Here is a 57,671-nt window from a genome sequence, read left to right on the forward strand (position 1 = left end):
CGAGGTGTTGGCCATCCACTGCTGTATGTAGGTGGGGCCCTGGTTGATGAACGACGCGAAGAGCCGCTCGAAGGTCTGGGCGCGGCGCCGCGCCAGGCCAACCCCTGATCCCGAACCACCTGCCGCCGGGGCCGGACAGCACAGGGCCCCGGAACCGGCGCAGGGGTCCCGGGGCCCGGTCTGAGGGCGGTACCCACGAGGAACCGCCCGCCTAGGCCGTCACACGCGCCGCAGCACCGCCACCACCTTGCCGAGGATGGTCGCGTCGTCGCCGGGGATCGGCTCGTAGGCGGAGTTGTGCGGGAGGAGCCAGACATGGCCGTCCTCGCGCTTGAAGCGCTTGACGGTGGCTTCGCCGTCGAGCATCGCGGCGACGATGTCGCCGTTCTCGGCGACGGGCTGGCGGCGGACCGTGACCCAGTCGCCGTCGCAGATCGCGGCCTCGATCATCGAGTCGCCGACGACCTTGAGGACGAACAGCTCGCCGTCACCGACCAGTTGGCGGGGGAGAGGGAAGACATCCTCGACCGACTCCTCGGCGAGGATCGGACCACCGGCGGCGATGCGGCCGACCAGCGGAACGTACGACGCGGCGGGCTTGCCCGCGGTGTCGGTGGGCTGCACGGAGGCGCCCTGGTCCGAGCCGCGCACCTCGTACGCGCGCGGGCGGTGCGGGTCGCGGCGCAGGAAGCCCTTGCGTTCCAGTGCCATCAGCTGGTGTGCGACCGAGGAGGTGCTGGAGAGGCCGACGGCCTGCCCGATCTCCCGCATGGACGGCGGGTAGCCGCGCCGCTGCACGGAGTCCCGGATGACCTCGATCACCCGCCGCTGCCGGTCGGTAAGTCCGGAGCTGTCCGCCCGGATGCCTGGAGGTCGGCCCGGCAGGGAGCGCTTGTGCCCCTCGGGATTCACGGCTTCGTTCATCGCATGCACCGGCTCGAGTCGGCCCTGGGAGCGGTCCTGGGCAGTGATGGTGGCACTGTCTGCGGTGGTGGTCACGTCGGCCCCTCTCGATGGTCTCCCTGCTGGACAACGGTAGTTGCTTTCGAAAGGTTGCGCCAAACACACGTTCGAGTGAAAAAACGCGGATCTCCGTACTTGATCATGTGTCTGGGTGTATGGCTAACGCGCTACCTGGCGGACAAAGGGGCCCATTGTTGTACTCTTCACCGCCGGGGTGACGACCTCGTGGGTTGTTGACCCAGTCTGCCATCCGGCATCCCGTCAACCGGGAACCGGCCCCCATCTGTGCGGGAGTCGCACGCCCTCTCCTTGTGGCGCTCACGGTATCTCCGTATGTGCCGTAACGGTACGGCTGTGCGCGTGTGCGTTCCGTGCGCCTTCGTGGTCGCGTGGCACATGCCAATATGCGCGGCACGCACGCGTACGGCGTGTCTGTATGGGCCAATCCCTACATGTAGTGCTTGGATTGCAGCAACAGCCCAGAAGTTGTGGTCCCCCGGGTCTCCGGACCCCTGGCCATCGCCTATGCTTGGGACTGCTTCGAGGGGCCCAAGAGGCCCAACGAGGCTATTGATGCTGCTGTGAGGAGGGTTGGAGTTCATGCACTGCCCCTTCTGCAGGCACCCCGACAGCCGCGTCGTCGACAGTCGTACGACCGACGACGGCACGTCGATCCGCCGGCGCCGCCAGTGCCCAGACTGCTCCCGTCGTTTCACGACCGTGGAGACGTGCTCGCTCATGGTGGTCAAGCGGTCCGGAGTCACCGAGCCTTTCAGCCGTACGAAGGTCATCAACGGCGTGCGCAAGGCATGCCAGGGACGGCCTGTCACCGAGGACGCACTCGCCCAACTCGGCCAGCGGGTCGAGGAGGCGGTGCGGGCCACCGGGAGCGCCGAGTTGACCACCCACGACGTAGGGCTGGCCATACTCGGCCCGTTGCAGGAGCTCGATCTCGTCGCGTATCTGCGATTCGCCTCCGTCTACCGGGCGTTCGACTCGCTCGATGACTTCGAGGCGGCCATCGCGGAACTCAGGGACGAGCCCCGACGCGCAGCCGCGGACGACGACGACCGTGCGGACGCTGTCGCGGGGAGCCAGGAGGACGACGGCGGGCCAGGAGGGGGGACCGTCCAGGTCCCCGAGCCCGCCCACGCCGCCGACTGATCGGCGGGCCGGAAACCGGGCGGAGACCCCGGGTCCGGCCGGTTCGGCGGCGATCGAAGACCTGTTGCGGGCGAGAGTGACTGGGTGCCCGCAACACCAGACAGAACACCGTGCCTCGGGAACATCGTGGCACTTCAGGGCGTTTTAGCCCGTACAGGGAGGCGGCATGACAGAGACGGCGAGCGGTCCGGCACGGAGTTCCCGCGCCAAGGGCACCAAGGCGACCAAGGGACTGCGTATCGAGCGCATCCACACCACCCCCGGCGTGCACCCGTACGACGAGGTGGCCTGGGAGCGCCGTGACGTCGTCATGACCAACTGGCGCGACGGCTCGGTCAACTTCGAGCAGCGCGGCGTCGAGTTCCCCGACTTCTGGTCGGTGAACGCGGTCAACATCGTCACCAGCAAGTACTTCCGCGGTGCCGTGGGCACCCCGCAGCGCGAGGTGAGCCTGAAGCAGCTCATCGACCGCATCGTGAAGACGTACCGGAAGGCCGGCGAGGACCACAAGTACTTCGCCTCGCCCGCCGACGCCGAGATCTTCGAGCACGAGCTGGCGTACGCCCTCCTGCACCAGATCTTCAGCTTCAACAGCCCCGTCTGGTTCAACGTCGGTACGCCGCAGCCCCAGCAGGTCTCCGCCTGCTTCATCCTGTCCGTCGACGACTCCATGGAGTCGATCCTCGACTGGTACAAGGAAGAGGGCATGATCTTCAAGGGCGGCTCCGGTGCCGGCCTGAACCTCTCCCGCATCCGCTCCTCCAAGGAGCTGCTGTCCTCCGGTGGCAACGCCTCCGGCCCGGTCTCCTTCATGCGCGGTGCCGACGCCTCCGCCGGAACCATCAAGTCCGGTGGTGCCACCCGCCGCGCCGCCAAGATGGTCATCCTGGACGTCGACCACCCCGACATCGATGGCTTCATCGAGACCAAGGTGAAGGAGGAGGAGAAGATCCGCGCCCTGCGCGACGCGGGCTTCGACATGGACCTGGGCGGCGATGACATCACCTCCGTCCAGTACCAGAACGCCAACAACTCCGTCCGGGTGAACGACGAGTTCATGCAGGCGGTCGAGGAGGGCGGCAAGTTCGGCCTGCGCGCGCGGATGACCGGCGAGGTCATCGAAGAGGTCGATGCCAAGGCCCTGTTCCGAAAGATGGCGGAGGCCGCCTGGGCCTGCGCCGACCCGGGCATCCAGTACGACAACGTCATCAACCACTGGCACACCTGCCCGGAGTCCGGCCGGATCAACGGCTCGAACCCCTGCAGTGAGTACATGCACCTGGACAACACGTCCTGCAACCTCGCCTCGCTGAACCTGATGAAGTTCCTGAAGGACGACGGCAAGGGCAGCCAGTCCTTCGAGGTCGAGCGCTTCGCGAAGGTCGTCGAGCTGGTCATCACCGCGATGGACATCTCCATCTGCTTCGCGGACTTCCCGACCCAGAAGATCGGCGACAACACGCGAGCGTTCCGCCAGCTCGGCATCGGCTACGCCAACCTTGGCGCGCTGCTGATGGCGACCGGCCACGCCTATGACTCCGAGGGCGGCCGCGCCCTCGCCGGTGCCATCACCTCCCTGATGACGGGTACGGCGTACAAGCGTTCGGCCGAACTCTCCGCGGTCGTCGGCCCGTACGACGGCTACGCGCGCAACGCGAGCGCCCACAACCGCGTCATGAAGCAGCACGCCGACGCCAACGCCGTGGCCCCCCGCGTGGACGACCTGGACACCCCCGTGTGGGCCGCCGCCACGGAGGCCTGGCAGGACGTGCTGCGCCTCGGCGAGAAGAACGGTTTCCGTAACTCCCAGGCGTCCGTCCTCGCCCCGACCGGCACCATCGGTCTGGCGATGTCCTGCGACACCACCGGTGTCGAACCCGACCTGGCGCTGGTGAAGTTCAAGAAGCTGGTCGGCGGCGGCTCGATGCAGATCGTCAACGGCACGGTCCCGCAGGCCCTGCGCCGCCTGGGCTACCAGGAGGAGCAGATCGAGGCGATCGTCGCCCACATCGCCGACAACGGCAATGTGATCGACGCCCCCGGCCTCAAGCACGAGCACTACGAGGTCTTCGACTGCGCCATGGGCGAGCGCGCCATCTCCCCGATGGGCCACGTCCGCATGATGGCCGCGATCCAGCCGTGGATCTCCGGCGCCATCTCCAAGACGGTCAACATGCCGGAGACGGCGACCGTCGAGGAGGTCGAGGAAATCTACTTCGAGGCCTGGAAGCTCGGCATCAAGGCGCTCGCGATCTACCGTGACAACTGCAAGGTCGGCCAGCCGCTCTCCGCCAAGACCAAGGAGAAGGAGAAGGTCGAGGTCACGGAGAAGGCCGAGGCGACCATCCGCGAGACGGTCGAGAAGGTCATCGAGTACCGCCCGGTCCGCAAGCGCCTCCCGAAGGGCCGCCCGGGCATCACGACGTCCTTCACGGTCGGTGGCGCCGAGGGCTACATGACCGCCAACTCCTACCCGGACGACGGTCTCGGCGAGGTCTTCCTGAAGATGTCCAAGCAGGGGTCCACCCTCGCGGGCATGATGGACGCCTTCTCCATCGCAGTCTCCGTCGGCCTCCAATACGGCGTCCCGCTGGAGACGTACGTCTCGAAGTTCACCAACATGCGCTTCGAGCCGGCCGGTATGACGGACGACCCGGATGTGCGGATGGCGCAGTCGATCGTCGACTACATCTTCCGCCGCCTGGCGCTGGACTTCCTGCCCTTCGAGACGCGCTCCGCGCTCGGCATCCACTCCGCCGAGGAGCGTCAGCGTCACCTGGAGACCGGCTCGTACGAGCCCTCCGATGACGAGGTCGACGTCGAGGGCCTGGCCCAGTCGGCGCCGCGTACCCAGGAGCTGAAGGCCGTGGCCACGCCGCGTGTCGAGGTCGAGGCGGCCAAGCCCGCCCCGAAGCAGGCCCACACCAGCGCCGAACTGGTGGAGATGCAGCTGGGCATCCAGGCCGACGCCCCGCTGTGCTTCTCGTGCGGTACGAAGATGCAGCGGGCCGGTTCCTGCTACATCTGCGAGGGCTGCGGCTCGACCAGCGGCTGCAGCTGACGCTCGCAGTGAACCAGCTGTTGAGGGCGGCGGAGCGATCCATGGCTCCGCCGTCCTCGGCTTTCACTCCAATGCGAAAACTTGTTCCCCCACAGGACGATCACAGGCTAGGCTCCCCCCGCGCACGACCGGCGCGAACGGCAGGGTGGGGAACGTGGGGGACATGGTCGACGATTTCGCCGACTCCAAGAAGGCAACGAGCGAGCCCGAGAAGTCCATGAACGCGGCGGCTCAGGTGATGGCCGCGATCGTGGTGGTAGGGGGCCTCGCGGGCCTCCTGTGGGCTCTGGACCTGGACTCGAAGGCGTCCGCCGACCGCGGGCCGGCCGCCTGCACGACCACGCACGACACCAAGCCGTCGAAGCCTGTCTCGGGCGCCCAGCTCTGCACGGCGCTCAACCGCCCGGACCTGCCCGTGCTGCTCGGCACACCGGACGAGTACGCGCAGACCGCCGACGGGAACGAGAGCACGTTCACCTCCGCCGACGGCACGAAGAGCACCACCCCCGAGGCGGACGTCGACCTGAAGACGTACTCCCTGAGGCTCTCGGCATCCGACGACGATCTCGGCGTGGCCGACATGGCCGACCTCCTGGGCACCGGCGCGGAGACGCAGACGGTGCTCGGGCATCCGGCGGTCGTCTACTCGGACCGGACCATCGCCCTGAGCTTCAACCTCGGCAGCGGCAAGGCCAAGGCCGACAGCGGCCCCGGCGGCATCGCCCGCAGCCTGCTGGTCGCCCGGGACGCGAAGGACGGGGGCGGCTACTTCGAAGTCTCCATCTGGCGACAGGACTTCGCGACGCCCGACGACGCGGCCCTGTTCCGCGTCGCCGAGAAGGTGCTGCCGACGGTCCCGGGATGGACCGCCGGCTGACCGGACGTCAGGGCTGGTGCGCCCGGCCCATGTCGCGGGTGAACGTCGCCGGGTCGTCCTCGAAGCCGTGGATCCCGGGACGGAACGTCCACTCGCCGGACTCGTCGCGTAGGAACTCCCCGATCGTCGCCGCCGTGGCCCCGAGGACGTCGCCGAAGTCGTCCTCGGCCAGGACGGTGTAGCCCTCCCGGATGCGCAGCCCCGGGTTGATCACGCCGACGAAGGTCCGGTGCGTCGAGCGCTGCTGGATGACGACGCCGACCACCACGCGCGCGTACCGTTCGCTGAGCCGCTCGAGCTCCAGTGTCATGACCTCGTCCCAGCCGAAGCCCTTGCCGTCCTTGCTGTCCCGGTTGAGGTAGATCGTGCCGTCGGGGGAACGGCTGTCGAAGTGCACCACATAGGCGGGATCGCCGTAAGCGGCGCCCGCCGGATAGGTGGCGGCGACGATGTCGAGATCGGTGGCCGCCTCTCCCGCCGGACTGGGGTCCCACTTGATCGCGACCTCGACCTTGCGGATCCCCTTGTTGATGCCGGTCACCGGACCTCCCCTTCCCCGTCTCCCCGTGTGCCCCTGTCCGGCCCGAACTGCACGACGGACTGGGCCTGTTGTCCATCCTGCCACGTGCGCGTGGAGGTGTGCGCCGGAGCTGTCCGCCGGAGCGTGACCGGCGCCACGCTCCGTGGCCTTACGATGGCGCGGTGCTGGTCAAGTGGATTCGCTGCACCGTGGTGGACCGCCGCGGTTTCGAGCGGGGGCAGCGAAAGTGGGCGGGGCTTCTGGGGGAGCCGGGGTTTCGGGGACAGGGCGGCGGCTGGAGCCGTGGGCGACCGGGGGTGGCGCACATCTTCTCCTTCTGGGAGAGCCGTTCCTTCTACGACTCCTTCATGGCCCGCTCCCACGATCGGCTGGCCGCGTCCCAGTCGGGCACGTTCAAGGATGCCCAGGTCAAGCTCTTCGACTACCGGTTCGACGTGAAGACCGGTTTCGAACCGCGCTTCACGGACGCCGACCTGGTGAGGGTCGCGCTGTGCCGCGTGCACGAGGAGCGCGCCGAGCACTTCACCCTGATGCAGGAGAAGGTCTGGAACCCCGCCATGGCCGGCTCCCCGGGGATGATCCGGGGGTTGTTCGGCGAGGCGCCCGGACACGAGTTCCTGGTGCTGTCGATGTGGCGGTCGGCAGCCGAGCATGGCAAATACCGCACCGAGCGGGTGGAGCGGCTCGCCCTGCGGGCCCAGATCGAGGCGGACGTCGCGGCCCTCACGGGCGACATCGTCGCGCTCGAGCCGACCTGGATCGTCTGAGAACGGGACGCGTTGACCGAGCGCCCCGATGTGGCCTGTGGTGCAGGAAATGTGTGACCTACACCGTATGGAGCCCGTACGAGTGCTCGATCGGCCGTCACACGATCTAGGGTTTTGGACATGGCACGACCACGGCGCATCGTCCTTGTCCGGCACGGGGAGTCAACGGGCAATGTTGATGACACCGTCTACGAGCGTGAACCCGACCACGCCCTCGCGCTGACCGAGCGCGGCTGGCAGCAGGCGGAGGAGACCGGCAAACGCCTGCGTGAGGTGTTCGGCCGCGAGCGGATCAGCGTGTACGTCTCCCCGTACCGCCGCACCCACGAGACCCTGCGGGCCTTCCACCTCGACCCCGACCTCATACGCGTGCGCGAGGAGCCCCGGCTGCGCGAGCAGGACTGGGGAAACTGGCAGGACCGCGACGACGTACGCCTCCAGAAGGCCTACCGGGACGCGTACGGCCACTTCTTCTACCGCTTCGCCCAGGGCGAGTCCGGCGCCGACGTCTACGACCGGGTCGGTGGCTTCCTGGAGAGCCTGTACCGCAGCTTCGAGGCTCCGGACCACCCGTCGAACGTGCTGATCGTGACCCACGGCCTCGCCATGCGGCTGTTCTGCATGCGCTGGTTCCACTGGACGGTCGCGGAATTCGAGTCGCTGTCGAATCCCGGGAACGCGGAGATGCGGATGCTCGTTCTCGGGGACGACGGCAAGTACCAGCTCGACCGGCCCTTCGAACGCTGGCGGGACCCGGAGTCGTACGGGATCACCGGATAGAGTGGCAGAGCGATGACCCTTGACTCCTCCTCCCACGGGCGCCTGGACCGCGCCCTGGCCAGCCTGCGCGGACTGGCGGTGGGGGACGCGCTGGGCTCGCAGTTCTTCGTGCCGGCGAACTACCCGCTGCTCAAGCGCCGCGAGCTGCCGCCCGGCTCCTGGCAATGGACCGACGACACGGAAATGGCCTGCTCCGTGGTCGCCGTTCTGGCCGCGCACGACCGCATCGACCAGGACGCCCTGGCGCTCTCCTTCGCTCACCACCACGACTTCGACCGTGGCTACGGCCCCGCCGTCAACCGTCTGCTGCGGCTGATCCGGGAGGGTGGCGACTGGCGTGAGCTGGCCGCCGAGCTCTTCAACGGCCAGGGGTCCTGGGGCAATGGCGCGGCCATGCGCATCGCCCCGCTGGGCGCCTGGTACGCGGACGACCCCGAGCAGGCGACCCACCAGGCGGAGATCTCCGCCTACCCCACGCACCAGCATCGCGAGGCCGTCGTCGGGGCCATGGCCGTCGCGGCGGCCGCGTCCCTGGTCGCCGCTCCCAGCGGCCCGCCGAGCCCGGAGGCGCTCCTCGACGGAGTCGTTGCGCTCGTCCCGAAGAGCGCCGTCGGCGCGGGCCTGCGCCGCGCCAGGGACATGCTCGACTACGCCGACGCGGGCACCGTCGCGGCCGTGCTGGGCTGCGGACGGCGTACGTCGGCCCATGACACCGTGCCCTTCGCCCTCTGGTCGGCTGCGCGGGCCCTCGGCGACTACGAGCGGGCGTTCTGGACGACCGCACAGGTCGGCGGCGACGTGGACACCACCTGCGCCATCGTGGGCGGTGTGCTCGCCGCAGGGAAGGCGGGGTCGCCGCCGGTGGAGTGGTCGGGGCGGACGGAGACGCTGCCGGACTGGGTGCCCGATGGCCGGGTGGCGCCTGCCTGAGCCGCCCAGGACGGGGTGCGACACGCCCGCTGAAAACTCTCCGTGCTCATCGGGAACTCAGCGTGACCATGCGTCCGTTGTGCGTGTGTCGGCCCTGCTGCGAGTGTGCCGGCGACAGGTAGGTGACACACGAGGGTCCTGGGGGGTGGTCATGCGGTTCGCGTCATTGTCGTACGGCGCCGGATGTGTGCGGATGGCCGGACCGGCGTCCTCGCCGTCGGTCCCCTGGACCCGGTCCGGCCATCCTTGTGCGGGCGGGGTCGGGTCAGCCGATCCCCGGGCCCGCCGTTCCGGCGAGTGCCTCCAGGTCGCTTCTGCGGACCCGGATCACCAACCAGGCCGTGCCGAGGGCGAGTACGGCCATGGCCGCGGCGGCGACGAAGCCCGTCGAGATGCCCTGGGCGAGCACCTCGTGCCCCCAGGTGCCGGGCAGCTGGTGCGTCTTGGTGAACTCCGCCTTCTGCTCCGGCGAACCATGGGCGAGGAACTTCGGAAGCTGCTTCTTCGCCTCGTCCTTGCTGGCCGAGCCGAAGACCGTCGTCAGGATGGACAGACCGAGCGAGCCGCCCACCTGCTGGGTGGCGTTGAGCAGTCCGGAGGCCGCGCCCGCCTCGTGCTGGGCGACTCCGGAGACCGCGGTCACCGTGAGCGTCACGAAGTTCAGACCCATGCCGAGGCCGAAGACCAGCATCGGCCCGAGGACTCCGCCCGCGTACGAGCTGTCGGAGCTGATGAGGGTCTGCCAGGCGAGACCGACCACCGCGAGCGCGGAGCCGGTGAGCATGAACGGCTTGGGGCCGAAGACGGGCAGGAACCGCTGGGAAATTCCCGCGCCGATCGCGATCACGACCGTCACCGGCAGGAAGGCGAGACCGGCCTGGATCGGGCTGTACCCCAGCACGTTCTGCACGAAGAGCACGATGTAGAAGAACATCCCGAACATCGCCGCGGCCAGGCTCAGCATGATCACGTACGTGCCCGAGCGATTGCGGTCCGCGAACATCCGCAGCGGGGTGATCGGCTCCTTGGCCCGGGACTCGATCAGGGTGAAGGCTGCCAGCAGGACCACGGCGGCGCCGAAGGATCCGATGGCCAGCCCGTCTCGCCAGCCGTCGTCAGCCGCCCGGATGAAGCCGTAGACGAGGGAGGCCATGCCTGCCGTCGAGGTCACGGCGCCCGCGATGTCGAAGCGACCGCTGTGCCGTTCGGACTCGCTGATGTAGAGCGGGGCGAGCAGGGTGATCGCCACACCGATGGGCACGTTGACGAAGAACACCCAGCGCCAGTCGAGCCACTCGGTGAGCATGCCGCCCGACAGGAGCCCGATCGCACCGCCTCCGGCGGAGACGGCGGCGAAGACGGCGAACGCGCGGTTGCGCTCGGGGCCTTCGGGGAATGTCGTGGTGATCAGCGCCAGCGAGGTGGGCGACGCGATCGCGCCCCCCATGCCCTGCAGGACGCGTGCGGCCAGCAACTGCCAGGGTTCCTGGGCGAATCCGCCGAGCAGCGAGGCGAAGGTGAACAGCAGGATGCCGGTCATGAAGACCCGCCGGCGGCCGAGGATGTCACCGGCCCGGCCGCCCAGGAGCAGCAGGCCGCCGAAGGTGAGCGTGTAGGCGCTGACGACCCAGGTGAGGTCGGTGGTGCTGAACTTGAGCGCGTCTTGAATGTGCGGGAGTGCGATGTTCACAATCGTCGCGTCGAGTACCACCATGAGTTGGCAGGCCGCGATGACCGCGAGCGCGATGCCGGGACGCCCTTCCCGGCGAGCCGCACCTGGTTTCTGATCCTTGATCAACTGAGAGGTTGTCACTATGGGTCCCCCACAAAGCCGTTAGTGAACGCTCGCGTTCACTGTCGCGTCAACCGTAGTGAGTCCCCGATAGTGAACGCAAGCGTTCACTTAAATCGGTGTCGCGTCGCGATTTCCCCGTCGCTGCCGCGCGGCGCCCCCGCGTCCCCGGAATCCCCGCTCCCCTTGCTTGCTGGAGACACTCAGATGGTTACCTCGCGATGGACGGCCGCCCCCGCTCAGGCGGCCTCCCTCCGTCGGCGCGGCGCCGTGCTCGAACGCGCGATCCTCGATGCCGCCCTGGAACAGCTCAGCACGGTCGGTTGGAACGGCCTCACCATGGAAGGCGTCGCCGCCGGCGCCCAGACCGGCAAGGCGGCGGTCTACCGCCGCTGGCCGTCCAAGGAGGACCTGGTCGCCGATGCGCTGCAGGCCGGCCTGCCCCGCATCGAGGAGGCGCCCGATCTGGGCAGCGTCCGCGAGGATCTGCTCCAGCTGTGCCGGCAGGCGCGGGATGCGATGTTCTCGCGCCCCGGTTACGCGGTCCGCGCCGTGATTCACGAATGCGATCCGATTCAGGCGGAGCGCTTCCACGACGTGATCTCCAACGGAATCGTCGAACCCATGATCAAGCTGCTCCGTGAGGTCGTCATCCGCGGAATAGCGCGGAACGAGGTCCGGCCCGACGCGGCCAACAGCTACGTCTTCGACGCCATCCCGGCCATGATGATGTACCGCTCCAAGATGAGCGGCAGCGAATGGGGCGATCGCGATCTCGAGGAAATGATCGACCAGTTGATGGTTCCGCTGCTGCGGCCGAACGGAGACTGAGTGGGGGAGGCGACGGTCTCGGCGTGGCTCGGGGAGCCGGGGTGTCGCCGTGTGATCGGTGAGGCGTAGGCTAAGGACGCCATGCCGTACGAACCACCTACTCACACCGTCGAGCGCTCCCTTCGCGCAACGACCGGAGCGAAGATCATTGCCGGTGTCGACGAGGTGGGGCGCGGCGCCTGGGCCGGCCCCGTCACCGTCTGTGCGGCGGTCACCGGACTGCGCCGACCCCCTGAAGGCCTCACCGACTCCAAACTGCTCACCGTCAAGCGGCGCACCGTGCTCGCCGCGGAGTTGCAGAAGTGGGTGACGTCGTACGCCCTGGGGCACGCGTCCCACGAGGAGATCGACACCCTGGGCATGACAGCGGCGCTGCGGCTGGCGGCGGTGCGTGCCCTGGAGGCTCTGCCGGTCCGCCCCGACGCGGTGATCCTCGACGGGAAGCACGACTATCTGGGCACGCCCTGGAAGGTCCGTACGGTCATCAAGGGCGACCGGTCCTGCGTGGCGGTCGCGGCGGCGTCGGTGATCGCCAAGGTTCAGCGCGACAAAATGATGGCCGAACTGGGTATCGACCATGCAGACTTCGGTTTTGCGGACAATGCCGGGTATCCGTCGCCCGTGCACAAGGCCGCACTGGAGGAGCGGGGTCCCACCCCGTACCACCGGTTGTCGTGGGCGTATCTTGATGCGCTGCCCCAGTGGCGGCACCTCAAGAAGGCCCGCAGCTGGGCGGACGGAAGCGTTCCGGAGATCGAGGGCCAGCTCGGCTTCGACTTCTGACGATTCCGCTCGCACTCATGTGCCACCCGCCGACGCGAGCCGTACCAACGTTTGATAAACATCAGCTCATGCCTCTCATTCCCGAGGAGCCTCAGATTCACGAGAGTGCCCAGGGTCCCCGCGCCACTCCGGCCAGTGGCCGTACCGCGCCGACCCCCCGTCCCGTACCCGGTCCTCGCCCCGCGGCCCCGCCGCGGCCCGGTCGTCCTGGTCCGCTCCGGCCCACTCCGCCGGTGCAACGTACGTCGCGTGACGTGGCCGCGGCCAAGCCCGGACCCTCCGGTCCGGCTGCATCCGCAGCCCCCGTCGCGTCTTCGGCGGCCCCGCAGATCCAGCTGATCCCAGCCTCCGTGGAAGGCGCGCTCGACGCCGCCGAGGAGGCCGTGGACCTGCTCCTGGACTCCGGTCGGTCCCCCGGCGACGTGCTGGTCATCACCACCGGCGAACAGCACCCGTGGGCCGCCCACGAGCTGTCCTTCGGTGAAGCCTCCTACTGGGCCCAACACGACGCGGGCGACGACGTCTTCTACGCGGATGCCGCCGTCGCCTCCCGCGCCGCCGTACGCCCTGTGGTCGTGGTCGCCGTCAACGGCGGTGCCGACTCGGCCGCCGCCACCGCGTTGCCACTGGCCCATGGCCGGGCCGGCGCCCTGCTGATCGTCTGCGGCGACCCGCAGCAGATCAACTCGGTGCTCGGCGCGGGCGTCTGAGCCGGTTCCGGTACGTCCTGGCGGACGCCGGAGCCACAAGGGTGCCGCTGTGGCGGCACTGGCACGGTGGACGTTTCGGCGTGCGCGGGTAACGGCCCGAGCTGCCCGTTGTACGTGCCCGTCGGCCCGGTTCCGTGGTCTGCCACGAGACCGGGACGCGCCGGTGCGTGTGTCCGGTGTCGTCGTTCGTGGCATCGGACCGGGGTCCAGGCGCAGGACCCCGGGGGCATGCGGTTGGGTACGGGTGGCTGCTTGGCATGCCCGCGCTGACCGCCGTATGCGCGCGTCCTCGTGCCGCCTGTCGTCCAGGCGTACAAGGACGCGTGCCGTCGCGAGGCCCGACCGAGCGGTGCCCTCAGCGAGCTGCCGCGCGGCGCAGGACCTCCGAGGCGGCACCGCCGGTGCGCGGCAGCCGGGGAGGTGCCTCGGACATCCCGAAGGGCTCCGGCGCGGAGTCCGCGTTCGGGCGGCGCCCGCCACGGCCCTCGCCGAGCACCTGCCAGCCGTCCCGGGTCAGCGTGATGTACGCCCCGCAGCGCAGTCCGTGCAGTGTGCAGGCGTCACGCAGGCCCCACATCCACGCGCCGTCCTCCTCCGTCCAACGCGCGTCGCCGTCACGGCAGTAGATCAGCACCGCGGTGCGCACCGGCGTGCGGCGGCGCAGATCGTGCGGGATGACCCGGCGCAGCTGGGCGAGGAGCGCGTTGCGGAACATCCAGCCATCGGCCGGAGCCGGGCGGCGGGTGAACGAGGCGCTCGCACGCACGCGTTCGTCCGGGTCGAGGACGGCCACGATCGCGGTCGTCGGCCTGGGGCGGTGGCGGGAGTGGAGTCCGCTGACGACCTCTCGGGGGTTGCGCAGCAGAGGGATTCCCGCGGCGGCCCACTCGGCTGGTTCGAGCATGCGGGCGAGAGGGTTGGCGGATGCGGCGGACAGGTCGGCAGACGTCGACGTGGATGCCGCGGAGGACGGAGCGAATCCGAAGGTCACGGTCCTCCCTTCGGCTACGCGCCCACACTGCGGGCGAGGTCGGATTCGGGAGCGCGCACCGCAGCAGGGCCCTACCGGACCACGGACGAGCCGTGCGGGGAGCGGAGTTCAATTCTTGCTGTCGAACTTGGATGCGGCAACGAGCAATTGGCGCCACTGACCGGAATCTGACGGTACGTGGTTTATATCCCTACCCCGGGCTTGCTGCCGCGACGCATGAGGTGACCGTTCACCTCGAGTTCGTACACCGTTGGGGCACAGGTGGTCCAGAGAAGTGTCGTAGGTCGGGGTGTGCGGGCACGCGGGCCGGGGCGCGCGTGCCTCGAGGCGCTGGGCGCTGTTGCTCCGGAGTCAGGGCTGGGTGGGCGAGGACGTCGAGTGGGCGGCAGCCGGTGCGGGAGAGGCGCAAGGACAGGTTGCTCGGGCTGAGGCGCATTCGCGTTCCACGCGGCATTGGAGTCCTGACCTGGGTGAACGAGTCCAGCGAAGGTGATCGCGATCGGCAGGTGCGTGCTGAACGCCCTTGATCGTTGTGTGGCGGGAGAGCTCTTGGAGAACCCCTGTCTCGCCGAGTCGATTGGTCGATTGTCAGTGGCGTGAGGTTGCATGGGGACATGGACGATCTGGAGCTCCGCGCCGAGGCCGATGCCGTGCTTGCCGAGCTCGTCGGTGATCCCGGGGGGTCGGCACGGCTGCGGGAGGATCAGTGGCAGGCGGTGGCGGCTCTGGTGGAGGAGCGCAGGCGCGCCCTGGTGGTGCAGCGCACCGGGTGGGGCAAGTCGGCGGTGTACTTCGTCGCCACCGCGCTGCTGCGGCGACGCGGATCGGGTCCCACGGTGATCGTCTCACCGCTGCTGGCGTTGATGCGTAATCAGGTCGAGGCGGCGGAGCGGGCCGGTATCCAGGCCCGCACCGTCAACTCGGCGAACCCTGAGGAGTGGGACACCATCTACGAGGAGATCGAGCGCGGTGAGACCGACGTTCTCCTCGTGAGTCCGGAGCGCCTCAACTCTGTGGATTTCCGCGACCAGGTACTTCCCAAGCTTGCGGCCACGACCGGTCTCCTGGTGGTCGACGAGGCGCACTGCATCTCCGACTGGGGCCATGACTTCCGCCCCGACTACCGTCGTCTGCGGGCCATGCTGGCCGAACTGGCTCCCGGCGTGCCGGTGCTGGCGACGACGGCGACGGCCAACGCGCGCGTGACGGCCGATGTGGCCGAGCAGTTGGGTACCGGTGCCGGCGAGGCTCTGGTGCTGCGCGGCCCGCTGGACCGGGAGAGTCTGAGGCTGGGTGTGGTCCGGCTGCCGGATGCGGCGCACCGTCTGGCGTGGCTGGCCGAGTACCTGGATGAGCTGCCGGGTTCGGGCATCATCTACACGCTGACGGTCGCCGCTGCCGAGGAGGCCACCGCCTACCTGCGGCAGCGCGACTTCCGAGTGGCCTCCTACACGGGGCGCACGGAGAACGCCGACCGGTTGCAGGCCGAGGAGGATCTGCTGGCCAACCGGGTCAAGGCGCTGGTCGCGACGTCGGCGCTGGGCATGGGCTTCGACAAGCCCGACCTCGGTTTCGTGGTCCATCTCGGCTCGCCGTCCTCGCCGATCGCGTACTACCAGCAGGTGGGCCGGGCGGGGCGCGGAGTTGAGCACGCAGATGTGCTGCTGCTGCCCGGCAAGGAGGACGAGGCGATCTGGCGCTACTTCGCCGATACGGCCTTTCCACCCGAGGCGCAGGTCCGCCAGACCCTGTCGGCCCTGGCCGGTGCGGGCCGGCCGCTGTCCGTGCCGGCCCTGGAGGCGGCCGTCGATCTCCGGCGCACCCGGCTGGAGACAATGCTGAAGGTCCTCGACGTGGACGGCGCGGTCAAGCGGGTCAAGGGCGGCTGGGAGAGCACCGGGCAGCCATGGGGGTACGACACCGAGCGGTACGCCTGGGTGGCGCGGCAACGAGCCGCCGAGCAGCAGGCCATGCGGGACTACGTGAGCACGTCTCAGTGCCGGATGGAGTTCCTGCGCCGTCAGCTGGACGACGAGGGCGCGGCCCCGTGCGGCCGGTGCGACAACTGCGCGGGCGCCTGGGCCGATTCATCCGTTTCGGAGGAGGCGCTGACGGGAGCGCTGAAAGAGCTGGATCGCCCTGGCGTCGAGATCGAGCCGCGCCGGATGTGGCCGACCGGGATGCCCGCACTGGGCATCGACCTCAAGGGGCGTATCCCGGCCGGTCAGCAGTGCTCCACCGGGCGTGCCCTGGGCAGGCTGTCCGACATCGGCTGGGGCAACCGCCTCCGCCCGCTGCTGGCGGAGAACGCGGCCGATGGTCCGGTTCCCGACGATGTCCTGAAGGCCGCGGTGGCGGTTCTCGCCGACTGGGCACGTTCCCCGGGCGGCTGGGCACCGAACGCCCCAGATGCCTCTGCCAGGCCGGTAGGCGTCGTCGCTGTGCCGTCCCTGACCCGCCCGCACCTGGTCGCTTCCCTTGCTCAGGGAATCGCGGCCATCGGCCGCCTCCCCTTCCTGGGCACGCTGACGTACACCGGGTCGGCCGCCGGCCATCCGGTGCGACGCAGCAATTCCGCCCAGCGCCTCAAGGCCCTCTCCGGTGCCTTCTCCGTCTCCGAGGAACTGGCCGGCGCGCTGGCGTCCTCTCCCGGTCCTGTCCTGCTCGTGGACGACTACACCGACTCCGGCTGGACCCTCGCCGTCGCCGCACGCCTGCTGCGGCAGTCAGGCGGCGAACAGGTTCTCCCGCTGGTGCTCGCGGCAGCCGGCTGAGTCTCCGGCTCTGTTCGCGACACCACCGTGAGGAAACCTCAGTGGCCGCTCCCTATCACTTGGTGAGATCCGCGAGGAGATCGCAGTGCGGGTCGTCCTGGGCCGTGGGTGTATTCGCGGCGGGCACGTGTTGTTCGGCTGGTTCCGGCAGAACGCTTTGACGAGTTGATCTCATGTCACTCGGCTGGGTGGGCTGTCGGCCCGGCTGCGAACCGGCTCCGCCGGCGGGGTACGCCGTCCTGCCCACCGGATTGGGCAGGGAACCGGCGCGTCCTGGTGCCGGCGGGAGATCAATCGCCTTTGCCGCGAACGGAGTTGGCGACCCTGCCTGCCGGAGGGAGCCAAGTCGGTAACGGCGGCGGGTCCGAGAAGAGGGAACCTACGTTGCGTCGTAGGTACAAGGGGGTGGACCGCGAGCTGGACCGGCTGGATCCGGAGGCCGACTGGGAGCGGGTGACAGCGCTCCACGTGTCAGCGATGGTGGCGGTCCGTCCAGTCCGGCGGGACGCAGGGCTGTTGACCGGCTGAACCGTCCTGCTGGCCACTTTCGGCGACCGTCTGCCGACCTTGCTGAGCCTGAGTTCGCCGTGAAGTTCGACTCCCGGCCGTGCGTCCGGGCCTTCCTGAAGTGGGCATTCCGACTCCATCGTCTTCTGCCCGACCGCCGCACACCACTTCCCTCTGGCGCAACCGAGCCGGTATGACTGCGGGCGGACGAGGCATGCCATTCAAGTCCCTTTGCTGATAGGCGAGTTGGAGCCGCGCATCAGGGGGCTTGACGTGTCCCTGGCCCGACTTGTCCACAGGGCAAAGTGCACCTTCGCGTTCCGCGAGATCGTCTGCACATGACGAATCACGGCGAAACCACTGGATCCCCTGAAAACGGCCCCGCTGCCGGGAGTGACGGTCGCGCACCTCGCGACGCACACGGCGACCACGGCCGACCTCTCGGACCGGAGACACACACCGGCCCGACCGCCTACGACAGGCACGGCACCGAGCACCAGGTCACGCTGCGCACCCCGGCCGAACTGGCCGACGCACTGCCCTATCTCCTCGGGTACCGCCCCGAGGACAGCATCGTCCTCGTCGCCCTGCACGACAGGGACGGCCGGGGCCGCTTCGGCGGCCGGGCCCGGCTCGGCATTCCCGCCGGCGAGGACGACTGGGGCTGCGTCGCACGGCAGTTGGCACAGGGCCTGGTGACCGGAAGCGAACGCCGAGGAGCGCGACCCGAGCAGATGGTCGCCTACCTCTGCCAGGAACCGGCGCAGGGCGAGTCGGGTCGGCAGGTCATGGAGCGGCTGCGCCCACTCGCCCAGAAACTCCGTGTCGAGTGCGGCCAGCTCGACGTCCCGGTGATCGAGGCCCTGTGCATCTCGGGCGGCCGCTTCTGGTCCTACTGCTGCAGCAACGAGGTCTGCTGCCCGCCCGAAGGTCTGCCGATGGGACTGCCCGGCACGTCCGTGCTCGCTGCCGCGGCCACCTACGCCGGCCTACAGGTGCGGGGCACGCTCCGCGAGCTGCGGGCCAGGCTGCAGCCCTGGGAGACCGCGGCCGCCCTGGACCAGGAGATCGCCCTGGACACCGCCAGCGCGGCCCTGGTGCCCAGGATCCTCGACGACGCCGGCCGCGCGGGCGTGGCCGAGGAGACGCTCGAGCTGGCGGAGAGCATCATCCACCGTCTGGCCGAAGCCCCGCCGGTGTCCGGCGCGCTCATTGCGGACCTGCGCGACGACGAACTGCTCGCACACGACGAAGCCGCAACGCTGATTCTGGGTCTGCAGGACCGCGCGACCCGCGACCGCGCAGCCGGATGGATGGAGGGCGACGAGGCAGCCCCGGCACTGCGCCTCTGGCGGGCGCTGGCCCGCCGCTGCGTCGGGCCCTACGGCGAACACGCAGCCGCGCCACTGACCCTGACCGGCTGGGTCGCCTGGTCCACCGGCGACGACCTGGAGGCCCGGGAAGCGCTCGCCATGGCCCTTGGCGCAGATCCCGGCTATCTCTTCGCCCGACTGCTGCACCAGGCCTGCAACGAGGGCCTCGACCCGGAGTCGATCCGCCGCTGTCTGCGCGCGGAGCGACGGGGCCGCGGGCGACCGCCGACCCGGCAGCTCGACGGCGACGGGGAAGCCGCGGTCGAGGACACTGGGACGGCACCGGCACGGAAGGAGGCCTCCCGCGCGCGTCGCCGTTCCCGCTCCGGCGGTACGGCCGTCAGCCGCGCGGCGAAGGCGGACATTCGAGGGAGCGGAGCGAGCGTCCCTCGGCCCCGGACGCCGGCGGCGGGCGGAGGCCGTCCCGGCATCGCACAGACGGGAGGTACCCGTCCCAGCACTGCTTCGGCGGGCGGTCCGCGCTCGGGCACTGCTTCGGCGGGCGGTGCGCGCCCCAGCACCGGACCGACGAGTGGCACACGCCCCCGGACGCCCGGAAAGGGGGCCGGCCGTCGTCGCGACAACTGCCCCGGAAGCGTGCAGCCGGGAGGCGGCCGTGCCGAGGGGGAGACGTGAGCAATGGCTCGAAGCCCCTCGGGAGTCGCGGCCGACGCGACCGCAGTCGCCCAGTGGCGCGCGGTTCGGGACGAGGAGTCCCCGGCGACTGCCCGGGCCGACACCGCCATGCGGTCGTGTCGGTCGTCCAAGGGCGTGACCCGGAGGAGCCCCGCTCCGTTCACCTGAGTGGCGGAACGACCGAAAGGGTCGTGCCGCCGCACAGTCCACGCCGGTCCGGATTCCCCCACCCGGCGCCGGACACGCCCGAGGTGTACTACAGAGCGCAGAAGAAGCCACCGCATGCAGCAGCCGACTCCACCTGTTGCCACCGACGACCGCACCGGGGCCGGGAGATCCGAGCCGCCTCCTTCGACGGGCGCCGACCTGTCCGCATCGGCCCCTTCACCGGACCGATCACAGAACAGGTCGCCGGTCGGATCACAGGACCAGTCAGCGGAAGGATCACAGAACCGGTCGGCGGACGGGTCTACCGGCCAGGGCCTCACCGACGATCGACCGCCCGCAACACCCTGTATTCCGCCCACGGAGCCAGGACCACACCCCGCCTTCTTCCACAGGTCGGACACGACCCGCACCCCCCTCCCCACCGCCAGGAGCCGCCCCTACGCTCCCAGGCGCCCCCCTCACCGGCTCCGTCTCCGGCACCTCGTCGGCCCGCCGAGTTGCCCGCCACTCATACCGTCATGATCTGCGTGGCTCTGCCGGGCCTCGCCATCTCCCGGACCAGGGGCAGTTGACCGGCCGGGGACTGGAAGGGTTCTACCGCGCGGGTCGACGTGTCCTCTCCCGCTGCCAGGTCCGTGTGGCCGGACGCGAACCGCTCGCCGTCCAGGCCCGGATGACAGCAGCCGACCAGGCCCGCTTCGTGGGCACGCTGTGTGTCTCCCCGAGCTCCGGCTCGGATCCGGACGTGGTGGTCGAACGCATCCGGCACGCGGACGGGACCGAGCGGATCACCCTCCACAGCGCGACCCTGCGCCCCTTGCGCATCCCGGTCGAGGTCGCCCTGGGGACGGACCTGGCCGAGGCCCGCCGCTGGGGGCTCCCCGAGCAGGAGACGGAGGAACCGCTGCCGGCCGCCGAGCGCTGTCTTACCTGGCTGGGGACGACCGTGGGCGACGGCACATACCTCTGCGATCCCCACCCCGGGGGTCCCGCCCGCTGCGAGACACGGGCCCACGCCCACCGCGCGGCACTCCTCGGCGCCGATCTGCTCGATGCCCATGGCAGGCCCGGCGGCGGCGAGTTGCGGCAGCGGGCGCGGGCGCCGCGGACGGCGTTTCGTCAGGAGTTCTGGATCGACGACCTGGGCGGAGGTACACCGGCGGCCGCCCGAGCCCCGGACGGAAGCCCGGTGCCGCACCTGGGCGCGGCCGCCGCCCACCTCCTCGACACCTGCCTGCTGGGCGGGGGCGAACCGGCCGCCGGCCTGCTGGACAAGGTGCAGACCGAACGACTCGCACGACTGCTCGGCGGGCCGGCCATGGACTTGGGCTGGGGGCTGCGCGGACTGGGCGTGAAGGAAGCGGGACACAACCCGTTCGGCCACCGGAGCGGTGCCGTACGGGTCCACGAGACGGCCGTGGCCGTCGCGGGCCTGTCCGCAGCCGGCTACGAGAAGGAGGCGAACTCCCTGCTGCGCGGAGTGCTCGCCGTGTCCGAGGCCTTCGGTCACCGGCTGCCCGTGATGTACGCGGGGGAGAGCACCGAAGGGAGTGCTCCCCTTCCGCCCCCGGCCGCCTGCCGCCCAGCGGCCACCGCGGCAGCGGCGGGTGTGGTCCTGCTGACCACGCTCGCGGGAATCCGACCCGACACCCCTGCCGGCACCGTCACACTGCGCCCCGTGCACAGCGTGCCCCTCGGCGAGATCGTCCTGACCGGACTGAGGGTCGTCGGCGCACCCTTCTCCGTACGCGTCAGCCGGCTCGGCCTCGCCATGGTCGAGGAGGCGGCCTACGGGCTGCAACTGGGAGTGTGACCTCGGACTACACACCACCGAACCACCAGCCGAAGCAGACGGTGAGGCCCGTACCGGACCGAAGTGGATCAGCCATCGAAGCGACCGACGAAGGGAGTGTTTATCGTCAGGCAGACGACTATGATCGCCGCATGCCCTACGACCCGTCAGCCTTTCCGCCCTTCGCCGTCACCGTGGACCTGGTCGTGCTGACCGTGCGCCGCCATGCCCTGTGCGCGCTGGCGGTACGCAGGGGCGAGCCACCCTTTCAAGGACGCTGGGCACTCCCGGGCGGGTTCGTACGGGCCGACGAGGACCTGGCGCAGGCGGCAGCGCGCGAGTTGGCCGAGGAGACCGGGCTGCGCGCCCACGACCCGTCCGTCCCCGCCCAGGACAACGGCGCCCACCTCGAGCAGCTCGCGACCTACGGCGACCCCAAGCGCGACCCCCGGATGCGCGTGGTCAGCGTCGCCCACCTCGCGCTCGCGCCCGACCTGCCCGCGCCCCGGGCGGGCGGCGACGCCAGCAACGCGCGCTGGGCGCCGGTCGAGGAGCTGCTGCAGCAGGGCGGTTACGGCCGCGACGGCGAACCGGTGGCACCGCTCGCCTTCGACCACTCCCAGATCCTGTCCGACGGCGTGGAGCGCGCCCGCTCCAAGATCGAGTACTCGTCCCTCGCCACGGCGTTCTGCCCCACCGAGTTCACCGTCGGCGAGCTGCGCCGGGTCTACGAGGCGGTGTGGGGCGTGGCGCTCGACCCGCGCAACTTCCACCGCAAGGTGACGGGCACCCCGGGCTTCCTCGTCCCCACCGGCGGCACCACCACACGCCAGGGCGGGCGTCCGGCCCAGCTGTTCCGGGCCGGCGGTGCCACGCTGCTCAACCCCCCGATGCTGCGCCCCGAAGTGTGACGTCGAAGCCTGCGGGACGCGCTCCGGCCGTACTGTCCCACAGACCGCGCGATGCCCGAAAAACCGGAAATAGCGCGCTATCTTGCTGCAGGTGATCCAGGCCTTCGGACTGACCAGCAACCCCCGCAAGGACCTTCCGCCCGCCGTCGACGACATCTCCTTCGAGGCGCGCGCGGGCCGCGTCACCGCGCTCCTCGGCACACCCGGAGCAGGCAAGACGACCGCGCTCAGACTCATGCTCGAACTCCAACAGGGCCGTGGCATCGCCCACTTCAGAGGCCGCCCCCTGCATCGCATCGCCCACCCCTCGCGTGAGGTCGGCGTGCTCCTGGGCGACGTACCGGGCCACCCCGCCCGCACCGTCCGCGGCCACCTGCGCATGCTGTGCGCCGCCGCGGGCGTCCCGGTCCGCCGCGCCGACGAAGTGCTCGAAGTCGTCGGCCTCGTCAGCCTGCGCGACGAGCGCCTCGGCACCCTCTCCCGCGGCATGGACCGCCGCCTCGGCCTGGCCTGCGCCCTCCTGCCCGACCCGCACACGCTCGTCCTCGACGACCCGGCCGAGGGCCTCTCGACCCGGGAGACCCACTGGCTGCACAGCACGCTGCGGGCCCACGCCGCCCAGGGCGGCACCGTCCTGTTCACCACCGCCGACGCCAAGGAGGCCGCCCGCAGCGCCGATCGGGTCGTCACACTGGACCGGGGCAGACTCGTCGCCGACCAGGACGCCACCGAATTCGCCCGCACCCGACTGCGGCCCCGAGTCGCCGTCCGCAGCCCGCACGCCGCACGCCTCGCCGCCCTCCTCGCCAAGGAGGCCCGCACCGCACACCGCTCCGTCGAGGTCGTCCTCGAGGGCGGCAATCGCCTTTCCGTGTACGGCAGTACCTGCGCCGACGTCGGCGAGACCGCATTTCGGCACAGCATCCTCGTACATCAACTCGCGGACGAGACCGGGGACATGGGGCCGGGAGCGGGTGCGGCGCCCGTCGGTGCCCCGGAAACCCCCGACGAGCCGCGGGCATCCGACACAGAGCACACCATGGCCCCGACCCAGGAGCCCGGTGCCGAACCGCACCGCGCGCCACCGGCTGGCGCAACCCTTCGCGCGACCGTCGGACCGCACTCCGCGCCACCGGCTGGGGCACCCCTTCACGCGGCCGTCGAACCGCAGCCCCCGACTACGGCCGACGAGCCTCGCAGCCTCGACCTCGCGCCGAACTCACCGTTTGCGGAACCCCAGCCGCGCTCAGCGTCCGGACGTGGCCCGGCGCGAGCCTCACGCCCCGCCGAAACGCGGACTTTGGACGCCCTCTCCCCGCTCCCACCTCCCATCTCCGTCCGCCCCGGCCCCAGCCCCCTCCGTCCCCTGCGCTACGAGGTCCGTCGTGCCGCCGGGATCGGCACCGGCTTCCTCACCGCGGCCGCCGTGCTGCTGGTGTCCGCCATCACCGCCGTACTGCTGGCCCGGATCGGGCATACCCCGCAGCCACGCCTGCTGGCCGCGTGGCCGCGGGAGCTGCCTCTGCCGCCCACGGCGCTCGGGGCGGGGCTGCTCGGGGCGCTGGCCTTCGGTGACGAGTTCCGTCACCCCGCGCTGGCGGCGGACCGCGGCACCGTGCCCCGCAGGCTGGGGCTGCTCGCCGCGAAACTCCTCGTCGCCGCGGCAACCGCGCTGACGCTCGCCTTCCTCACCGTGGGCTGCGACGCCGAAGTGCTCTACCTCGTCTACGGACGGGAGCTCGCGCAAGTTCCCGGCGACTGGCTCTCGCTGGGCGCGAGTTGGACCGGGCTCGTCGTCGGATGCGCATGGGCCGGGGTACTGGCAGCTGGTGTCTTCCGGTCCACCACGGCGGGACTCGCGGCCGTGCTGGCCGTACCGGTCGTCGTCGTCCCCCTCGTACAGAAGGTCTTGACGGGATCATCCGTGCGGACCGCAGCCGGATTTCCGCTGCGGCTGCGCGAGACGCTCCTGCTTCAGTGGCCCTTCGGGGGAGAGCGCTATCTGTCCGGAGCGGCACGGGTGATCGTCCAACCCGTCGGCGGCGCCCTGACGTTGTCGCTGGCCGCTCTGCTCTGCACGTATCTGCTCACGACCCTGCGCAGCAGGCTCAGATGACGACTGTCCGTGTCCTTTCGTCCCGGCCTGCGCACAACTCCCCGGGGAAAGCCCATTTCTTTCCGATAAGGCGTCAATTGCGACGGGGTGAGCGATCACCCTTTCGTGTGCTTTTCACCAAAGACCTCAAGGGAGTTGGAGACGGCGCCGACAAAGGATCCGTGAGTACCCTTGCGCACACCATGATGACCGCCGCCCGCTCCGCAGACTCCGGTCTCGCCGGCCCGGGCGAACTCGACCGCTACCCCTACGCCGAGGCCCCTGTCCCCGACCGCGTGGGAGCCCCCGTCTGGGAGAGCGCGGAACCGGAGCTGGGCCGCGTGGGCCGGCGCGCCGCGGGCAGCCGCGGACGCGGGCTGCACGGCCAACTCGTCCAGCAGTTGGGCCAGATGATCGTCTCCGGCGACCTGGGCGCCGACCGTCCGCTGGTGCCCGAGGAGATCGGCCAGCGTTTCGAGGTCTCCCGCACCGTGGTCCGTGAGTCGCTCCGCGTCCTGGAGGCCAAGGGCCTGGTCAGTGCCCGCCCCAATGTCGGCACGCGCGTGCGTCCCGTGAGCGACTGGAACCTCCTCGACCCGGACATCATCGAGTGGCGGGCCTTCGGGCCGCAGCGCGACGACCAGCGCCGCGAGCTGAGCGAGCTGCGCTGGACCATCGAGCCGCTGGCCGCCCGCCTCGCCGCCGGGCACGGGCGCGAGGACGTGCAGCGGCGGCTCGCCGACATGGTCGAGATCATGGGCCACGCCATGGGACAGGGCGACGCGCTCACCTTCTCCCGCGCCGATGCCGAGTTCCACTCCCTGCTCATCCAGGTCGCGGGCAACCGCATGCTGGAGCACCTCTCCGGGATCGTGTCGGCCGCCCTCCAGGTCTCCGGCGGCCCGGTGACGGGCTGTGACCGGCCGAACGAGGTGTCGCTGGCGCACCACGGCAGGATCGTCGACGCGCTCGCCACGGGCGACGCCTCGGCGGCCGAGGCGGCCATGCGCCAACTGCTCACCGTCCACCCCGAGGTGGAGCGCGTGGTGCCCGCGCCGCGCGAGCACTGAGCGCGGACCGCGGGCGGCGCGGCCGGGAAGGCCTCCCCTCCTGGGGCATCGCCCGGTCGGCGAACCGTGTGCCGTCGGACCCCGCAGGATCCCGGCGATCCTGCGGGGTCCGACGGTGCGACGGGCCGTGTGTTTCCAGGGATGAGCCCGGGTAGGAGGCATGAGTGGGCCGCCTCTGACCCTGTCTGACCGTTTTTGAGCGCTTACGGGGTGTGACTCGGGCCACGCAGATTGGGCGTAACGCTCGTGGGAACAGCGCGATGACCTAAGAGGTGACAGCCGAGGAGGGAATACGGACGCCGTTCGCGGCGCTGTGCATCTTCCCGGCCCCCGCCCGCGCCGTCGGCCCAATCCCCAAGCCGGCGGTCGGCTCCTGTCCGTCCCGGACGGGGCCGGAAGCCGTTTTCCAACGTTCCGAGAGGTTGTTCGTGTCGGCCAGCACATCCCGTACGCTCCCGCCGGAGATCGCCGAGTCCGTCTCTGTCATGGCTCTCATCGAGCGGGGAAAGGCCGAGGGGCAGATCGCCGGCGACGATGTGCGTCGGGCCTTCGAAGCTGACCAGATTCCGGCCACTCAGTGGAAGAACGTACTGCGCAGCCTCAACCAGATCCTCGAGGAAGAGGGTGTGACGCTGATGGTCAGTGCCGCGGAGCCCAAGCGCACCCGAAAGAGCGTCGCAGCGAAGAGTCCGGCCAAGCGCACCGCCACCAAGACGGTCGCGGCGAAGACGGTGACCGCCAAGAAGGCCACCGCCACCGCCCCTGCGGCGGCGCCCGCTGCCGACACGCCGGTCGAGGACGACGCCACCAAGGCCGGTGCCAAGAAGACCGTCGCCAAGAAGACGACGGCGGCCGCGAAGAAGACCGTCGCCAAGAAGGCGACGGCGGCCAAGAAGACCAGCGCCAAGAAGGACGACGCCGAGATCCTCGAGGAGGAGGTGCTCGAGGACACCCCCAAGGGCGCCGACGAGCCCGAGGGCGCCGAGAGCGCGGGCTTCGTGCTCTCCGACGAGGACGAGGACGACGCGCCGGCCCAGCAGGTCGCCGCGGCCGGCGCCACCGCCGACCCGGTCAAGGACTACCTCAAGCAGATCGGTAAGGTCCCCCTGCTCAACGCCGAGCAGGAGGTCGAACTCGCCAAGCGCATCGAGGCCGGACTGTTCGCCGAGGACAAGCTGTCCAACGCCGACAAGCTGGCGCCGAAGCTCAAGCGCGAGCTGGAGATCATCGCCGAGGACGGCCGCCGCGCCAAGAACCACCTCCTGGAGGCCAACCTCCGCCTGGTGGTCTCGCTGGCCAAGCGCTACACCGGCCGCGGGATGCTCTTCCTGGACCTCATCCAGGAGGGCAACCTCGGTCTGATCCGCGCCGTCGAGAAGTTCGACTACACCAAGGGCTACAAGTTCTCCACGTACGCCACCTGGTGGATCCGTCAGGCGATCACCCGCGCCATGGCCGACCAGGCCCGCACCATCCGTATCCCGGTGCACATGGTCGAGGTCATCAACAAGCTCGCGCGCGTGCAGCGCCAGATGCTTCAGGACCTGGGCCGCGAGCCCACCCCGGAGGAGCTGGCCAAGGAACTCGACATGACCCCGGAGAAGGTCATCGAGGTTCAGAAGTACGGCCGCGAGCCCATCTCGCTGCACACGCCGCTGGGCGAGGACGGCGACAGCGAGTTCGGTGACCTCATCGAGGACTCCGAGGCGGTCGTGCCGGCCGACGCGGTCAGCTTCACGCTCCTGCAGGAGCAGCTGCACTCCGTGCTCGACACCCTGTCCGAGCGCGAGGCGGGCGTCGTCTCCATGCGCTTCGGTCTCACCGACGGTCAGCCGAAGACCCTCGACGAGATCGGCAAGGTCTACGGTGTCACGCGCGAGCGCATCCGCCAGATCGAGTCCAAGACCATGTCCAAGCTGCGCCACCCGTCGCGTTCTCAGGTGCTGCGCGACTACCTCGACTAGGTCGCGGTCCTTCGACGCCAAAGGCCCGGTTCCCTCTGGGGAGCCGGGCCTTTGGCGTGCTGTCGTGCGGGTGCGGGGCGCCGTGTCCTGGATCACTCTGGGTGTCCAACGTACATCCGAGAGTGAGGAATCCGTATGTGCCGTTCTGTTTACCGGGCGCTGGTCCGGCCGCTGGTCCTTGCGGCCGCGGCGACCGTCATACCGCTGCTGTCCGCCGTCCCCGCGCCCGCCGACGTCGTGGTCGGCGGCTTCCCGGTCGACATCTCCCAGAGCCCGTGGACGGTGGCGCTGTCCAGCCGTGACCGGTTCGGGGGTACGCGCGCGGGGCAGTTCTGCGGAGGTGTGGTGGTCGGTCGTACGACCGTGCTCACCGCGGCCCACTGCATGGGCGAGGAGGTCCTGGGTGCCCCGCCGAACCGGGCGGGCGACCTCAAGGTCATCACGGGCCGTACGGATCTGCTGTCGCCCGAGGGCCGGGAGATCCGGGTCAGCCAAGTCCGGGTGAATCCCGGCTACGACAGCTACAGCAACGCCGGGGACTTCGCCGTGCTGACTCTTGCCGAGCCGCTGCCCCAGAGCGCGGTCATCACGATGGCGGCCGCCGGTGATCCCGCCTACATGCCGGGCATGAGCGCCACGGTCTACGGATGGGGCGATATCACGGGCGTCGGCGACTACGCGCGCAGCCTGCGCGCCACACGCGTGCACGTACTGCCCGACGCCCAGTGCGAGAGGGCGTATCCGGGGAGCGCCGACGGCGCCTACGCGGCCGACAGCATGCTGTGTGCGGGGGAGACGGTAGGTGGTCGCGACGCCTGCCAAGGGGACAGCGGCGGGCCCCTCGTCGCCCAGGGGAAGCTGATCGGGCTCGTGTCCTGGGGGAGTGGCTGCGGTCGGGCGGGCGATCCCGGCGTCTACACGCGCGTGTCCGAAGTGCTACAAGCGTCGGGCGCGGGCGGAGTCACGAGAGGCCCCCGGCAGGGGCGCTGACGGAGTCGGAGACGGGTCTCCGCACGAGCGCGGGCGGCGCGGTCCCTGAAGCAGGGGCCGCGCCGCCCGTACACCGGCCTGTGCCGGATTGGCTCGTCGTTGACGCGAAGTGTCAGCGCTCTTCTTCGGATGCAGATGCCGGGACGGCCGTCAGCCGCTCCGTCTCGTCCTGTATCTCAGCGGCGATCTTCTTGAGTTCCGGCTCGAACTTGCGGCCGTGGTGGGCGCAGAAGAGCAGTTCTCCGCCGCTGAGCAGGACAACGCGTACGTAGGCCTGCGCGCCGCAACGGTCGCAGCGATCGGCGGCCGTCAGCGGGCTCGCGGGGGTCAGAACAGTAGTCACGTCGCCTCTTCTCTAGCTCGACGAGCTGTCGTACCAGGGTCAACATCCAACCAGCCCCAAAACGTTCCCGCCCGGGGCTTTTCCTCGAAAAAATCTTTCGAGGCCGGCTGCCTGTTGCCGGTTGGCGGCGAATGTGCCGTATTGCGTGTCTGTGTGTCTTACGGGTTCGCGCTGGCTGTCAATGTCCGTCCTCCCGGCTGGCTTGCCGGTTGTTCATGAGGACGTGCCCGGAGCCTAAATGGTTCATGCCTCGAAGGGAACGTGATATGTACTTCACTCCAACGAGGGATCGAACGTGTATGCGACTCTGGACTAGTCTGAGTTCAGACGAGGGTGGCGTTACAACGGCTCTACCAGGCCTCGGTACCCTCTCTACGGCAACCGAAGCCGCGCCCTTACCCAGAAGGGCCTCACCTGAAATTCAGCGAGGAGCGAACCGCGTGACCGCCGAGACGTCCGTGCCGTCCACAGCGCTGCTGGCAGGAGCAGACCGGGACGGTTCCAACTACACCGCGCGGCACCTGCTCGTCCTCGAAGGGCTCGAGGCCGTGCGGAAGCGCCCGGGCATGTACATCGGGTCGACCGACAGTCGCGGTCTGATGCACTGCCTCTGGGAGATCATCGACAACTCCGTCGACGAAGCTCTCGGGAACTACTGCGACCACATCGAGGTGATCCTCCACGACGACGGCTCCGTGGAGGTTCGGGACAACGGCCGGGGCATCCCGGTCGACGTCGAGCCCAAGACGGGCCTGTCCGGCGTCGAGGTCGTCATGACCAAGCTGCACGCCGGCGGCAAGTTCGGCGGCGGCTCCTACGCCGCCTCCGGCGGTCTGCACGGCGTCGGCGCTTCCGTGGTGAACGCCCTGTCGGCCCGCCTGGACGTAGAGGTCGACAGAGGCGGCCACACCCACGCCATCAGCTTCCGCCGCGGCGTGCCGGGCGCCTTCGCCGGGAACGGCCCGGACGCCAAGTTCGACGCCGGCAGCGGGTTGCGCAAGACCAAGAAGATCCCCAGGACCCGCAGCGGCACGCGCGTGCGTTACTGGGCCGACCGCCAGATCTTCCTCAAGGACGCCAAGCTCTCCCTGGAGAACCTGCACCAGCGCGCCCGCCAGACCGCGTTCCTTGTGCCCGGCCTGACCATCGTCGTCCGCGACGAGTTCGGTCTCGGCGAGGGCGGCAGCAAGGGCGAGGAGTCCTTCCGCTTCGACGGCGGCATCAGCGAGTTCTGCGAGTACCTGGCGAGCGACAAGCCGATCAACGACGTCCTCCGCTTGTCCGGCCAGGGCACCTTCAAGGAAACCGTCCCGGTCCTGGACGAGCACGGCCAGATGACGCCCACCCAGGTCACCCGTGAGCTCGATGTCGACGTCGCCATGCGATGGGGCACGGGGTACGACACGATCCTGAAGTCCTTCGTGAACATCATCGCCACTCCCAAGGGCGGTACGCATGTCGCCGGCTTCGAGACCGCGGTCACCAGCACGCTCAACGAGGTGCTGCGCGCCAAGAAGCTGCTGCGCGTCGCCGAGGACGGCATCGTCAAGGACGACGCCCTGGAGGGGCTGACCGCGGTCGTCACGGTCCGGCTCGCCGAGCCCCAGTTCGAGGGCCAGACCAAGGAGGTGCTCGGCACCTCGGCGGCCCGCCGCATCGTGAACACGGTGATCGCCAAGGAGCTCAAGGCGTTCCTGACCTCCACCAAGCGGGACGACGCGGCCCAGGCGCGCGTCGTCATGGAGAAGGCGGTCGCCGCCGCACGCACGCGTATCGCGGCCCGCCAGCACAAGGACGCACAGCGCCGCAAGACGGCCCTGGAGTCCTCGTCGCTGCCCGCGAAGCTCGCCGACTGCCGCAGTGACGACGTCGACCGCAGCGAGCTCTTCATCGTCGAGGGAGACTCCGCGCTCGGCACCGCCAAGCTCGCCCGGAACTCCGAGTTCCAGGCGCTGCTGCCGATCCGCGGCAAGATCCTCAACGTCCAGAAGTCGTCCGTGACCGACATGCTGAAGAACGCCGAGTGCGGCGCGATCATCCAGGTCATAGGAGCCGGCTCTGGCCGGACCTTCGACATCGACGCGGCCCGCTACGGCAAGATCATCATGATGACCGACGCCGACGTCGACGGCTCCCACATCCGGACCCTGCTGTTGACCCTCTTCCACCGCTACATGCGGCCCATGGTCGAGGCGGGCCGGGTCTTCGCCGCGGTGCCGCCGCTGCACCGGATCGAGATCGTCCAGCCGAAGAAGGGCCAGGACAAGTACGTCTACACCTACTCGGACCGTGAACTGCGCGACAAGCTCCTCGAGCTGCAGAGCCAGGGTGTCCGCTACAAGGACTCCATCCAGCGCTACAAGGGTCTCGGCGAGATGGACGCCGACCAGCTGGCCGAGACGACCATGGACCCGCGCCACCGCACCCTGCGCCGGATCAACCTCTCCGACCTGGATTCCGCCGAGACGGTCTTCGATCTGCTGATGGGCAACGACGTGGCCCCGCGCAAGGAGTTCATCTCCAGCTCGGCCGCGACGCTGGACCGCTCCCGCATCGACGCGTAGGCGCTGCACCGGGCTCGGGCAGGGGCGGTCCCCCTGCCCGAGCCCGGCCCGGCGCGGCCGCACGCTTCCGCGTCTGCCGCCCCGGCCCTCTCCACCCCTGGGTGGAGCCGACGGCCGTGCGCGGATCCACCCACGTTCCACCCACGCTCCGATCTGCCGACCTGCGAATCTCCGTAGCGTCGAAGGCGTCGACAGCACCCGCTGCCGCATCCCCCTTCCTCGCTCACGGAGGCCCTGATGTCCGGGCTTGTCAATGCGCTGGCGATCGCGGCCGTCGTCGTCCTGGTGGTCGTACGACAGTTCCGCGTGCAGCAGATAGGCGCGGGCCGGCGCTGGTGGCTCGTACCCGTCGTCCTCGCCGTCATCGCGCTCCGCGAACCCGGCATCGTCGACGCCCACCACCGCACGGAGTCGGTCGTCCTGCTCGGCGTCGAGCTGCTCATCGGCCTCGCCACCGGGGCCGGCTGGGCCTGGACCACCCGCATCTGGGCGGAGCCGGACGGCACCGTGTGGAGCAAGAGCACCAAGGCGAGCGTGACCGTCTGGATCGTCGGCATCGTCCTGCGCGTCGGCCTCTTCGGACTCGGCACCGCGATCGGCGTGCACCAGGACAGCTCCGCGCTGCTTCTCGCCCTCGCCGGCACCCTTCTGGTCCGCTCCGGAATCCTGCTCTGGCGGGCCCAGTCCATGGCTCCGACGGCGGGTACGACCTCGGCGTACGGTGACTCCACGGCCTGGTCCGAGCGGAAGGAGCGCGTGTGAGGCAGAACGCCTGGACCCGCTGGCCGTCGCGGGAGGCGCTCGGGCGCGAGGGCCTCACCCGGCCCCGGCGGGTGCTCGCCTGGGTGACGAGGCTTCTCGCGCTCACCATGCTGCTGTGGAGCGCCTTCACCAGCGGCCGTGTCCACGGCTGGGGGGTGGCGGTGGCCGCCCTGGTGGTGCTCATGGCAGCGGGGGCCTCCTGGGCCCTGTACCGCACCACACTGGCCCACCGGCTCGTGCCGTCCCTCGCCCTGGCCCTCCTCCTGGTCGCCATCGCGGTCGTGGCCCAGGCCACCGGGTTCCGCGTGCCGGCCCTCGTCATCTGGTGCGGCTGCGGCGTCATCGCACTGGAGCGGCTTCCCATGGCGGCCGCGCTTCCCGTGACCTGGCTCTCCTTCCAGGCGTACGCCACCGTCAACAACGACGCGTGGCTCACCACCGCCGCCACTATGGTCGGCCTCGCACTGGGCGGCTACGTGCTGCGCCTCGACGCCGAGGCCCGCGGCAACGCCCAGCGGCTGCTCGCCCAGGAGCGGGCCGCCCGCGCCGCCGAGGCCGAGTCGGCGGCGCTCGCGGAGCGGGCCCGGATCGCGCGGGAGATCCACGACGTGCTGGCCCACAGCCTCTCGGCGCAACTCGTGCACCTGGAGGCGGCCCGGCTGCTGATCGAGCGGGGCGCCGACCGGGAGCAGATCCTGGAGCGGGTGGTGGCGGCACGGGGCATGGCCCGCGACGGGCTCGACGAGACCCGGCACGCGCTCTCCGCCCTGCGTGGCGAACTGACGCCGTTGGAGGACTTCCTGGCCCAGCTGGTCGGGACGACGGCCGGCACCGAGGTCACCATTACGGGTGAGCGCAAGCCGCTGCCGGCGGAGGCGTCGCAGGCCGTGCGCAGGGTCGCCCAGGAGGCTCTGACGAACGTACGCAAGCACGCGCCGGGGGCGAAGGTGCGGCTGCTGCTCGACTACGGCGAGCAGCAAGTGACGCTGGACGTACGGGACTCGGGCGGCACGCCGGGCGAGCTCACCGGGTCGGGTGCCGGGTACGGTCTGCTGGGCATGCGCGAGCGTGCCGAGCTGCTGGGCGGTTCGCTGGAGGCCGGGCCGGACGAGGAGGGGTTCGTGGTGACGCTGAGGGTGCCCGTATGACCGAAGGAGAGGAGGCACGGCCCGCGCGGGTGGTGGTCGCGGACGACCAGACCGTGGTCCGTGAGGGCATCGTGATGCTGCTCGGACTGCTGCCCGGGATCGAGGTCGTCGGTGCCGCCGGAGACGGCGAGGAGGCGGTGGAGCTCGTCGCCGAACTCGCCCCGGACGTGGTGCTGATGGACCTGCGCATGCCCCGCTGCGACGGTGTGGAGGCGACCCGGCGCATCCGGGCGGAGCACCCCGGGACGCAGGTCGTGGTGCTCACGACGTTCGCGGACGACGAGTCCCTGTTCCCGGCGCTGCGTGCGGGAGCGCGGGGCTATCTCACCAAGGACGCGGGAGGCGACGAGATCGTGCGGGCCGTGGAGAGCGTGCTGTCCGGGGCCGCCGGGTTGTCGCCGAGCATTCAACGGCGGCTGCTGGAGCGGCTCTCGGAGCCCGAGCCGCAGCCGAAGCCACCGGTGGAGCCGCCCGACGGGCTCACCGCACGGGAGATCGAGGTGCTGGAGCTGATCTCGGAAGGCCTCAACAACACGGAGATCGGCCGCAAGCTGCATGTGTCCACAGCGACCGTGAAGACCCACATCAACAACATCTTCACCAAGACGGGCCTCAAGGGCCGGGCCCAGGCGGTGCGTTACGCGTACGCGAAGGGAATCGCCCGCCCACCAGCAGATTGAGTCACCTGATGGGGTGAAGAGCGCCGGGAAGAGAAGTCGGGGAACTTTCCGTTCTGTCCATACTTGCGCATGCAGTCAAGCAACGGTCGTCCCCGCGGAAGCGGGGGTGGCGCCGAGAGTTCGGCCGAACACCGCGAGGGCCATGACCAGGCCCGCGCCGAGGCGTCCGAGGGTATGAGATACGACGATCCGTGGTACGACGCACTCGCCTCCGGATGGGCTGAGTCCACCGCTGCCGGCGTGCCCGAGCCCCGGGCCGAACAGGCGCGCCGGGCAAGGGAAGAGCAGGCGGCGGCCGATGTCTACCTGGAGGTGCAGCGCAGCGCCGCGTTCCAGGAGGTGCGCCGTCGGTACCGGAGGTTCGTGGTGCCGGGCGTGGTCGTCGTCCTGGTCTGGTACGTGGGGTACGTCGTGACCGCCACGACCGCGCCCGGGCTGATGGCGCGACCGGTCGCGGGTGTCGTGAACGTGGCGATGCTCGCGGGACTGGGACAGTTCCTGACCACGTTCCTGCTCGCGTGGGCCTATGCGCGGCATGCGCGGCTGCGCAGGGACCGGGCCGCGCTCGACCTGCGCTGGGACACCCAGGAGCTGACCCGCTCAGTACGGGGCGGTGCTTCGTGACGGACCATCACCAGACACTGGCACTGCTGCTGTTCAGCGCGTTCGTCGCCGTCACGCTCGCGATCACGACGTGGGTGAGCCGCAGCCGGCATGGTTCGGCCGAGGAGTTCTACGCCGGCGGACGTCTTTTCTCTCCTCTGGAGAATGGTTTTGCCATCGCCGGCGACTACATGTCGGCCGCTTCCTTCCTCGGTGTCACGGGGCTCATCGCGCTGTTCGGCTACGACGGGCTGCTGTACGTGGTCGGTTTCCTCGTGGCCTGGCTGCTGGTGCTGTTCCTGGTCGCCGAACTGGTGCGCAACTGCGGGCGGTTCACGCTGGCCGACGTGGTCGCGGCGCGGATGAGCGAGCGACCGGTACGGATCGCGACGGGAACTTCCTCGGTCACCGTGTCCGTTCTCTATCTGGTGGCGCAGATGGTGGGTGCGGGCAGCCTGGTCGCGCTGCTGCTGGGAGGGACGAGCCAGGCGGCGCGGGCCTGGACCGTCATCGGCGTCGGCGCGCTCATGGTGGTCTATGTGTCGTTGGGAGGGATGCGTGCCACCACCTGGATCCAGATCGTGAAGGCGGTTCTTCTGCTGGCCGGTACGGTCGCGCTGACCGTGCTCGTCCTGCTGCGGTTCCACGGCGACATCGACCGTCTGCTGCTGACGGCGGCCGAGCGCAGCGGACACGGCGACGCGTTCCTGGCACCGGGACTGAAGTACGGCGGGAGCTGGACCGCCCGCTTCGACTTCATCAGTCTCGGGCTGGCGCTGGTGCTGGGTACAGCGGGACTGCCGCACATCCTGTCCCGCTTCTACACCGTGCCCACCGCCCGGGCGGCCCGGCGTTCGGTGCTCTGGTCGATCGGGCTCATCGGCGGCTTCTACCTGATGACGATCGTCCTCGGCTTCGGCGCGGCGGCGCTTGTGGGCCCGGAGGCGGTACGAGGGTCGAACGCGGCCGGCAACACCGCGGTCCCGCTGCTGGCGCTCAACCTGGGAGGCGGCGCGGGCTCCACCGGAGGAACGGTTCTCTTCGCGATCGTCGCCGCCATCGCCTTCGCAACGATTCTCGCCGTGGTCGCCGGGATCACGCTCGCCTCCTCGGCGTCCGTGGCCCACGACCTGTACGCGTCCCTGCGGCGCCGCCATGCCAAGCGCCGCGGCGAGGTGGCCGTGGCGCGTATGTCCTCGGTGGGCATCGGCGCGGTGGCGATCGCCCTGGGCCTGCTGGCCCGCGACCTCAACGTCGCCTTCCTGGTGGGCCTCGCCTTTGCGGTCGCAGCGTCCGCGAACCTCCCTGTGCTGATGTACTCGCTGTTCTGGCGCGGCTTCACCACCCGGGGCGCGGTATGGGCCGTATACGGCGGGCTGATCCCCGCGCTCGGGCTCGTCGTCCTGTCGCCGGTGGTGTCGGGCAGCCCCGACTCCCTCTTCCCCGGCGTCGACTTCCAGTACTTCCCGCTCCAGAACCCCGGCCTGGTCTCGATCCCGCTGGGCTTCCTCGCCGGCTGGCTCGGCACGGTCACCTCGGCCGAGGTCCCGGACGAGGCCAAGCACGCGGAGACCGAGGTGCGGTCGCTGACCGGGGCGGGAGCTGTCTAGCTTGCGAAAGTCCCGCCTGCCGCCCGCAGGGCAGGCGGGACTTTCGCAACAAGCCCTGGGAGGCGCCGCCCTCATCGTCGTACGGACTCATGAGCTGTCGTACGACTACGGCGCCACCCAGGCGTACAGGTGCTCCGGGCGGCCCGTGTCGCCGTACTTGAGGGAGAGGCGCAGGCGGCCGGCCTGTTCGAGGTGGCGGAGGTAGCGCTGGGCCGTGGAGCGGCTCAGGCCCGTCTCCGCGGCGACCTCGTGGGCCGAGAGTGGGTGGTCGGCGCGGTGCAGGACATGGCAGATGAGGTCGCTCGTCGGCTCCGTGTGGCCGCTGGGCAGGCCGGGTGAGGATGGTGCGGGGGTGGTGCGCAGGGCACCGAAGATGCGGTCCACCTGCTCCTGGCCGGCGATACCGCGGCCGCCGACCCGGTCGACGGTGCGGCGCAGGGCGGCGTAGGAGTCGAGGCGGGTGCGCAGGGCGGCGAAGGTGAACGGTTTCACCAGATAGTGCAGCGCGCCCAGGCGCATCGCGGCCTGCACGGTCGTCACATCACTCGCCGCGGTGATCATGATGACGTCGGTGCCATGGCCCTGCTCCCGCATGCGGTGGACGAGTTCGAGGCCGGTCTGGTCGGGCAGATAGTGGTCGAGCAGGACCAGATCGACGCCCCCGCGCTGCACATTGGCCAGGGCCTGGGCAGCGCTGTGCGCGCGGGCGGCCACCCGGAAGCCGGGAACCTTTCCCACGTACTTGGCGTTGATCTCGGCGACGCGGAAATCATCATCCACGACCAGGACGTCAATCATCGGGCCTCTTTCTGTCAAGGCCTGGCGAGCGTTAAGCCCATGTTTCGGCTCCGCAGTTGTAGCGCGAGCAAAACGAGCACAACAGGCTGTTGTAAGCAAAAGAACGGCATGCGCTCACAAGGCTGCTGCTGTGGCCCGGGCCACATCTACCGTCCCCGGCCATGAGCGCAGACACCAGCCCCGCCATCCAGTTGCGGGGCGCGAGCAAGATCTTCAGGACCCCGTCGGGGGGTCTGCACACTGCTGTCAGGGAGCTCGATCTCTCCGTCGGGCGTGGCGAGTTCGTGGCCGTCGTCGGACCGACCGGCTGCGGTAAGTCCACCACGTTGACCCTGGTCAGCGGGTTGGAAGAGCCCACCGAGGGCGAGGTCCTGGTCGCTGGGGAGCCGGTGCACGGCGTCGGCGACAAGGTCGGTTTCGTCTTCCAGCAGGACGCCACCTTCCCCTGGCGCACCGTCCTGTCCAACGTCATGGCCGGCCCGCGCTTCCGCGGCGTGCCCAAGCCGGAGGCGAAGCAGAAGGCGCGCGAGTGGCTGGCCCGGGTCGGTCTCGCCGCCTTCGAGGACCGCTACCCGCACCAGCTCTCCGGCGGCCAGCGCAAGCGCGTCGCGCTCGCCGCGACCTTCGTCAACGACCCCGAGATCCTGCTGATGGACGAGCCCTTCTCGGCGCTCGACGTGCAGACCCGGGCCCTGATGTCGGACGAACTGCTCGAGCTGTGGGAGGGCACGGGCGCTTCTGTCGTCTTCGTCACCCATGACCTCGAGGAGTCCATCGCGCTGGCCGACAAGGTCGTCGTGATGACCGCCGGCCCGGCCACCGTCAAGCAGGTGTTCGACATCGACCTGCCACGGCCGCGCAAGGTCGAGTCGGTGCGCCTGGAGCCGCGGTTCATCGAGATCTACCGCGAGATCTGGGAGTCCCTCGGCGAAGAGGTCCGCATCACTCGGGAGAGGGGTGCCGCGCATGTCGCCTGAGGTCCTCAGCACACCGGTCGTCGACACCGTCAAGACACCGGACCGTTCGCACTCGCGCGCGCGTGCCGCCCGCAGACGCAAGATCGTCGTCACGGTCGTCCGCGTACTGCTGCTGGTCGGCATCCTCGGCCTGTGGGAGGCGCTCTCCCGCGCGAAGGTCATCGATCCGTTCAACTTCTCGATGCCCTCGAAGATCTGGGACCAGATCTGGACCTGGGTGACCCACGGGACCGCGCTCGGCCCGCTGGGCGAGCAGATCTGGTACACGCTCTACGAGGCACTGCTCGGCTGGGTGCTCGGTGTGGCGGCCGGTGTCGTGTTCGGCATCGCCCTCGGGCGGATCTCCTTCCTCGCCGATGTCCTTGGTCCTTACATCAAGGTGCTCAACTCAATGCCGAGGATCATCCTCGCCCCGATCTTCCTGATCTGGTTCGGCCTCGGTCCGGCCTCCAAGGTCGCCTCGGCGGTGGTCCTCGTCTTCTTCCCGGTCTTCTTCAACGCCTTCCAGGGCGCCCGCGAGGTCGACCGCAATCTGGTCGCCAACGCCCGCATCCTGGGCGCCAGTGACCGCCGGGTGACCCTTCAGGTCGTCATCCCCTCGGCCACCTCGTGGATCTTCACCAGCCTCCACGTGAGCTTCGGCTTCGCGCTCATCGGCGCCATCGTCGGCGAGTACATCGGTGCCACCAGGGGCATCGGCCTGCTCGTCTCGCAGTCCCAGAACACCTTCAACGCGGCGGGTGTGTACGCCGCGATGGTCATCCTCGCCGTCGTCGCACTCGCGGCCGAGGGGCTGCTCACCTTCGTCGAGCGCCGGGTCTTCCGCTGGAAACCGACGAACTCCTAGCGCCGGCCGCCCCATCGGGCTCTGTCTCCTCCCCGCACCGCCCTCTCACAAGGACGTGAACCCTCATGCGCAAGTCCGCCAGATACACCACCCTGGCCGCCGCCGGCCTGCTCGCCCTCTCCTCCCTCACCGCCTGCGCCAACGACGCGGCCAGCAGCACCTCCGCCGACGCCGGCAGCAAGGGCGACGGCAAGGGGACGAAGGTCAAGATCATGGTCGGTGGCCTGGACAAGGTCATCTACCTCCCCGCCATGCTCACCCAGCGGCTCGGCTACTTCGACGCCGAGGGCCTCGACGTGGAGATGCTGAGCGAACCCGCCGGCGTCCAGGCCGAGACCGCGCTCGTCTCCGGGCAGGTCCAGGGTGCCGTCGGGTTCTACGACCACACGCTCGACCTGCAGACCAAGGGCAAGTCGGTCGAGTCCGTCGTGCAGTTCTCGCATGCGCCCGGCGAGGTGGAGATCGTCTCCAGCAAGGCGGCGGGCGACATCACTTCGCCCAAGGACTTCAAGGGGAAGAAGCTCGGTGTCACCAGCCTCGGCTCGTCGACCGACTTCCTCACCAAGTACCTCGCCGTCAAGAACGGTGTGAAGGTCAGCGAGTTCACGCCGGTCGCCGTCGGCGCGGGACCGACCTTCATCGCCGCGCTCCAGAAGGGCGCCATCGACGGCGGCATGACGACCGACCCCACCGTCGCCACGGTCCTGGACAAGAAGGCGGGCAAGGTCCTCCTCGACATGCGGACGCCCGAGGGGTCCCAGAAGGCGCTCGGCGGCCCCTACCCGTCGTCGAGCCTGTACATGCAGACGGACTGGGTCAACAGCCACAAGGGCACCGTCCAGAAGATGGTCAATGCATTCGTCAAGACGCTCAAGTGGATGTCCACCCACAGCGCCACCGAGATCGCCGACAAGATGCCGGCCGACTACTCCCAGGGCGACAAGGCGCTCTACGCGCAGTCCATCAAGAGCACGCTGCCCATGTTCACCAAGGACGGCGTGATGCCCGCGAACGGCCCCGCCACTGTTGAGAAGGTGCTCAAGGCGTTCAACCCCAACATCAAGAACGCCAAGGTGGATCTGAGCAAGACGTTCACTACCGAGTTCGTGGAGAAGGCCGCGGGCTGAATCCGTATGTAGAGGGGGCACGGTCCCTTCCCCCGCTCCCACCCGGCCGTGCCCTCAGGCGCGGGTCGCCCACACGTAACGGTGTTCAGGGCGGCCCGCGTCGCCGTATTTCAGGGTGAGCCTGGCCCGTCCGGTCCGCTCCAGGAGCTTCAGATAGCGCTGGGCGGTCTGGCGGCTCAGCCCGGTCCTGTCGGCGATCTCCTGGGCCGACAGCGGCCCTTCGGCGTTGATCAGAGAGCGGCGCACCAGTTCGGCGGTGGTGGGGGAGTGCCCCTTGGGCAGCCCCGGCTCCGAGGAGGCGGACAGGGCGCCGAAGATGCGGTCCACCTCGGCCTGTTCCGCCTCGCCGCCGCCATCGAGCGTGCGGCGCAGCTCCGCATACGCCTCCAGCTTGGCGCGCAGTCCCGCGAACGCGAACGGCTTGACCAGGTACTGCAGTGCGCCGTGCCGCATCGCGGCCTGCACCGTCGACACGTCCCGGGCCGCCGTCACCATGATCACGTCGGTCTGGTGACCGCGCCGGCGCATCTCCTGGACGACGGTCAGACCGGTCTCGTCGGGCAGATAGTGGTCCATGAGGACGAGGTCCAGCCGGGGCAGCTCTTCCAGCTGCCGCAGCGCCTCGGCCGCGGTGTGTGCCTCACCGGCGACATGGAAGCCGGGCACCTTCTCGACATAGGCGGCGTTGACCTGCGCCACCCTGGTGTCGTCGTCCACGACCAGGACCTCGATCATCGCGACTCCTCCCTGACGGCTGTGTCCACGGCCCCGCTCAGGGCCGCCTCGGGTGCCTGCTCGGCCAGCGCCTCGGGCAGTACGACGGTGAACTCCGCGCCGCCGCCCTCCGCCTCACGCACCGTCGCGCTGCCGCCCTGCCGTTCGGCGAGCCTGCGCACCATGGAGAGTCCGATGCCGCGCTTGCGGTGCGCGGGCGGCTCCTTGGTGGACCACCCCTCGGTGAAGATCAACTCATGCTGTTCCGCGGGGATTCCGGGCCCGGTGTCGCGCACTCTGAGGACGGCGGTACGTCCTTCGGTGTGCAACTCGACCTCCACGCGCGCGTGCGGTGTGGCCGCCACCGCGTCCAGCGCGTTGTCGACCAGGTTCCCGACGATCGTGACGAGCCCCCTGGAGTCGATCAACCGGTCCGGCAGCCGCGTCCGGTCCGACACCCACAGGGCGACTCCGCGCTCGGCCGCGACCGTCGCCTTGCCGACCAGCAGCGCGGCGAGCAGCGCGTCCTGGATCTTCTCGGTGACCTGCTCGGCAGTGGCCCGGTGGTCGCCGACCACCTCCCCCACGAACTCCACCGCGTCGTCGTACATCTCCAGTTCGAGCAGCCCGAGAAGCGTGTGCATACGGTTGGCGTGCTCATGGTCCTGGGCGCGCAGGGCGTCGATCAGGCCGCGTGTCGAGTCGAGCTCCCGGCCCAGCTGTTCCAGCTCGGTCCGGTCGCGCAGGGTGGCCACGGCGCCGCCGTCGTCGGTGGGCATACGGTTGGCGACCAGGACGCGCTGGCCGCGGACGGTGAGCAGATCGGTGCCCGTCACCCGGCCGGTCAGGATGTCGGCCGTACGCCCCTCGCCGAGCGCCTCGCCGGGGGACCGGCCCACTGCCTCCGTGTCGATGCCCAGCAGACGGTGCGCCTCGTCGTTGAGCAGGCGGATACGGCCCGCGCGGTCCAGGGCGACGACGCCCTCCCGGATGCCGTGCAGCATCGCCTCGCGCTCCGCGAGCAGCGCCGAGATGTCGGAGAAGGCCAGGTCGCGGGTCTGCCGCTGGACCCGGCGGGAGATCAGCCAGGCGGCCAGCGCGCCGACGGCCAGCGCCCCGCCGGCGTAGGCGAGCAGCCCCGGGATCGCGCTGATGAGTTCCGAGCGCACGCTGTCGTACTTGATCCCGACCGAGACCGCGCCGATGATCTCGCCGCCGGCGTCGCGAAGGGGCACCTTGCCGCGGGCCGAGCGGCCCAGAGTGCCGCTGTCGATCTCCCTGACCTGCTTGCCGGCCAGGGCCTCCTTGGGGCTGGTGGAGACGACCTGGCCGATCTGTTTCACGTTGGTGTGCGACCAGCGCACACCGCGCCGGTCCATCACCACGATGTACTCGGCGTGGGTCGCCACACGGATCCGCTCCGCCTCCTTCTGGACCGGGCCCCCGGCCGTCGGCGCGGTTCGCTGGAGGTCCTTGGCGATCTGCGGCTGTTCCGCCGTGGTCTGCGCTATGGCAAGGGCGCGGTTCATCGCCTCGTTGTCCAGCTGCTTGCTGAGCGGCGCCAGGAACAACCCGGTCGCGAGCACCGCGACCCCCGCGGCGATCGCCACCTGCATCAGCAGCACCTGCGAGAACACCCGCTTCGGCATACCGAGACGCAGGCGGCGGGCGGGGGGAGTGGGGCTCATACCCACGACGGTACGTGGGCGTGCCGGAACTGCCGTAGGGGGTGTGGCATGGATCTCTTGATCGACTGGATCAACTCGCGAGCGCCGTCGTCACCAGTTCGCGTATCTCGACGACGTCCATGCGAGCGGGCGATCCCAGGACCGACGTCCCGCAACTCTCCGGGCGGAGCGGTGCGGACGCGCCCTGGGCCACCGCCACGCGCCATCGGCGGCCGTCGGCGTGGGCGACCGTCACTTCCCAGCGCGGGGCCGCACCGCGCGTTCCCACGACGCTCAGGACGTCCGCCGCGTCCTCGCGCACGGCCGTCCGCACGGCCAGCTCGGCCGCCTGGCCGGGCCGCTCCCACGCGGAGTTCCCCCGGCACCCCTCGACGACGATCCGCCCGTCCTGCACGGAGTGCAGGACCTCCTTGACGGCGTGGGCCTGGGCGCGGCCGTACGCGTATCCGTACGGCAGCACGAGCAGCGTCGGCGAGAAGCGATGACCGCCCAGATGAGTGACCTCCCAGACCCCCTCCACGCCCGAGGCGGCCAGCTCGGCGGCGAGCGGGCGGCCCAGCAGGGCACAGCAGCGGTCGCGCTTGCCGTTGGTGCAGACGAGGGCGAGCGGGTCGCCCGAGTGCGGTCGCGCGCCCAGCACCGAGTCGAAGGTCTGGTGCTCCCCCCTGCCGAGCGCCGCGAAGTCGAGGCCGAGCAGGTCCTGCGGATCGCGGACCGTGGCGGCGTGCAGCCACACCCCACCGGGCACGGTGTGAGCCGCGTAGACCTGCCGCGCGGCGGGCGTGCCGAGATCGGCGTGGCGGCCCGGACGGCGGATGAGCGCGATGCGCACGCCCGTGCCCTTGGTGGCCGCCTCCAGGGCGCGGCCGAGTGCCGGATCGAGGTGGCTCGACGTGAGCGCCTTGGCGCCCCAGGGGCCCGGCTGCTCCAGCAGCAGCCAGGTCCGCGCGGTGGCCGCGGTTCCCGCGAGGGGCTCGTCGAGCTCCAGGGAAGCGGTTGAGCACGTACTCACAGAGGTGAGCCTAACCTGACTTGGCCCAGGGTGACTTCCGGTCGCGCCTTTGCCCTACTCCGGTAGGGGTTGCGGCGGTTTCGGGCCTACGTAGTGTCCGCTCGGGCGCATCCGCAGCGGCCGTTCGCCGTACTCCTCCAGGGCGTGCGCGATCCAGCCCGCCGTGCGAGCCACGGCGAAGATGGTCTCGCCCGCCGTGGCCGGCATGCCGCTGGACGCGGTGAGCACGGCCAGGGCCAGGTCGATGTTGGCGTGCAACGAGGTGTGACGGGCGGTGGTGGCCACGATGTCGCGGGCCGCGGCGAGGGCGGGGGCGGCTTTCGGGATCTCCTCCAGGAGGCCGAACAGGACACGCGCGCGTGGGTCCTCGCCGGTGTAGAGGCGGTGGCCGAGTCCGGGGATACGACGGCCGGCCCGCAGCTCCTCGGCGATCACGGGGCCCGCGTCGCCCTCGTCGAGCACGTCCAGCAGCATCCGGTGGGCGAGGCCGCTGGACGCCCCGTGCAGGGGGCCCTCGAGCACGCCGAGCCCCGCGGAGACGGCCGCGTAGGCGTGCGCGCGGGCCGAGGCGGCGACGCGGACCGCCAGGGTCGAGGCGGCGAGGTCGTGGTCGACGAGGAGGGCGAGAGCGGTGTCCAGGGCGCGCAGCGAGGCCTCGTCGGCGTCCCGGCCGCTCAGCCGCGACCACAGGCGGTAGGCGAGCGGGCCTTCGTCGCGGCGGTGGGTCCCCTGCTGGGGCAGGGCGGCGACCAGGGTGGGGATGAGGGTGCGCGCGGTGCCCAGGACGGCCTCCTCGGAGAGGTCGAAACGCAAGGGGTCCGCGGTCGCGGCGGCGATCGCCGCGACCCTCAACCGGTCGGTGGGACTGGTGTGTTCGGGCATGCCGTCGACCACGCGACGGGCCACGGCGACCCCGGCCTCCGGTGCGATGAAGGTCGTACCGTGCCTCATGCGGCCGGTCCACAGCCACTCGGCGACCTCTTCGTAGGAATGGCGGGTGGCCAGGGCGGTGGCGTCGACGCCACGGAAGTAGTACCGGTCCTTCTCGATGAGCGTGATGCGGGTCCGTACGGACAGCTCGCCGCCGGAGCCCGGACTCCCGCTGCTCTCCCGCCTGTTGCGCCGGGCGAGCGCCTCCACCTCCCTGCCGTCGAAGGTGCTGCCGCGGCCGCCGGGCGCGCGTCGGCTGCTGAGCTGGCCGCGGCTCACGTACGCGTACACGGTCTCGGGCTTCACGCCCAGCAGTTCGGCGGCTTCCTTCGTGGTCAGCCGCTGTTCGGCGGGACCGGGGGAGGGCTCTTGATCGCGCATGGGGTCACCGTATCGGCATAACGACGTATGGATGCTGAGCATTGATTCAATCAATATTGACAGCGTGATATTCAATCATGGACAGTCGAATCAAGTTCAGGGAGGAAATCATGCCCGTCAACAGGTCAGCAGCCGTCACTGTCGACGTACCGCGAGGTCTCGCCGGCGTAGTCGTCACCGACACCGAGATCGGGGACGTCCGGGGGCTCGAGGGCTTCTACCACTACCGCCAGTACTCGGCCGTCGAACTCGCGCAGACCCGCGGCTTCGAGGACGTCTGGCATCTCCTGGTCCACGGCGAACTGCCGGACGCCGCACAGCGTGCCGCCTTCGCCTCCGAGGCGGCGGGCCTGCGGCGGCTGCCCGACGAGGTGCGGGCGGCGCTGCCCGCCATCGCGGCGGCGAGCGGAGGGTCCGGCCCGCTGGCCGGCATGCGCACCGCCCTGTCGCTGCTCGGGGCGGCGAAGGGCTTCCGGCCGGTCTACGACAGCGCGGCGGACGAACGCCGGCGGGACACGGTCGTGGCCGCGGCGGCCGTGCCGACGCTGCTCACCGCGCTGCATCGGCTGGGGCGCGGACTTGATCCGGTGGAGCCGCGCGACGACCTCTCCTACGCGGCCAACTACCTCTATATGCTCACGGGTTCGGAGCCCGACCCGAAGCACGCCCGGGCGATCGAGCAATACTTGATCTCAACCATTGATCACGGCTTCAACGCATCAACCTTCACGGCGCGGGTCATCGCGTCGACGGGGGCGGACGTGGCGGCGTGCCTCGTCGGAGCGGTGGGGGCGCTCTCCGGTCCGCTCCACGGTGGCGCGCCCAGCCGTGCGCTGGACACCCTGGACGCCATCGGCACGCCCGACCGCATCGACGCGTGGATCCGCGAACGCGTCCTCGCCGGTGACCGCATCATGGGCTTCGGACATGCCGTCTACCGCACGGAGGACCCCCGTTCGCGCATGCTGCGGGAGGTGGCCGAGAGCTTCGGTGGCCCGCGTGTGGAGTTCGCGGTGGAGGTCGAGCGCCATGTGGAGGCGATCCTGGCCGAGCTGAAGCCGGGGCGCGAGCTGCACACGAACGTCGAGTTCTACGCGGGCGTGGTCATGGAACTCTGCGGCCTGCCACGCGAGATGTTCACGCCGACGTTCGCGGCGGCACGGGTGGTGGGCTGGAGTGCGAACGTGCTGGAACAGGCGGAGGACTCGAAGATCATTCGGCCGGTGGCGCGGTATGTGGGGGCGGAGGCGCCGGTGGCGGTGCCGAGGGCGGCCTGAGGCACACGTGCGGCCCGGTGCTTCTGGCGCCGGGCCTACAGGAGGGCTGAGCAGGGTATGGGGTCTCGTGCTGCTCGAACGTGCCCCGATGCCGCTCTTCGGTGGAGTGCGGTGGGGCGGTGCGACGGGAAACGGGTCGGGCGGTTCATCGCCCGCGGCATGCCGTCATGCGTCGGGAATATCGGCCTTTGCGCGGATCAGTGTCTCCCGGCTCACGATGACGATCCGTTCGTAGTCGGCGCGAGCCGCGTCAGCGGGCAGCTCGCTGTCGAGCACCGCCGTGGCCTCGGTCCCGATGACGGCGAAGTTGCCGTCGCTGAGCTCAAAGATGTCTGGGCAGGTGTCGCCGGACAGACTGCCACGTTCGCGTGGAGACGCACCGATGCGGCGCACGATTTTCAACGGGATCCCGGTCCTTGGGGGCTCGGATGGTAATGGCGCAGCAAGATTAGCCCCTTGAGACGGCTGTCATCGCGCGGGTCGGCGGAGTCGTATGTGACGTTCTCGCGCTCCCGTTCGGACCAACTAGCCCTCCTCCGCAGGTGGTTCACCGACAACCCACCATTCGTCGGTGTCGGCGTCGTCCAGATCCTGGATGATGCCGTCCACCATTCGGCCCACGCGGGCTTCCTCCGACTCGCTCCGCAGGCTCGCGCGGTGCTCCGTGTGTACCTTCCAGTAATCGCGGAAGATCGTGTTCGTGCAGATCACCCGAAGGTGACCGTGCAGTTCCTCCCAGTTGACGACGCCGGTGCGATAGGCGAGCAGCGCGTTGGTGTACATGGCGTGGGCGAACAGGTACTGGCGACGCTGGATCGGCGACTCGATCTCGACGGTGCTGTAGACGGCCGCGAGGTCGGCATCGTCCATGGCCTTGCACAACAGGGAGAACTGGAGGCGCTGTTGCTCGGTCAGCACGGCCTGGCGATCGTCGCGTTCCACTGCGGCGATCCGCAGCAGCAGTTCGTCGTAGCGTCGTTGCTGGGCGGCCAGCGCCAGGAGTGCCCCCGCGGCGAAGGCGAGTCCTGCGGCGGCCGCGCAGCCCAGGCCGCGCGTCCCAAAGTTCCGTGTGGCCATGTCAACCCCCGAATCAGGCGGCCGTCCGCCGGTCGTCGGGGTGCGGGTCGACTGATGGGGACCGGCGAGCGGTGGGCGGCGCTTGCCGTCTCCCAGGGTGCCGAGCGGCTCTGATCGGCAGGGAGGCGGAGAGGCGGCGCACGGAGGGAAGCGAGGGTCGCACGCTCCGGCGCCTTGCCCAACGTCTGCCCCGCAAGTGCTGCTAACAATCGTTCACTTAGCGGGGATTCTTACGGCTCGTATCCTGGTCCGGCATGGAAAGCTCGTACGTGCGCCGCAGCCGCGATCCGGTGCACGCGTCGGTGTGAGAGGGGTCGCACGTTGCGTCAGCCGAGCCATGGTGTCCGGCAGATCCCGGTCGTCGTACTCGCCGGATTCCTGGGTTCCGGCAAGACCACCCTCCTCAACCATCTCCTCCACCGCAGCGGCGGCAGCCGTATCGGCGCCATCGTCAACGACTTCGGTGCCATCGAGATCGATGCCATGGCCGTCGCGGGGGCGCTCGGCGACTCCACCGTCTCCCTCGGGAACGGGTGTCTGTGCTGTGCCGTCGACGCGAGTGAACTCGACCTGTATCTCGAACGGCTCGCCCGGCCCTCCGCCCGCATCGACGTCATCGTCATCGAGGCGAGCGGACTCGCCGAGCCCCAGGAGCTCGTGCGCATGCTGCTCGCCAGCGAGCACCCGGGGATCGTCTACGGCGGTCTCGTCGAGGTCGTCGATGCCGTCGAGTTCGACGAGACCCGTGCCCGGCATCCGGAGATCGATCGGCATCTCGGGCTCGCCGACCTCGTCGTCGTCAACAAACTCGATCGGGCCGGTGACGACGGTGAGCGGGTGCTCGGGCTGGTCCGGTCCCTCGTCGACCGAGGCGTCGTCGTGCCGGCCGCCTACGGCCGTATCGACCCCGAGTTCCTCTTCGACTGCCGGCCCAGCGAGGAGCGCATCGGGCAGCTCTCCTTCGACGACCTGCACGATCACACCGAAGACGGGCGCGACGGGCACGACGGACACCAGGGGCATCTGCACGGCGCGTACGACAGCCTGTCCTTCAGCTCCGAAGTGCCCCTGGACCCCCGCCGGTTGATGGAGTTCCTCGACAGCCGGCCCGAGGGGCTGTACCGGATCAAGGGGTACGTCGACTTCGGCGCGTACGACGTCCGCAACCGCTACGCCGTGCACGCCGTGGGGCCTTTCCTGCGCTTCTACCCGGAGGCCTGGGCACCCGAGGACGTCCGCCTCACCCAGCTCGTCCTGATCGGCTCCGGTATCGACGCACCCGCCCTCGGCAAGGAGTTGGAGACCTGCAGGAGCGACGCCCCGCACACCGCCGACGAGCACGGTATGTGGGGCGTCCTGCGCTACGTACAGGAGCCGGAGGGCGACCTCGTCGAGCCGTCGGCCTAGACCGGCCCCGCCACCACCGCCACCGTCTTCGGCAGTGACACGCCCGAGCCGTCGCGGCGCGGGTCGATCTCGGGGAGGTCGGCCGGGGTGCCGTTCTTCTGGGCCGCCTTGGCCGGGACCGTGCCGGCCCAGGCCAGGGACAGGCAGTCCTCGCCCTTCAGGAAGCGCTGGCAGCGGACGCCGCCCGTGGCGCGGCCCTTGCGCGGGTACTGGTCGAACGGGGTCAGCTTGGCCGTCGTCTGGACCGAGTCGTCGAGGGTTCCTCGGGAGCCCGCGACCGTGAAGACGACCGCGTCCGCAGCCGGGTCCACCGCCGTGAAGGAGATCACCTTCGCGCCCTCGGTGAGCTTGATGCCCGCCATGCCGCCCGCCGGGCGGCCCTGGGGGCGGACCTGCGCGGCCTGGTAGCGCAGCAGTTGGGCGTCGTCGGTGATGAAGACCAGGTCCTCCTCGCCGGTGCGCAACTCGACCGCGCCGACGATGCGGTCGCCCTCCTTGAGCGTGATGACCTCCAACTCCTCCTTGTTGGACGGGTAGTCGGGCACCACGCGCTTGACCACGCCCTGTTCGGTGCCGAGGGCGAGGCCGGGGGAGGACTCGTCGAGCGTGATCAGGCAGATCACCGTCTCGTCGTCCTCCAGGGAGAGGAACTCCGAGAGGGGCGCACCGCCCGAGAGGTTCGGCGCCGACGCCGTGTCCGGGAGCTGCGGGAGGTCGACGACGTTGATCCGCAGCAGTCGGCCGGAGGAGGTCACGGCGCCGATCTCGCCGCGGGCCGTCGCCGGGACCGCCGAGACGATCACGTCGTGCTTCACGCGCCTGGCGTCCTCGTCCTCCGGGAAGGGCTCGCCGTTCGACGTACGGGCCAGCAGACCCGTCGAGGACAGCAGCACCCGGCACGGGTCGTCCGCGACCTGCAGCGGCACGGTGGCCGCCGGGGCGCCCGACGCCTCCAGCAGGACCGTACGCCGGTCGGTGCCGAACTTCTTGGCCACGGCGGCCAGTTCGGAGGAGACCAGCTTGCGCAGCTCCGCGTCCGAGTCGAGGATCCGGGTCAGCTCGGCGATCTCCGCGTTGAGCCGGTCCTTCTCGGACTCCAGCTCGATGCGGTCGTACCTGGTGAGGCGCCGCAGCGGGGTGTCCAGGATGTACTGCGTCTGGATCTCCGACAGCGAGAAGCGTTCCATCAGGCGCTCCTTGGCCTGCGCGCTGTTCTCGCTGGAGCGGATCAGACGGATGACCTCGTCGATGTCGACGAGGGCGGTGAGCAGACCCTCCACCAGGTGCAGTCGGTCGCGGCGCTTGGTGCGGCGGAACTCGCTGCGGCGGCGCACGACCTCGAAGCGGTGGTCGAGGTAGACCTCCAGGAGCTCCTTGAGGCCGAGCGTCAGTGGCTGGCCGTCCACCAGCGCCACGTTGTTGATGCCGAAGGACTCCTCCATCGGCGTCAGCTTGTACAGCTGCTCCAGGACGGCCTCCGGCACGAAGCCGTTCTTGATCTCGATGACCAGGCGCAGGCCGTGCGCGCGGTCGGTGAGGTCCTTGACGTCGGCGATGCCCTGGATCTTCTTGGAGCCGACCAGGTCCTTGATCTTGGCGATGACCTTTTCGGGGCCGACCGTGAACGGCAGTTCGGTGATGACCAGGCCCTTGCGGCGCGCGGTGACGGTCTCGACCTCGACCGTGGCGCGGATCTTGAAGGTGCCGCGGCCCGTCTCGTACGCGTCCCGGATGCCGGAGAGACCGACGATCCGGCCGCCCGTGGGCAGGTCGGGGCCCGGGACGTGCCTCATCAGGGTGTCCAGATCCGCGTTCGGGTAGCGGATCAGGTGGCGGGCGGCCGCGATGACCTCGGAGAGGTTGTGCGGGGGCATGTTGGTCGCCATGCCGACCGCGATGCCGGACGAGCCGTTGACCAGCAGGTTCGGGAAGGCGGCCGGCAGGGCGACCGGCTCCTGCTCCTGGCCGTCGTAGTTGGGCGCGAAGTCGACCGTGTCCTCGTCGATCGACTCCGTCATCAGGCTGGTCGCCTGGGCCTGGCGGCACTCCGTGTACCGCATGGCGGCCGGCGGGTCGTCGTTGCCCAGCGAGCCGAAGTTGCCGTGGCCGTCGACGAGCGGCACGCGCATGGAGAACGGCTGGGCCATGCGCACCAGGGCGTCGTAGATCGACGCGTCGCCGTGCGGGTGCAGCTTGCCCATGACCTCGCCGACCACGCGCGCGCACTTCACATAGCCGCGGTCGGGGCGCAGGCCCATCTCGTTCATCTGGTAGACGATGCGGCGGTGCACCGGCTTGAGGCCGTCGCGGGCGTCCGGCAGGGCGCGGGAGTAGATGACCGAGTACGCGTACTCGAGGAAGGAGCCCTGCATCTCGTCGACGACGTCGATGTCGAGGATCCGCTCCTCGAACGAGTCGTCGGGCGGCGGGGTCTTCGTGCTGCGGCGGGCCATCGCTGCCGGCTCCTCTTTTCTGGTCACTCGCCTACGGGGCGCTCACGTCGGTGTCGAGCGGCCGACCGTGCTCAGCCCTGCGGGCCTCCGCGCGCTCGTCCGCTCGACACCGACGCGCCCCTTCGGCTCGCTCGTGCTGAAGCGTGAACGGGTTCTGACGCGACCATTGTGGACCGCGGCACTGACAACGCGGACGAGGACCTGGCGTCGGCCTCGGTTCCCGGTGTGGCGGAAGGCTACGCGATCCGCTGTGGGCGTACGTCCCGCGGGAACTTCGCCGAGGGTCCGCACGCTTGCATACAGTGGCAGGACCGGCAGGAAAACCGCGGTTTCCACCACCGCATCCGCGAGGCGAAGGGACGTACATGCCCATGGGTCACACGGCCACAGACCAGGCAGGCTCCGGGGGCCTGACAGCGATCGAGCACCGCCTGGCCAACGGGCTGCGCGTGGTGCTCTCCGAGGACCACCTGACCCCGGTCGCGGCGGTGTGCCTCTGGTACGACGTCGGCTCGCGTCACGAAGTCAAAGGCCGTACCGGCCTGGCTCACCTCTTCGAGCACCTGATGTTCCAGGGCTCGGGCCAGGTGAAGGGCAACGGCCACTTCGAGCTGGTGCAAGGCGCCGGCGGCTCGCTGAACGGCACCACCAGTTTCGAGCGCACCAACTACTTCGAGACCATGCCCACCCACCAGCTGGAGCTCGCCCTCTGGCTGGAGGCCGACCGCATGGGCTCCCTGCTCGCGGCCCTGGACGACGAGTCCATGGAGAACCAGCGGGACGTCGTCAAGAACGAGCGCCGACAGCGCTATGACAACGTGCCCTACGGCACGGCGTTCGAGAAGCTCACCGCCCTCGCCTACCCGGAGGGCCACCCCTACCACCACACCCCGATCGGATCCATGGCCGACCTGGACGCGGCCACCCTGGAGGACGCGCGCGCGTTCTTCCGCACCTACTACGCGCCGGGCAACGCCGTCCTGTCGGTCGTCGGCGACATCGACCCGGAGCAGACGCTCGCCTGGATCGAGAAGTACTTCGGCTCCATCGCCTCGCACGACGGCAAGCCCGCCCCGCGCGACGGCTCGCTGCCGGAGGTCATCGGCGAGCAGCTGCGCGAGGTCGTCCAGGAGGAGGTCCCCGCGCGCGCGTTGATGGCCGCCTACCGGCTGCCGCACGACGGCACGCGCGAGGCGGACGCGGCCGACGTGGCGCTGACCATCCTCGGTGGCGGCGAGTCCTCCCGCCTCTACAACCGCCTCGTGCGCCGCGACCGTACGGCCGTCGCCGCCGGCTTCGGTCTGCTGCGTCTGGCCGGAGCGCCCTCCCTGGGCTGGCTGGACGTCAAGACCTCCGGTGACGTCGAGGTGCCGGTCATCGAGACCGCCATCGACGAGGAGCTCGCCCGGTTCGCCGAGGAGGGCCCCACGGCCGAGGAAATGGAGCGCGCCCAGGCCCAGTTGGAGCGCGAGTGGCTGGACCGGCTCGGCACGGTCGCGGGCCGCGCGGACGAACTGTGCCGGTTCGCCGTCCTGTTCGGCGACCCGCAGCTCGCCCTGACCGCCGTCCAGCGTGTGCTGTCGGTGACGGCCGAGGAGGTCCAGGAGGTCGCCAAGGCCCGCCTGCGCCCCGACAACCGCGCGGTGCTCGTCTACGAGCCGCTCGCCGGAGAGATCGCAGAGGACGCAGATCCCCCGGAGGACCCCGAGGCCGAGGCCACGGTCGAAGCCGGCGACAAGAACGAGGAGGCGGCCAAGTGACCGAGCTCGCCACGATGGAGTTCCACCCGCAGCCCCAGGCCGGCGAAGCCAGGCCGTGGGCGTTCCCTGCGCCCGAGCGCGGCGCGCTCGACAACGGCCTGACGCTCCTGCGCTGCCACCGCCCCGGCCAGCAGGTCGTCGCCGTCGAGGTGCTCCTCGACGCGCCCCTGGACGCCGAGCCGGCCGGCTTCGACGGTGTCGCCACGATCATGGCGCGCGCCTTCTCCGAGGGCACCGACAAGCACTCCGCCGAGGAGTTCGCCGCCGAACTGGAGCGCTGCGGCGCCACCTTGGACGCGCACGCCGACCACCCCGGCGTCCGCCTCAGCCTGGAGGTCCCGGCCTCCCGGCTCGCCAAGGCGCTCGGTCTGCTCGCCGACGCCCTCAGGGCGCCCGCGTTCGCCGACAGCGAGGTCGAGCGGCTCGTCCGCAACCGTCTGGACGAGATCCCGCACGAGCTGGCCAACCCCTCCCGCCGTGCCGCCAAGGAGCTCTCCCGGCAGCTGTTCCCGGCGACCTCGCGCATGTCGCGCCCGCGCCAGGGCACCGAGGAGACGGTCGAGAAGATCGACGCGGCGGCCGTACGAGCCTTCTACGACCGTCATGTCCGGCCCGCGACGGCCACCGCCGTGGTCGTCGGCGACCTCAGCGGCGTCGACCTGGACGCACTGCTCGGCGAGACCCTGGGCGCCTGGACCGGCTCGAAGGCCGAGCCCCGCCCGGTGCCCGCGGTGACCGCCGACGACACCGGTCGCGTGATCATCGTGGACCGTCCCGGTGCCGTCCAGACGCAGCTGCTCATCGGCCGTGTCGGCGCCGACCGGCACGACCGGGTGTGGCCCGCGCAGGTGCTCGGCACGTACTGCCTCGGCGGCACTCTCACCTCCCGCCTGGACCGAGTCCTGCGCGAGGAGAAGGGCTACACCTACGGGGTGCGCGCGTTCGGGCAGGTCCTCAGGTCCGCCCCGGACGGCACCGGCGCGTCGATGCTCGCCATCAGCGGTTCCGTGGACACCCCGAACACCGGTCCCGCCCTGGACGACCTCTGGAAGGTGCTCCGTACGCTCGCCGAGGGCGGCCTCACCGACGCCGAGCGGGACGTCGCCGTACAGAACCTCGTCGGTGTGGCGCCGCTCAAGTACGAGACCGCGGCGGCCGTCGCGGGCACGCTGGCCGACCAGGTCGAGCAGCACCTGCCCGACGACTACCAGGCGACGCTGTACCAGCAGCTCGCCGCGACCGGCACCGTGGAGGCCACAGCGGCGGCCGTGAACGCCTTCCCGGTGGACCGTCTGGTGACCGTGCTCGTCGGTGACGCGGCCGAGATCAAGGAGCCCGTCGAGGCCCTCGGTATCGGTGAAGTCACCGTGGTGTCGGCCGAGTAGCGGCACGCGCGCGCAGGGGCCCTGGTGACGGATGCGTCACCAGGGCCCCCGTATGTCCGAATTGGGGCGGAGGTTGCCTGTCTGCCCTGTGGGATGCGCTACAAACACCGTGATCCGTTTGGGGATTGAAAGCGGCCCCGCTTAGCGTCGTCCGGGCTGTCCGTCAGGCACCGCGCCGCACCCGCGGCACCGGACAGCCATCGCCGAGTCCCCGTACGGCGCGAGCCAGGGGAGCCGGGGACCCACGTAGTCCCTGGGGTGAATCGGACGCCCGCGCAAGCCGCGAGGGGGTCCGTAGGAGACCTTCCTGCTCCGAACCCGTCAGCTAACCCGGTAGGCGAGAGGGAAGGAAAGGACCAGCCACTACATGGCGTTCATGTGCGCCACCGGGAAGCACCGTCGTCCCAGCCGCGTCAAGCGCGGTACCGCCGCGGCCGCCGGCGTCGCGGCCCTCGCCACCACCGGCGTGATCGGTACCCTCGCGGCCCCCGCGCTCGCCGCGGAGAACTCCGTCGAGCAGACCGGTCTCACCCCCGTCATCACCATCGGTGACTCGATCGCCGCCAAGATCGACGCCCAGGCCGACGCGCAGAAGCAGGCCGCGGAGGAGACCGCCCGTAAGAAGGCCGCCGCGGAAGCCGCGCGCAAGAAGGCCGAGGCGAAGGCCAAGGCGGAGCGTGAGGCCAAGGAGCGCGCCGCCCGCGAGGCCGAGCGCAAGCGCCTCAACACCTTCGTCGCCCCGATCGCCAACTCGTATGTCTCCACGGGCTACAAGACCGGCGGCTCCCTGTGGTCCTCCGGCAGCCACACCGGCATCGACTTCCACGCGGCGAGCGGCACCGTCGTCCACGCGGTCGGCTCCGGCACGGTCGTGCAGACCGGGTGGGGCGGCGCCTACGGCAACCAGATCGTGATCAAGATGGCCGACGGCACGTACACCCAGTACGGCCATCTGTCCTCCATCGGCGTCTCGGTCGGCCAGCAGGTGACTCCGGGCCAGCAGATCGGCCTCTCCGGCTCGACCGGCAACACCACCGGACCGCACCTGCACTTCGAGGCCCGCACGACTCCCGAGTACGGCTCGGACATCGACCCCGTCGCCTACCTGCGCTCGCACGGCGTGAACGTCTGACGACGGACCGCAAGATCTACCGAAACCCCGGCTCCTGGAGCCGGGGTTTCGCCGTTTCTGTCGCTCTGCTGTCCAAAAAATATCCATGGATTCCGGTCCGCCGTCGGAAATTCCGGCTCATTGCAATAGAGTCCTTGGACACAACGTCAATCGACGACGTTTCACGGGGATTAAGGCGGAGGTCGGTCATGCGTATTCCGGCGCACTCGGTGTGCACGGCCATCCGGGACGACATCGTCGCGGGTGTCTACGAGCGTGGCAGCCGCCTCACCGAGGAACTCCTCGCCCGCCGCTACGGTGTCTCGCGCGTCCCCGTCCGTGAGGCCCTGCGCACCCTGGAGGCGGAGGGCTTCGTGGTGACCCGGCGGCACGCGGGCGCGTGCGTCGCGGAGCCGACCGAGCAGGAGGCCTCCGACCTGCTGGAGATGCGCATGCTCCTGGAGCCGCTGGGTGCCTCCCGGGCCGCCCAGCGGCGCACCGAGGCCCATCTCAAGGTCCTCCGAGGCCTCGTCAGACTGGGCCAGGAGCGGGCCAGGAGGGGCAACAGCGAGGATCTGCGCTCCCTGGGGGGCTGGTTCCACGAGACGCTCGCCCAGGCCTCCGGCAGCCCCGCGCTGACCTCGATGCTGACCCAGTTGCGCCACAAGATCGCCTGGATGTACGCCGTCGACGCGCCCGCCAACCCGGTGGAGTCCTGGGCGGAGCACGGCGCGATCGTCGACGCGGTGGCCCGCGGGGACGGCGAACGCGCCCGTGCGATCACCACGCTGCACACCGAGCGCTCGACGGCCGCGCACCGGCTGCGCTTCGGCACCCCCGAACGCGTGAACGGTGTGAGGAACTCGCAACATCCCGTAAACATGTCGGGCCTGCGGCATTAACACGGGCGCCGTATACAAAGAGGAGACAATTCGCGGGGGATTATTTCTGCTGCCCGCAATGGGGAAATGCGAAGGGCTCGCCCGGTAAATTCCGGACGAGCCCTTCAGTGCTGCGGGACGGCGAGTGCCGCGACCCTCAATTCGCTTTTCAGACGGTCTCGGGAAGCTCCTCGAGCCCCTCCGCGACCAGCTTGGCGAGACGGTCGAGAGCGGCGTCCGCGCCCTCGGCGTCCGAGGCGAGGACGATCTCCTCGCCCCCCTGGGCGCCCAGGCCCAGGACGGCCAGCATGGAGGCCGCGTTGGCGGGGGTGCCGCCGACCTTGGTGATCGTCACCGGGATACCTGCGGCCGTGGCGGCCCGGACGAAGATGGAAGCGGGGCGGGCGTGGAGGCCCTCGGCCCAGCCGACGTTGACGCGGCGCTCAGCCATGTGATGCTGCCCTTCGGTTCTCAGGGTTGTCTAGACCAGTTTCCCACACCGTGAAGCGTCTCCGGAGCGGTCCTTCGTCCCGTCCGGGGTGGGTGGTCGGACCGCGGCCTCGGCCCGACTTCCGTCCTTCTTCAGTTCTCCACAGGCTGCTGTGTTCTCCACAGACTGCCTCGCGCCGTTGTCGGACGCGAGCCGTACTCTGGGGCCCATGCAGACCTCGTCGGACCGGCACGAGTACCCCGCCCACTGGGAGGCCGACGTGGTGCTGCGCGACGGCGGCACCGCGCGCATCCGCCCCATCACCGTTGATGACGCAGACCGCCTGGTCAGCTTCTACGAGCAGGTCTCGGACGAGTCGAAGTACTACCGCTTCTTCGCGCCCTACCCGCGCCTGTCCGCCAAGGACGTCCACCGCTTCACGCACCACGACTTTGTGGACCGGGTGGGACTCGCGGCCACGGTGGGCGGCGAGTTCATCGCCACCGTACGCTATGACCGCATTGGTGCCGACGGCATGCCCGCGTCGGCGCCCTCCGACGAGGCCGAGGTCGCCTTCCTCGTCCAGGACGCCCACCAGGGCCGCGGCGTCGCCTCCGCACTCCTCGAACACATCGCCGCCGTCGCCCGCGAGCGCGGTGTCAGCCGCTTCGCCGCCGAGGTGCTGCCCGCCAACAACAAGATGATCAAGGTGTTCACGGACGCCGGCTACACCCAGCAGCGCCATTTCGAGGACGGCGTCGTACGCCTGGAGTTCGACCTCGAACCGACCGACCGCTCCCTCGCCGTCCAGCGCGCGCGTGAGCAGCGCGCCGAGGCGCGTTCCGTACGGCGGCTGCTGGCGCCCGGCTCCGTCGCCGTCATCGGCACCGGGCGCACGCCCGGGGGCGTCGGCCGCAGCATCCTCGACAACATCAGGGACGCCGGTTACGCCGGGCAGCTGTACGCGGTCAACAGGGCCTTCCCCGAGGACCTCAAGGAACTCGACGGCGTCCCCGCCCACCGCTCGGTGCGGGACATCGACGGTCATGTCGACCTGGCCGTCGTCGCCGTACCCACCGAGCACGTCCCCGAGGTCGTCACCGAGTGCGGCGAACACGGCGTACAGGGGCTGGTCGTGGTCTCCGCCGGGTACGCCGAGAGCGGGCCCGAGGGGCGCGAGCGCCAGCGCGAACTCGTCCGCCACGCGCGCACGTACGGCATGCGGATCATCGGGCC

General features: G+C 70.1%; 46 protein-coding genes, 1 pseudogene and 1 riboswitch (1 of these 48 running past the window's edge). Of the genes and pseudogenes, 33 read left to right on the forward strand and 14 right to left on the reverse strand.

Annotation, left to right across the window (positions count from 1 at the left end; translation table 11 throughout):
• Positions 1–219: 219 nt before the first annotated feature.
• Positions 220–999 (reverse strand): transcriptional repressor LexA, encoded by a 780-nt coding sequence (gene lexA, locus ACWC09_RS30750; protein WP_352382363.1) that lies wholly within the window; start codon positions 997–999, stop codon positions 220–222.
• Between the two features lie 564 nt (positions 1,000–1,563).
• Between lexA and nrdR the strand changes: the two genes are divergently transcribed.
• From nrdR to ACWC09_RS30765, 3 genes are all read left to right on the forward strand, one after another.
• Entirely contained in the window at positions 1,564–2,127 is a 564-nt protein-coding gene (gene nrdR, locus ACWC09_RS30755) for a transcriptional regulator NrdR (RefSeq protein ID WP_450854171.1), read from the forward strand.
• Between the two features lie 166 nt (positions 2,128–2,293).
• Positions 2,294–5,188 carry a vitamin B12-dependent ribonucleotide reductase gene (locus tag ACWC09_RS30760; RefSeq protein WP_450854172.1) on the forward strand — a complete coding sequence of 965 codons (2,895 nt, stop codon included), beginning with the start codon at positions 2,294–2,296 and terminating at the stop codon, positions 5,186–5,188.
• 163 nt (positions 5,189–5,351) lie between these two features.
• Complete coding sequence (locus ACWC09_RS30765; RefSeq protein WP_450854173.1) at positions 5,352–6,065, forward strand: DUF6215 domain-containing protein; 714 nt, start codon at positions 5,352–5,354, stop codon at positions 6,063–6,065.
• 7 nt (positions 6,066–6,072) lie between these two features.
• Here the strand turns inward: ACWC09_RS30765 and ACWC09_RS30770 are convergent, their stop codons facing one another.
• Positions 6,073–6,606 (reverse strand): TerD family protein, encoded by a 534-nt coding sequence (locus ACWC09_RS30770; RefSeq protein WP_450854174.1) that lies wholly within the window; start codon positions 6,604–6,606, stop codon positions 6,073–6,075.
• A gap of 161 nt (positions 6,607–6,767) precedes the next feature.
• Here ACWC09_RS30770 and ACWC09_RS30775 point away from each other — a divergent pair, with 161 nt between their 5' ends.
• From ACWC09_RS30775 to ACWC09_RS30785, 3 genes are all read left to right on the forward strand, one after another.
• Complete coding sequence (locus ACWC09_RS30775) at positions 6,768–7,373, forward strand: YdbC family protein (protein WP_450854175.1); 606 nt, start codon at positions 6,768–6,770, stop codon at positions 7,371–7,373.
• A gap of 120 nt (positions 7,374–7,493) precedes the next feature.
• Positions 7,494–8,153: a histidine phosphatase family protein gene (locus ACWC09_RS30780; protein ID WP_450854176.1), complete on the forward strand. Its 660-nt coding sequence runs from the start codon at positions 7,494–7,496 to the stop codon at positions 8,151–8,153.
• Between the two features lie 12 nt (positions 8,154–8,165).
• Positions 8,166–9,083 (forward strand): ADP-ribosylglycohydrolase family protein, encoded by a 918-nt coding sequence (locus ACWC09_RS30785; protein WP_450854177.1) that lies wholly within the window; start codon positions 8,166–8,168, stop codon positions 9,081–9,083.
• Positions 9,084–9,348: 265 nt separating this feature from the next.
• Here ACWC09_RS30785 and ACWC09_RS30790 read toward each other — a convergent pair whose 3' ends face one another.
• Entirely contained in the window at positions 9,349–10,896 is a 1,548-nt protein-coding gene (locus ACWC09_RS30790) for an MFS transporter (RefSeq protein ID WP_450854178.1), read from the reverse strand.
• Positions 10,897–11,082: 186 nt separating this feature from the next.
• On the opposite strand from ACWC09_RS30790, the gene ACWC09_RS30795 reads away from it, so the two are divergent.
• From ACWC09_RS30795 to ACWC09_RS30805, 3 genes are all read left to right on the forward strand, one after another.
• A complete protein-coding gene (locus tag ACWC09_RS30795; RefSeq protein WP_450854179.1) occupies positions 11,083–11,706 on the forward strand; it encodes a TetR/AcrR family transcriptional regulator in 624 nt (207 codons plus the stop codon).
• Between the two features lie 81 nt (positions 11,707–11,787).
• Positions 11,788–12,489 (forward strand): ribonuclease HII, encoded by a 702-nt coding sequence (locus ACWC09_RS30800; protein ID WP_450854180.1) that lies wholly within the window; start codon positions 11,788–11,790, stop codon positions 12,487–12,489.
• 68 nt (positions 12,490–12,557) lie between these two features.
• Positions 12,558–13,199, forward strand: a complete 642-nt coding sequence (locus ACWC09_RS30805; RefSeq protein ID WP_450854181.1) for a hypothetical protein — start codon at positions 12,558–12,560, stop codon at positions 13,197–13,199.
• A gap of 355 nt (positions 13,200–13,554) precedes the next feature.
• On the opposite strand, the gene ACWC09_RS30810 is transcribed toward ACWC09_RS30805, so the two are convergent.
• On the reverse strand, positions 13,555–14,190 hold the full coding sequence (locus ACWC09_RS30810) for a hypothetical protein (protein ID WP_450854182.1): 636 nt from the start codon (positions 14,188–14,190) through the stop codon (positions 13,555–13,557).
• 614 nt (positions 14,191–14,804) lie between these two features.
• Here ACWC09_RS30810 and ACWC09_RS30815 point away from each other — a divergent pair.
• The 8 genes and pseudogenes from ACWC09_RS30815 (at position 14,805) to ACWC09_RS30850 (ending at position 28,470) form a co-directional block, all read left to right on the forward strand.
• A complete protein-coding gene (locus ACWC09_RS30815) occupies positions 14,805–16,964 on the forward strand; it encodes a RecQ family ATP-dependent DNA helicase (RefSeq protein WP_450854183.1) in 2,160 nt (719 codons plus the stop codon).
• 845 nt (positions 16,965–17,809) lie between these two features.
• The gene (locus ACWC09_RS30820; RefSeq protein WP_450854184.1) at positions 17,810–19,480 is read left to right on the forward strand and encodes a DUF4192 family protein; all 1,671 of its coding nucleotides are present in this window, start codon (positions 17,810–17,812) and stop codon (positions 19,478–19,480) included.
• Between the two features lie 686 nt (positions 19,481–20,166).
• Positions 20,167–21,461 (forward strand): annotated as a pseudogene (locus ACWC09_RS30825) (glycogen debranching N-terminal domain-containing protein).
• A gap of 131 nt (positions 21,462–21,592) precedes the next feature.
• On the forward strand, positions 21,593–22,351 hold the full coding sequence (locus tag ACWC09_RS30830; RefSeq protein WP_450854185.1) for an NUDIX hydrolase: 759 nt from the start codon (positions 21,593–21,595) through the stop codon (positions 22,349–22,351).
• 91 nt (positions 22,352–22,442) lie between these two features.
• Entirely contained in the window at positions 22,443–24,467 is a 2,025-nt protein-coding gene (locus tag ACWC09_RS30835; RefSeq protein WP_450854235.1) for an ATP-binding cassette domain-containing protein, read from the forward strand.
• A 161-nt stretch (positions 24,468–24,628) separates the two neighbouring features.
• Positions 24,629–25,516, forward strand: coding sequence for a FadR/GntR family transcriptional regulator (locus ACWC09_RS30840; RefSeq protein WP_450854186.1), 888 nt, complete (start codon positions 24,629–24,631; stop codon positions 25,514–25,516).
• Positions 25,517–25,944: 428 nt separating this feature from the next.
• On the forward strand, positions 25,945–27,480 hold the full coding sequence (locus ACWC09_RS30845; RefSeq protein ID WP_450854187.1) for an RNA polymerase sigma factor: 1,536 nt from the start codon (positions 25,945–25,947) through the stop codon (positions 27,478–27,480).
• Between the two features lie 135 nt (positions 27,481–27,615).
• A complete protein-coding gene (locus tag ACWC09_RS30850; protein ID WP_450854188.1) occupies positions 27,616–28,470 on the forward strand; it encodes a serine protease in 855 nt (284 codons plus the stop codon).
• 112 nt (positions 28,471–28,582) lie between these two features.
• Here the strand turns inward: ACWC09_RS30850 and ACWC09_RS30855 are convergent, their stop codons facing one another.
• Positions 28,583–28,813, reverse strand: coding sequence for a DUF7455 domain-containing protein (locus ACWC09_RS30855; protein ID WP_053848812.1), 231 nt, complete (start codon positions 28,811–28,813; stop codon positions 28,583–28,585).
• 440 nt (positions 28,814–29,253) lie between these two features.
• Between ACWC09_RS30855 and ACWC09_RS30860 the strand changes: the two genes are divergently transcribed.
• From ACWC09_RS30860 to ACWC09_RS30885, 6 genes are all read left to right on the forward strand, one after another.
• Positions 29,254–31,377 (forward strand): DNA gyrase/topoisomerase IV subunit B, encoded by a 2,124-nt coding sequence (locus ACWC09_RS30860; protein WP_450854189.1) that lies wholly within the window; start codon positions 29,254–29,256, stop codon positions 31,375–31,377.
• A gap of 237 nt (positions 31,378–31,614) precedes the next feature.
• Positions 31,615–32,139: a DUF1453 domain-containing protein gene (locus ACWC09_RS30865; RefSeq protein ID WP_450854190.1), complete on the forward strand. Its 525-nt coding sequence runs from the start codon at positions 31,615–31,617 to the stop codon at positions 32,137–32,139.
• Entirely contained in the window at positions 32,136–33,287 is a 1,152-nt protein-coding gene (locus ACWC09_RS30870) for a sensor histidine kinase (RefSeq protein ID WP_450854191.1), read from the forward strand. The genes ACWC09_RS30865 and ACWC09_RS30870 overlap by 4 nt, the downstream gene beginning before the upstream one ends.
• Positions 33,284–33,967: a response regulator transcription factor gene (locus tag ACWC09_RS30875; RefSeq protein WP_450854192.1), complete on the forward strand. Its 684-nt coding sequence runs from the start codon at positions 33,284–33,286 to the stop codon at positions 33,965–33,967. Before ACWC09_RS30870 ends, ACWC09_RS30875 begins: the two co-directional genes overlap by 4 nt.
• A 69-nt stretch (positions 33,968–34,036) precedes the next feature.
• Entirely contained in the window at positions 34,037–34,591 is a 555-nt protein-coding gene (locus tag ACWC09_RS30880; RefSeq protein ID WP_450854193.1) for a DUF485 domain-containing protein, read from the forward strand.
• Positions 34,588–36,180 carry a solute symporter family protein gene (locus ACWC09_RS30885; protein ID WP_450854194.1) on the forward strand — a complete coding sequence of 531 codons (1,593 nt, stop codon included), beginning with the start codon at positions 34,588–34,590 and terminating at the stop codon, positions 36,178–36,180. The genes ACWC09_RS30880 and ACWC09_RS30885 overlap by 4 nt, the downstream gene beginning before the upstream one ends.
• A gap of 105 nt (positions 36,181–36,285) precedes the next feature.
• Here ACWC09_RS30885 and ACWC09_RS30890 read toward each other — a convergent pair whose 3' ends face one another.
• On the reverse strand, positions 36,286–36,978 hold the full coding sequence (locus ACWC09_RS30890; RefSeq protein WP_450854195.1) for a response regulator: 693 nt from the start codon (positions 36,976–36,978) through the stop codon (positions 36,286–36,288).
• A 161-nt stretch (positions 36,979–37,139) separates the two neighbouring features.
• Here ACWC09_RS30890 and ACWC09_RS30895 point away from each other — a divergent pair, with 161 nt between their 5' ends.
• From ACWC09_RS30895 to ACWC09_RS30905, 3 genes are all read left to right on the forward strand, one after another.
• A complete protein-coding gene (locus ACWC09_RS30895) occupies positions 37,140–37,955 on the forward strand; it encodes an ABC transporter ATP-binding protein (protein WP_450854196.1) in 816 nt (271 codons plus the stop codon).
• Positions 37,945–38,802 carry an ABC transporter permease gene (locus ACWC09_RS30900; RefSeq protein ID WP_450854197.1) on the forward strand — a complete coding sequence of 286 codons (858 nt, stop codon included), beginning with the start codon at positions 37,945–37,947 and terminating at the stop codon, positions 38,800–38,802. The genes ACWC09_RS30895 and ACWC09_RS30900 overlap by 11 nt, the downstream gene beginning before the upstream one ends.
• A gap of 65 nt (positions 38,803–38,867) precedes the next feature.
• Positions 38,868–39,929: an ABC transporter substrate-binding protein gene (locus ACWC09_RS30905; protein ID WP_450854198.1), complete on the forward strand. Its 1,062-nt coding sequence runs from the start codon at positions 38,868–38,870 to the stop codon at positions 39,927–39,929.
• Positions 39,930–39,983: 54 nt separating this feature from the next.
• Here ACWC09_RS30905 and ACWC09_RS30910 read toward each other — a convergent pair whose 3' ends face one another.
• The 4 genes from ACWC09_RS30910 to ACWC09_RS30925 form a co-directional block, all read right to left on the reverse strand.
• Positions 39,984–40,664: a response regulator gene (locus ACWC09_RS30910; RefSeq protein WP_450854199.1), complete on the reverse strand. Its 681-nt coding sequence runs from the start codon at positions 40,662–40,664 to the stop codon at positions 39,984–39,986.
• A complete protein-coding gene (locus ACWC09_RS30915; protein ID WP_450854200.1) occupies positions 40,661–42,331 on the reverse strand; it encodes a sensor histidine kinase in 1,671 nt (556 codons plus the stop codon). Before ACWC09_RS30915 ends, ACWC09_RS30910 begins: the two co-directional genes overlap by 4 nt.
• A gap of 70 nt (positions 42,332–42,401) precedes the next feature.
• Entirely contained in the window at positions 42,402–43,343 is a 942-nt protein-coding gene (locus ACWC09_RS30920; RefSeq protein WP_450854201.1) for a sucrase ferredoxin, read from the reverse strand.
• Positions 43,344–43,397: 54 nt separating this feature from the next.
• Positions 43,398–44,654: a citrate synthase gene (locus ACWC09_RS30925; RefSeq protein ID WP_450854202.1), complete on the reverse strand. Its 1,257-nt coding sequence runs from the start codon at positions 44,652–44,654 to the stop codon at positions 43,398–43,400.
• A 110-nt stretch (positions 44,655–44,764) separates the two neighbouring features.
• On the opposite strand from ACWC09_RS30925, the gene ACWC09_RS30930 reads away from it, so the two are divergent.
• Positions 44,765–45,931 carry a citrate synthase/methylcitrate synthase gene (locus ACWC09_RS30930; RefSeq protein WP_450854203.1) on the forward strand — a complete coding sequence of 389 codons (1,167 nt, stop codon included), beginning with the start codon at positions 44,765–44,767 and terminating at the stop codon, positions 45,929–45,931.
• 165 nt (positions 45,932–46,096) lie between these two features.
• Here the strand turns inward: ACWC09_RS30930 and ACWC09_RS30935 are convergent, their stop codons facing one another.
• Complete coding sequence (locus ACWC09_RS30935; protein ID WP_450854204.1) at positions 46,097–46,333, reverse strand: hypothetical protein; 237 nt, start codon at positions 46,331–46,333, stop codon at positions 46,097–46,099.
• Between the two features lie 123 nt (positions 46,334–46,456).
• Positions 46,457–47,008, reverse strand: coding sequence for a DUF6082 family protein (locus ACWC09_RS30940; protein WP_450854205.1), 552 nt, complete (start codon positions 47,006–47,008; stop codon positions 46,457–46,459).
• Between the two features lie 321 nt (positions 47,009–47,329).
• On the opposite strand from ACWC09_RS30940, the gene ACWC09_RS30945 reads away from it, so the two are divergent.
• Positions 47,330–48,415: a CobW family GTP-binding protein gene (locus ACWC09_RS30945; RefSeq protein ID WP_450854206.1), complete on the forward strand. Its 1,086-nt coding sequence runs from the start codon at positions 47,330–47,332 to the stop codon at positions 48,413–48,415.
• On the opposite strand, the gene ACWC09_RS30950 is transcribed toward ACWC09_RS30945, so the two are convergent.
• The gene (locus tag ACWC09_RS30950; protein ID WP_450854207.1) at positions 48,412–50,868 is read right to left on the reverse strand and encodes a DNA gyrase/topoisomerase IV subunit A; all 2,457 of its coding nucleotides are present in this window, start codon (positions 50,866–50,868) and stop codon (positions 48,412–48,414) included. The genes ACWC09_RS30945 and ACWC09_RS30950 overlap by 4 nt on opposite strands.
• Before the next feature lie 365 nt (positions 50,869–51,233).
• Between ACWC09_RS30950 and ACWC09_RS30955 the strand changes: the two genes are divergently transcribed.
• The 4 genes from ACWC09_RS30955 (at position 51,234) to ACWC09_RS30970 (ending at position 56,026) form a co-directional block, all read left to right on the forward strand.
• A complete protein-coding gene (locus tag ACWC09_RS30955; RefSeq protein WP_450854208.1) occupies positions 51,234–52,628 on the forward strand; it encodes a M16 family metallopeptidase in 1,395 nt (464 codons plus the stop codon).
• Positions 52,625–54,013 carry a M16 family metallopeptidase gene (locus ACWC09_RS30960; RefSeq protein WP_450854209.1) on the forward strand — a complete coding sequence of 463 codons (1,389 nt, stop codon included), beginning with the start codon at positions 52,625–52,627 and terminating at the stop codon, positions 54,011–54,013. The genes ACWC09_RS30955 and ACWC09_RS30960 overlap by 4 nt, the downstream gene beginning before the upstream one ends.
• Before the next feature lie 191 nt (positions 54,014–54,204).
• Positions 54,205–54,368, forward strand: a riboswitch (cyclic di-AMP (ydaO/yuaA leader).
• Positions 54,369–54,380: 12 nt separating this feature from the next.
• Entirely contained in the window at positions 54,381–55,145 is a 765-nt protein-coding gene (locus ACWC09_RS30965; RefSeq protein WP_450854210.1) for a M23 family metallopeptidase, read from the forward strand.
• A gap of 188 nt (positions 55,146–55,333) precedes the next feature.
• A complete protein-coding gene (locus ACWC09_RS30970; protein ID WP_450854211.1) occupies positions 55,334–56,026 on the forward strand; it encodes a GntR family transcriptional regulator in 693 nt (230 codons plus the stop codon).
• 148 nt (positions 56,027–56,174) lie between these two features.
• Here ACWC09_RS30970 and ACWC09_RS30975 read toward each other — a convergent pair whose 3' ends face one another.
• Positions 56,175–56,456, reverse strand: a complete 282-nt coding sequence (locus ACWC09_RS30975; RefSeq protein ID WP_450854212.1) for an HPr family phosphocarrier protein — start codon at positions 56,454–56,456, stop codon at positions 56,175–56,177.
• Between the two features lie 208 nt (positions 56,457–56,664).
• Here ACWC09_RS30975 and ACWC09_RS30980 point away from each other — a divergent pair, with 208 nt between their 5' ends.
• Positions 56,665–57,671, forward strand: partial view of a bifunctional acetate--CoA ligase family protein/GNAT family N-acetyltransferase gene (locus ACWC09_RS30980; RefSeq protein WP_450854213.1) — the 5' portion only. It continues 1,990 nt past the right edge of the window; the window shows 1,007 of its 2,997 coding nt (coding positions 1–1,007); it begins with the start codon at positions 56,665–56,667; its stop codon lies beyond the right edge, outside the window.

The sequence above is a fragment of the Streptomyces sp. NPDC001617 genome, from assembly GCF_053596855.1.

Excerpts from the sequence above, each read along its gene's own strand:
- ACWC09_RS30880 (WP_450854193.1), top strand. The coding sequence starts at position 34,037 with ATGCAGTCAAGCAACGGTCGTCCCCGCGGAAGCGGGGGTGGCGCCGAG.
- ACWC09_RS30815 (WP_450854183.1), top strand. The coding sequence starts at position 14,805 with ATGGACGATCTGGAGCTCCGCGCCGAGGCCGATGCCGTGCTTGCCGAG.
- ACWC09_RS30795 (WP_450854179.1), top strand. The coding sequence starts at position 11,083 with ATGGTTACCTCGCGATGGACGGCCGCCCCCGCTCAGGCGGCCTCCCTC.
- ACWC09_RS30830 (WP_450854185.1), top strand. The coding sequence starts at position 21,593 with ATGCCCTACGACCCGTCAGCCTTTCCGCCCTTCGCCGTCACCGTGGAC.
- ACWC09_RS30930 (WP_450854203.1), top strand. The coding sequence starts at position 44,765 with ATGCCCGTCAACAGGTCAGCAGCCGTCACTGTCGACGTACCGCGAGGT.
- ACWC09_RS30820 (WP_450854184.1), top strand. The coding sequence starts at position 17,810 with ATGACGAATCACGGCGAAACCACTGGATCCCCTGAAAACGGCCCCGCT.
- ACWC09_RS30975 (WP_450854212.1), bottom strand. The coding sequence starts at position 56,456 with ATGGCTGAGCGCCGCGTCAACGTCGGCTGGGCCGAGGGCCTCCACGCC.
- ACWC09_RS30895 (WP_450854196.1), top strand. The coding sequence starts at position 37,140 with ATGAGCGCAGACACCAGCCCCGCCATCCAGTTGCGGGGCGCGAGCAAG.
- ACWC09_RS30965 (WP_450854210.1), top strand. The coding sequence starts at position 54,381 with ATGGCGTTCATGTGCGCCACCGGGAAGCACCGTCGTCCCAGCCGCGTC.
- ACWC09_RS30915 (WP_450854200.1), bottom strand. The coding sequence starts at position 42,331 with ATGAGCCCCACTCCCCCCGCCCGCCGCCTGCGTCTCGGTATGCCGAAG.
- ACWC09_RS30905 (WP_450854198.1), top strand. The coding sequence starts at position 38,868 with ATGCGCAAGTCCGCCAGATACACCACCCTGGCCGCCGCCGGCCTGCTC.
- ACWC09_RS30955 (WP_450854208.1), top strand. The coding sequence starts at position 51,234 with ATGCCCATGGGTCACACGGCCACAGACCAGGCAGGCTCCGGGGGCCTG.
- ACWC09_RS30760 (WP_450854172.1), top strand. The coding sequence starts at position 2,294 with ATGACAGAGACGGCGAGCGGTCCGGCACGGAGTTCCCGCGCCAAGGGC.
- ACWC09_RS30805 (WP_450854181.1), top strand. The coding sequence starts at position 12,558 with ATGCCTCTCATTCCCGAGGAGCCTCAGATTCACGAGAGTGCCCAGGGT.
- ACWC09_RS30765 (WP_450854173.1), top strand. The coding sequence starts at position 5,352 with ATGGTCGACGATTTCGCCGACTCCAAGAAGGCAACGAGCGAGCCCGAG.
- ACWC09_RS30800 (WP_450854180.1), top strand. The coding sequence starts at position 11,788 with ATGCCGTACGAACCACCTACTCACACCGTCGAGCGCTCCCTTCGCGCA.
- ACWC09_RS30875 (WP_450854192.1), top strand. The coding sequence starts at position 33,284 with ATGACCGAAGGAGAGGAGGCACGGCCCGCGCGGGTGGTGGTCGCGGAC.
- ACWC09_RS30925 (WP_450854202.1), bottom strand. The coding sequence starts at position 44,654 with ATGCGCGATCAAGAGCCCTCCCCCGGTCCCGCCGAACAGCGGCTGACC.
- ACWC09_RS30785 (WP_450854177.1), top strand. The coding sequence starts at position 8,166 with ATGACCCTTGACTCCTCCTCCCACGGGCGCCTGGACCGCGCCCTGGCC.
- ACWC09_RS30850 (WP_450854188.1), top strand. The coding sequence starts at position 27,616 with ATGTGCCGTTCTGTTTACCGGGCGCTGGTCCGGCCGCTGGTCCTTGCG.
- ACWC09_RS30780 (WP_450854176.1), top strand. The coding sequence starts at position 7,494 with ATGGCACGACCACGGCGCATCGTCCTTGTCCGGCACGGGGAGTCAACG.
- ACWC09_RS30950 (WP_450854207.1), bottom strand. The coding sequence starts at position 50,868 with ATGGCCCGCCGCAGCACGAAGACCCCGCCGCCCGACGACTCGTTCGAG.
- ACWC09_RS30910 (WP_450854199.1), bottom strand. The coding sequence starts at position 40,664 with ATGATCGAGGTCCTGGTCGTGGACGACGACACCAGGGTGGCGCAGGTC.
- nrdR (WP_450854171.1), top strand. The coding sequence starts at position 1,564 with ATGCACTGCCCCTTCTGCAGGCACCCCGACAGCCGCGTCGTCGACAGT.
- ACWC09_RS30970 (WP_450854211.1), top strand. The coding sequence starts at position 55,334 with ATGCGTATTCCGGCGCACTCGGTGTGCACGGCCATCCGGGACGACATC.
- ACWC09_RS30865 (WP_450854190.1), top strand. The coding sequence starts at position 31,615 with ATGTCCGGGCTTGTCAATGCGCTGGCGATCGCGGCCGTCGTCGTCCTG.
- ACWC09_RS30940 (WP_450854205.1), bottom strand. The coding sequence starts at position 47,008 with ATGGCCACACGGAACTTTGGGACGCGCGGCCTGGGCTGCGCGGCCGCC.
- ACWC09_RS30890 (WP_450854195.1), bottom strand. The coding sequence starts at position 36,978 with ATGATTGACGTCCTGGTCGTGGATGATGATTTCCGCGTCGCCGAGATC.
- ACWC09_RS30900 (WP_450854197.1), top strand. The coding sequence starts at position 37,945 with ATGTCGCCTGAGGTCCTCAGCACACCGGTCGTCGACACCGTCAAGACA.